Here is a 57,671-nt window from a genome sequence, read left to right as displayed (position 1 = left end):
AACGCCGGCGATTCGCTCGGCGTCCTCGTGCATCCGTCCACGTCCAACGAAGAAGGCGCATTGCTCGCACGTCTGGCCGAGGGTCTGGGCAGCGGCAATCTGGACCACCGTCTGCTCAACCGTGATTTCTCCGACGCTGTGGTGGCCGAAGCCTTCGCCACGCCGCTGGCCGAGATCGAGCAGGCCGATGTGGTGGTGTTGTTCGGCACCAACGTGCGTCATGAATTGCCGCTGCTGCATGCGCGCCTGCGCAAGGCGCACATCCAGAACCGCACCCAGATTCATTCGGTCAACCCGGTCGACTTCGATTTCGCCTTCACCCAGACCAGCCGCACCGTGGTGGCGCCCTCGCAGTTGGCGGATGCACTGAGCGATGCGGCGCTGCGCGATACGGTCAAGGCTGCAAGCCGCGCCGTGATCGTGGTGGGCGCGCTTGCCGAAAGTCATCCGCAGGCTGCAGCGTTGCGCGCCGCCGCACGCGATTTTGCTGCCGCAACCGGCGCGTCGCTGTGCCGCATCCCGCAGGGCGCCAATGCCGTCGGTCTGGTCTCGCAGGGCGTGCTGCCTACCGCGCGCGATGTCGCCGGCATGCTGGCCCAGCCGCGTCAGGCCTACGTGCTGTATGGCATCGAGCCGGGCCTGGATTTTGCCGCCGCCGCCGCTGCCCGCAGTGCGCTGGCAGGTGCCAAGGTGGTTGCCTTCAGTCAGTTTGCCTGTGCGTCGACGCGCGATGTGGCCGATGTAATTCTGCCGATCGGTGCGTTGCCGGAAATCGATGCATCGCTGACCAATCTGGATGGTCGCGTGCAGACTGCACGTGCTGCCGGTCGCTTGCCGGTGGAAGCGCGCGAGGGATGGCGCGTATTGCGCGCACTTGGCGGTGAACTGGGTCTGGCCGGTTTCGAGTTCATCGACCTGATCGGTCTGCGCGCCGGCATGCAGAACCGCAGCGTGACGCCGACGACGTCGGCGCAGCCAGCGGCCGCCAGCGAAGGGCTGGAAGTTGCCGCCACCGCTGCGATCTACCGCACCGATGCGGTGGTGCGTCGGGCTGCCGCGCTGCAGTCGCATCCGCTCAACATCGCGCCGTGCGTGGCGATGCATCCGGAGCAGGCGACGCAGTTGCGGGTCCAGGCTGGTCAGATGGTCAAGGTCGGTACCGATGCCGGTAAGGCAACGTTGCCGGTGGTGCTGGACAAGCGCGTCGCACCGGGCACGGTGTGGATCGAATCCGGCCATGGTGCAACCGCGCCGCTCGGTGCCGGTCGTGTAACGGTGGTGGCTGCATGAACGAATTGCTGTTGAACCTGGTCGACCCGTTGCACCAGTGGTTCCTGGGGCTGGGCGATGGCGGCGTAGTGCTCTGGTCGGTATTGAAGATCCTGCTGATCGCCGTGCCGGTGATCGTGGCAGTGGCCTTCTACGTGGTCTGGGAGCGCAAGCTGATCGGCTGGATGCACGTGCGCTACGGGCCCATGTACGTGGGTATGGGCATCTTCCAGGCCTTCGCCGACGTGTTCAAACTCCTGTTCAAGGAGATCGTGCAACCGGCCAGCTCGCACAAGGCGATGTTCGTCATCGCACCGCTGCTGACACTGGCGCCGGCCTTCGCCGCGTGGTCGGTGGTGCCGTTCGATGCAAAGCTCGTGTTGTCCAATGCCAACGTCGGCCTGCTGTATCTGCTGGCGATGACCTCGCTGGGCGTGTACGGCATCATCCTGGCCGGCTGGGCGTCGAACTCGAAGTACGCCTTCCTGGGCGCGATGCGTTCGGCCGCGCAGGTGGTCAGCTACGAAATTGCGATGGGCTTTGCGCTGGTCGGTGTGATGATTGCCTCCGGCAGCGTCAACCTGAGCCAGATCGTGTTCGCGCAGGCCGGCAACTCGGGCTTCTTCGACTGGTTCCTGATTCCGCTGTTCCCGTTGTTCATCGTGTACTGGGTTTCTGGCGTCGCCGAAACCAACCGCGCGCCGTTCGACGTGGTGGAAGGCGAATCGGAAATCGTCGCCGGTCACATGGTGGAATATTCAGGCGGTGCGTTCGCACTGTTCTTCCTGGCCGAATACGCCAACATGATCCTGGTCAGCTTCCTGATCTCGATCTTCTTCCTCGGCGGTTGGTTGAGCCCGATCCAGGGCTGGGTCAATGCGGACATTTCGCCGTGGATCGACTGGTTGTGGAAGGGCGGCTGGCCGTGGCTGCTGATGAAGGTGTTCTTCTTCGCCAGCGCCTACATCTGGTTCCGCGCCAGCTTCCCGCGTTACCGCTACGACCAGATCATGCGTCTGGGCTGGAAGGTCTTCATTCCGCTCACGATCGTGTGGATCGCAGTGACGGCGTTGATGGTGTTTTACGGCGTGATCCAGAAGGGCGTGTAATCGATGAACAAGATCACCCATTACTTCAAGAGCCTGCTGCTGCTCGAATTGCTCGGCGGCTTGTGGCTGACGTTGAAATACACGTTCAAGCCCAAGTACACCGTGCTGTATCCGATGGAGAAATTCCCGCAGTCGCCGCGCTTTCGTGGCCTGCACGCGCTGCGCCGTTATCCCAACGGCGAAGAGCGTTGCATCGCTTGCAAGCTGTGCGAAGCGGTGTGCCCGGCGCTGGCGATCACCATCGACTCGGCCAAGCGCGAAGACGGCACCCGCCGCACCACGCGCTACGACATCGACCTGTTCAAGTGCATCTTCTGCGGCTTCTGCGAGGAAAGCTGCCCGGTGGACTCGATCGTCGAAACGCACATCCTCGAGTACCACTTCGAGAAGCGTGGCGAAAACATTGTCAACAAGCCGCAGCTGCTGGCGATCGGAGACCGGTTAGAGACCGAGATCGCCGAGCGTCGCGCTGCCGATGCCGCCTTCCGTTGAGGTCATGATGGACTGGGTCTCTATTGCTTTCTACGCCTTCTCCGCCGTCGCGGTCGTGTCCGCCGGTGCGGTGATCAGCGTGCGCAACCCGGTGTACGCCGTGTTGTGCCTGATCCTCACGTTCTTCTCGATGGCATGCATCTGGTTGCTGGTCGGGGCCGAATTCCTCGGCGTGACCCTGGTGCTGGTCTACGTCGGCGCGGTGATGGTGCTGTTCCTGTTCGTGGTGATGATGCTGGACATCGACACCAGCCGCCTGCGCGAGGGTTGGGTCAAGTACATGCCGCTCGGCGTCATCGTGGCGGTTGCCATGCTCGCGCAGATGGTCACGCTGATCGGTGTCAAGGCGCGTAGCGCAACGCCGTTCCCGGCAGACAACGCAGCTGCGCAAGCGGCAGACAGTTCCAACCTGACCTGGTTGGCCAAGAGCCTGTACACCGAATTTCTGCTGCCGTTCGAATTTGCGGCGGTGATCCTGACGGTGGCGGTGGTGGCTGCAGTGATGCTGACGCTGCGCAAGCGCACTGGCATCAAGTTGCAGAATGCCGGCGAGCAGTCGCGAGTGAAAGCGGGCGACCGTCTGCGCATGGTCAAAATGGCGGTTGAAAAGCCGGTACAGGTTGCGCCGCAGATCGACGCGGCCGACGGACAGGAGGCGAAGTCTTGATTACCTTGGGCCACCTGCTTGGACTGGGCGCGGTGCTGTTCTGCATCTCGCTGGCCGGCATCTTCCTCAACCGCAAGAACGTCATCGTGTTGCTGATGTCGATCGAGTTGATGCTGCTGTCGGTCAACGTCAACTTCATCGCGTTCTCGCGCGAGCTTGGCGATACCGCTGGTCAGTTGTTCGTGTTCTTCATTCTGACGGTTGCCGCTGCGGAGGCTGCAATCGGCCTTGCGATCCTGGTGACTCTGTTCCGCACGCGCCGCACGATCAATGTGGCCGAAGTCGATACGTTGAAGGGCTGACCTGTAGATGGAAATCACTCTCTCAAAGAGTCTGTTGATCGCAGTGGTGCTTGCACCGCTGGTCGGCAGCATCATTGCCGGCCTGTTCGGGCGCCAGGTCGGACGCAAGGGCGCGCAGTACGTCACCATCCTCGGTGTTGCGGTCAGCTGCGTATTGTCGTGCGTGACGCTGTATCAGCTGGTGGAACAGGGCGCCAGCCCGTTCAACCAGAACCTCTACACGTTCTTTGATGTCGGCAATTACTCTGCGCATGTCGGCTTCATGGTCGACCGCCTGACCGCAATGATGATGGTGGTGGTGACCTTCGTGTCGCTGCTGGTGCACATCTACACCATCGGCTACATGGAAGAAGATCCGGGCTACCAGCGCTTCTTCAGCTACATCTCGTTGTTCACCTTCTCCATGGTCACGCTGGTGATGAGCAACAACTTCCTGCAGCTGTTCTTCGGCTGGGAAGCGGTGGGTCTGGTGTCGTACCTGCTGATCGGTTTCTGGTTCAAGCGTCCCACGGCCGTGTTCGCCAACATGAAGGCGTTCCTGGTCAACCGCGTCGGCGACTTCGGCTTCATCCTCGGTATCGCCGGTGTGTTGTTGTGGTTCGGCTCGCTGGATTACTCCACCGTGTTCGCCAATGCGACCACCATGGCCGGTGCCAAGGTGCAGCTGTTCGCGGGCCACGAATGGAGCGTGATGACGCTGATCTGCATCTGCCTGTTCATCGGTGCGATGGGCAAGTCGGCCCAGGTGCCGTTGCACGTGTGGCTGCCGGACTCGATGGAAGGCCCCACACCGATCTCGGCGCTGATCCATGCCGCAACGATGGTCACCGCCGGCATCTTCATGGTGGCGCGCATGTCGCCGCTGTTCGAGCTGTCGGAGACCGCGCTGAACTTCATCCTGTTCATCGGTGCGACCACGGCGTTTTTCACCGGGCTGATCGGTATCGTGCAGAACGACATCAAGCGCGTGGTTGCGTACTCCACGCTGTCGCAGCTGGGTTACATGACCGTGGCCTTGGGCGTGTCGGCGTATTCGGCAGCCGTGTTCCACCTGATGACCCACGCCTTCTTCAAGGCGCTGCTGTTCCTGGCTGCCGGCTCGGTGATCATCGGCATGCACCACGAGCAGGACATGCGCAAGATGGGTGGTCTGCGCAAGTACATGAAGGTGACCTACTGGACCAGCGTGATCGGTACGTTGGCATTGGTCGGTACGCCGTTCTTCTCTGGCTTCTACTCGAAGGACACCATCATCGAAGCGGCCGCGCATCATGCGCATGAGTCGCATAGCTGGGTCGCAACCTATGGCTACTGGGCAGTGCTCGGCGGCGTACTGGTGACCAGTTTCTACAGTTTCCGTCTGCTGTTCCTGACCTTCCACGGCAAGGAGCGCTTCCGCGACGCCCATGCGCACGACGCGCATTCGCATCACGACAGCGCGCATACCGATGCCGAAGCGCAGGTCCACTCGCACGATGCGCATGGCCACGACACGCATGGTCACGACGATCACGGACACGGTCACCATGGTGCGCACGAGCCGCATGAGTCCAAGTGGGTGGTAACGCTGCCGCTGGTCTTGTTAGCAATCCCTTCGATCGCGATCGGCTTCTTCACGATCGGTCCGATGTTGTTCGGGACCGACTGGCAGGGCCACCATGCAGCGCACGCCATGCAGGGCCAGGCAGTTTCGTTCTTTACTGGCATCGTCGATTTCTACGATCCGGCACGCGATACCGTTGGTGCGTTGGCCGAAGAGTTCCATGGTCCGGTCGCATTCGCGCTGCATGGCATGCTGGCCGCTCCGTTCTTCCTGACGGTTGCCGGGCTGTTGCTGGCAGCGCTGTTCTACCTGTGGAAGCCGGAACTGGCCACCAAGTCGCGCAAGACATTCGCGCCGATCGTGTGGTTGCTGGAAAACAAGTACGGCTTCGACAAGCTCTGGATCAATGGCTTCGCCGGTGGTGGCGTTGTGCTTGGCAAGGCGTCACGTGCAGTCGATACCCATGTGGTCGACGGCGCTGTCGTCAACGGTTCTGCCCGACTGATCGACCTGGCTGCAAATCTGCTGCGTCGCACGCAATCCGGTTTCCTCTATCACTACGCCTTCGCAATGATCATCGGTTTGATCGCCTTGTTGGCGGTACTGATGCATTTCTGGCGTTGACCTGTACGGAATAAGAAAACGTGTCGAACTGGCCTTTACTGTCTATCTTGATCTGGCTGCCGATTATCGGTGGCGCCCTGATCCTTGCGTTGCGCAACGCCGAGACTGCCCGCTGGGCGTCCCTGGCGGTAGCGGTGGCGACCTTTGCGCTGAGTCTGCCGCTGCTGGGCTACGACACGGCCAATGACGCCATGCAGTTCATCGAACTGCACGCCTGGATCCCGGCCTACAACATCGGCTACAACCTGGGCGTGGATGGCATCGCGGTCGCGTTGATCGTGCTGACCACGCTGGTGACGGTGCTGGCCCTGATCGGTGCCTGGCGCTCGATCGACAAGCGCGTCAATCAGTACGTCGCTGCCTTCCTGATCCTGGAAGGCGTCACCGTCGGCATCTTCGCCGCCACCGACGCGATGTTGTTCTACGTGTTCTTCGAAGCCATGCTGATCCCGATGTTCCTGATCATCGGTGTCTGGGGCGGCCCGCGGCGCATCTACGCGGCGATGAAGTTCTTCCTGTACACCTTCCTTGGCTCGGTGCTGATGCTGGTGGGCCTGGTGTACCTGTATCTGAAGGGCGGCAGCTTCCAGCTCGCCGATCTCTACGCGCTGCAGCTGACCACCAAGGAACAGACCTGGATCTTCTTCGCGTTCCTGATCGCCTTTGCGGTCAAGGTGCCGATGTTCCCGGTGCACACCTGGTTGCCGGACGCGCACGTCGAGGCGCCGACGGCCGGTTCGGTGATCCTGGCGGCCATTGCGTTGAAGATCGGCGGCTACGGCTTCCTGCGCTTCAACCTGCCGATCGTGCCGGATGCGAGTCATGAGTTCGCCTGGCTGGTCATCACGCTGTCGCTGATTGCGGTGATCTATGTCGGCCTGGTGGCGTTGGTGCAGGACGACATGAAGAAGCTGGTGGCGTATTCGTCCATCGCGCACATGGGTTTCGTCACGCTCGGCACCTTTATCGCCTTCACTTTGGTGCGCGAGTACGGCAGCACCGATGCTGCCCGTCTGGGCCTTCAAGGCGCGATGGTGCAGATGATTTCGCACGGTTTCGTGTCCGGTGCGATGTTTTCATGCATCGGCGTGCTCTACGACCGCATGCATACCCGTCGCATCGCCGATTACGGCGGCGTGGTCAACGTGATGCCGTGGTTCGCCACCTTCTCCATGTTGTTCTTCATGGCCAATGCCGGCTTGCCTGGAACGAGTGGTTTTGTCGGCGAGTTCATGGTCATCCTGGCCAGCTTCCAGAAGCACCCGCTGGTGGCCTTCGCTGCGGCCACCACGCTGGTGATCACCGCTGCGTACACACTGTGGCTCTACAAGCGCGTGTTCTTCGGCGAAGTGGCCAATGCACACGTGGCCGAACTGAAGGACATCAATGGCCGCGAAGCGTTCGTGCTGGGAGTGTTCGCCGCCGGCGTGCTCGCCCTGGGCCTGTACCCGAAGCCGCTGACCGATCTGATGGAACCCTCGATCGCCAAGCTGGCAACCCAGATTGCCGCGACCAAGCTCTGACCGCTTGCCGTACGTTTTGATTTCCAGGATTTAATGATGACCACGCCAACGCTTGCGCCGTTGACCACCGCTGACCTGGCTCCGCTCTTACCGGAGCTGGTGCTGATCGGCGGCGCCTTCGCACTGCTGATGCTCGACCTGTTCGTGAGCCAGCGGAACAAGGTCTGGACCCACCTGTTCTCCGTTGCCGTGCTTGCCGTGGTGCTCGTGTTGCTTGCGACCGGCACGGGCGGGCAGGGCGATATCTTCAACGGCATGTTCGTGCGCGACACGGCGGCCGATGTGATGAAGACCGTGATCGTGCTGGTCAGCGGGTTGAGCCTGGTCTATGGCTGGACCTACCTGCGCGAGCGCAATCTTTACCAGGGCGAAATTCCGGTATTGGTCCTGTTCGCCACTGCCGGCATGATGTTGCTGGCATCGGCCGGTAGCCTGCTGATGGTGTATCTGGGCCTGGAGCTGCTGGCGCTGTGCTCCTACGCACTGGTCGCCTCCAATCGCGACAATGGCTTGGCCACCGAAGCGGCGATGAAGTATTTCGTCCTGGGCTCGCTCGCGTCGGGTCTGCTGCTGTACGGCATGTCGCTGGTCTACGGCGCCACCGGTACGCTCAGCCTGGCCGGCATCCATGATGCGATCGAAGGCTCCAACGAGCGCACGTTGCTGCTGACCGGCACCATCTTCATGATCGCCGGCGTCGCCTTCAAGCTGGGTGCTGCGCCCTTCCACATGTGGCTGCCCGACGTGTATCAGGGTGCGCCTGCGCCGATCGCGTTGTTCATCAGCTCGGCGCCCAAGCTTGCAGCGTTCGGTATGGCCTATCGCCTGCTGGAAGTCGGGATGGGTCCGTTGTCGCCGCAGTGGCATCTGCTGATCGGCGGCTTGTCGGCGGTGTCGCTGGTGGTCGGTAACCTGATGGCCATTGCGCAGAGCAACCTCAAGCGCATGCTCGCATACTCGACGGTCTCGCATATCGGCTTCCTGCTGATGGGCGTGGCAGGCGGCGGGGAAGAAGGCTACGCGGCTGCGATGTTCTACGCGGTCAGCTACACGATCATGTCCACTGCGTCGTTCGGCGCCATCATCGCGCTGTCGCGCAATGGGTTCGAGGCGGAAAACATCGACGACTTCAAGGGACTCAACGCGCGCAATCCCTGGATGGCTGGCCTGGTGCTATGCATCATGGCGTCTTTGGCAGGTATCCCGCCGTTCCTCGGTTTCTGGACCAAGCTGGCGGTGCTGGGCGCGGCAGTGAAGGGCGACATGCTGTGGCTGGCGTTGGTCGGCGTGATCTGTGCCGTGATCGGTGCGTACTACTACCTGCGCGTCATCAAGGTCATGTACTTCGACGAGCCGGTAGGCGAGCCGTTGCCGGCCAATAACGATCGTGTGCTGGGTACCGTGCTCGGCGTCAATGCGCTGGCCCTGCTTGCACTTGGCCTGGCCTGGAGTCCGATCATGGTGTGGTGCCAGCGCGCGTTCGCCGGCCTCGCATAAGACCTCTACGCGACGCTGGGTCTCGCAGTGCCACATCGTGTAGTTGGCATCGCACTGAAATAAACCGTGTTTACTGTTTCGTTTTTGTTGCATTGCGGGTATTATTCGCCGCGACGTTGAACAGCCGCCACGCTGTTCGACAGATGAAAAACTAGGGCTTGCAATTGCCGCTCAAGTTCTTCATAATTCCGCTTCTGCTGCGGGGTGGAGCAGTCTGGCAGCTCGTCGGGCTCATAACCCGAAGGTCGCAGGTTCAAATCCTGCCCCCGCTACCAAGTTTCGAATTGTTGCTTCATCGCAGTGATTCAGCTCTTGGATCGTAAGGACGCATGTTCCCGTCTTTACGCCGACCCTGAGAGGTCGGGCTTTTTTCACGCAAGGGGCCCATCGGGCCCCTTGTTTTTTCCGGAACCGGAAAGTTTGCTGCCGGTTGCCGGGGTTCTACTGGCAATCATCTGATCAGGGCAGTCTGTGAGCGAAAAAGCGACCGAAATCGCGAATCTGCTGAGTCCAACGGTTGAGTCCCTGGGCTTGGAACTGCTGGGCGTGGAATATCTTCCCGCTCCAGGCGGCGCCACTTTGCGCCTGTATATCGATGTGCCGCTGGCCGAACAGCCCGAGCGTGTCATCAATGTCGACGATTGCGAGCGCGTGAGCCGTGAAGTCTCCGCCCAGCTCGACGTCGAAGACCCGATCAGCGGCAACTACACGCTGGAAGTGTCATCGCCGGGTGTGGATCGTCCGCTGTTCACGCTGGAACAGTTCGCGCGCCACACCGGTGAGTCGGCAAAGATCGTCTTGAAGCTGGCGCAGGATGGTCGGCGCCGCTTCCAGGGCGAGATCCTGCGCATCGATGCCGAGGCAGATGCGGTGGTGTTCGCCGTCGATGGCAAGGACGTGCAGATCGGCTACGACAATATCGACAAGGCGCGCATCGTGCCGGATTGGGTTGCGCTGGGTCTGGCACCGCAGAAACCGAACAAGCCCGGCCCGAAAAAAACCGGGCACGAAAAGAAGAAACCATCCAACGAGTCGGCGGCTGGCAAGCCGCGCGCGGAGTGACGAAATGAGCAAGGAACTTTTGCTGGTAGTGGATGCGGTCGCCAACGAGAAGGGCGTGCCGCGCGAGGTGATCTTCGAAGCGATCGAGGCCGCGCTGGCGTCCGCAGCGAAGAAGCGCTATCCCGACCAGGACGTGCTGGCCCGCGTGACCATCGATCACAAGGACGGTACTTACGAAACCTACCGTCGCTGGGAAGTGGTTGCCGATGACGTGGTGATGGAATCCCCCGACCGCCAGGTGCGTCTGATGGATGCCATCGACGAAGCCGATGGCGTGGAAGTGGGCGATTACATCGAAGAACAGATCGAGAATCCCGACTTCGGCCGTATCGCCGCGCAGGCCGCCAAGCAGGTGATCGTGCAGCGTGTGCGCGAGGCCGAGCGTCAGCAGGTGGTGGATGCGTGGAAGGATCGTGTGGGTGAGTTGATCACCGGCGTGGTCAAGCGCGCAGAACGCGGCAATATTTTTGTCGATCTTGGCGGCAACGCCGAAGCCTTCATTCCGAAGGACAAGGGCATTCCGCGCGACGTGCTGCGTCCTGGCGACCGCGTGCGCGGTTATCTGGCCGAAGTGCGCTCCGAGCCGCGTGGCCCGCAGCTGTTCATCAGCCGTGCCGCACCGGAATTCATGATCGAACTGTTCAAGCTGGAAGTGCCGGAAGTCGGTCAGGGCCTGGTCGAGATCAAGGCTTGCGCACGCGATCCGGGCGACCGCGCCAAGATCGCCGTGATCGCGCACGACGCCCGCACCGACCCCATCGGCGCATGCATCGGCATGCGCGGTTCGCGCGTGCAGGCGGTGTCCAACGAACTCAATGGCGAGCGCGTGGACATCGTGTTGTGGAACGAGAACCCGGCCAACTTCGTCATCAACGCAATGGCGCCTGCCGAAGTGCAGTCGATCATCGTCGATGAAGACAAGCACTCGATGGATCTGGCCGTGGCGGAAGACCGCCTGGCGCAGGCGATCGGCAAGGGCGGCCAGAACGTGCGTCTGGCCAGCCGCCTGACCGGTTGGCAGCTCAACGTGATGACCGCCGACCAGGTGGCCGCCAAGTCCGAGGCCGAGCAGGCCGCGGCACGCCAGCTGTTCATGGACCGCCTGGAAGTGGACGAGGAAATCTCCGCGATCCTGGTCTCCGAAGGTTTCAACACGGTCGAAGAAATCGCCTACGTGCCGGTCGGCGAGTTGCTGGCGGTGGAGGGCTTCGACGAAGACATCGTTGAAGAGCTGCGTGCCCGTGCCCGCGATGCGCTGCTGAACGCCGCGCTGGCCGAGGAGGAGGGCCTGGAAGGAACTCAGCCCACCGAGGACCTGCTGGCGCTGGAGGGGATGGACGAGGACACGGCCTTTGCGCTGGCCGAGCACGGCGTGCGCACCAGCGAGGACTTGTCCGACCTGGCAGCGGACGAGATCGTCGACTTCGGCATCGAGGGCATGACCCAGGAGCGCGCTGCGGCGCTGATCCTGGCGGCCCGCGCCGAGGAGATCGCCCGTTTGGAGCGCGGCGAATGAGCCGGCAATGAACCGCGCCCTGACCCCATCAGGGCTTAGAATCAGCGTATCCCTTGCTCTGGGCGAGGGGGCGCCAACCAGATCATAGGATCCGAATGTCGCAGCAAACCACCATCCGCAAGCTTGCCGAACTGGTCAATACGCCGGTCGATAAACTGCTGGTTCAACTGGCCGAGGCCGGAATGAAGTTCAGCGGTCCCGACCAGGTCGTGACCAGCACCGAGAAGATGAAACTGCTTGGCTTCCTGCGTCGCACGCACGGCAAGGCCGAAACGTCTGCCGAAGCGGCGAGTGAAGCAGCCAAGAAAATCACGCTCAACCGGCGCAAGCTGCAGGAAGTCACTGTCAACGCCGGCCGCACCAAGACCACGGTCAACGTGGAAGTGCGGCAGAAGCGCACCTACGTGAAGTCCGAGAACGAAGGTGGCGGCCGCGCCGCGCCGATGACGCCGGACGAAGAACGCGCCGATATCCTGCGGAAGCTCGAGGAGTCGCGTCAGCGCAACCTCGAAGAGCAGCAGCGCCTGGCCGAAAGCGACCGCGTGCGCGACGAAGCAATTCAGCGCAAGCGCGAGGAAGAGCAGGCCGCCAAGGACCGTGCAGAAGCCGAGCGCAAGGCTGCCGAGGAAGCCGCTGCGGCTGCCAGCGCGCCGGCCCCGGTTGCTGATGCGCCGACGCCGTCTGCCGCGGCGCCGGCTGCGCGTTCGCCTTCTTCGCCGTCCTCCGCGCCGCGTGCGGCACGCCCGGCGGGTGCATCTCCGGCCTCGCGTCCGGCAGCGCCGGCACGTGCGGACGACCGCAGCAATGCCGCCAAGCACAAGACGCGCGGTTCGCACGTCATGGTAGCCGGGGTCGAGGATGACGATGCGACCAAGCGCTTCGCCGGGCAGTTGCATCTGTCCGCGGCCGATCGCGCACGCCGTTCCAATGTGCGCGGCAAGCCGACCGGTCGCCCGGGTTCGTCGTCCTCGCGCCGCGGTAACGACAGCGGCCGTGGCGGCAGCCAGGCCAACAGCGGCCCGCACGGGTTCGAGCGCCCCACCGCACCGGTGGTGCGTGAAGTGGCGATCGGCGAGACCATCACCGTTGCAGACCTGGCGCAGAAGCTCGCGCTCAAGGGCGGCGACGTGGTCAAGGCGTTGTTCAAGATGGGCGTCATGGCGACCATCACCCAGAGCATCGATCACGACACCGCCGCACTGGTGACCGAAGAGCTCGGCCATAAAGCCGTGCGTGCCGACAATGCCGACTTCGAAGACGCGCTGCTGGCGCATGCCGAAGATGCGCAGGGCGAGGCCACGTCGCGTCCGCCGGTGGTCACCATCATGGGTCACGTCGATCACGGCAAGACCTCGCTGCTGGATTACATCCGCCGTACCAAGATCGCCTCCGGCGAAGCCGGCGGCATTACCCAGCACATTGGTGCGTATCACGTCGAAACTGGTCGTGGCGTCATCAGCTTCCTGGATACGCCCGGCCATGCCGCGTTTACCTCGATGCGTGCCCGCGGCGCCAAGATCACCGACATCGTGGTGCTGGTGGTTGCCGCCGACGATGGCGTGATGCCGCAGACCAAGGAAGCGGTTGCGCATGCCAAGGCGGCAGGCGTGCCGCTGATCGTGGCGGTCAACAAGATCGACAAGACCGGCGCGGATCCGCTGCGGGTCAAGAACGAGCTGCTGGCCGAAAACGTGGTGGCCGAAGAGTTCGGTGGCGACACCCAGTTCATCGAAGTGTCGGCCAAGCTCGGTACCGGCGTGGACACGCTGCTGGACGCGATTTCGCTGCAGGCCGAAGTGCTGGAACTCAAGGCCGTTGCCGAGGGCCGCGCCAGCGGTACCGTCATCGAATCTTCGCTGGACAAGGGCCGCGGCCCGGTGGCGACGGTGCTGGTGCAGCAGGGTGCGCTGAAGCGTGGCGACTATCTGGTGTGCGGCATCCAGTACGGTCGCGTGCGTGCGTTGTTCGACGAAACCGGCCATCAGCCGGCCTCGGCGGGCCCGTCGATTCCGGTGCAGGTGCTGGGTTTGTCCGGCGTTCCGGAAGCCGGCGACGACTTCGTGGTCGTCGACGACGAGCGTCTGGCCAAGGACGTGGCGCAGCAGCGCGAAACCAAGCGCCGCGAGTCGCGTCTGGTTGCCTCGGCGACCAACCGCATGGAAGACATCCTGGCCCAGATGGGCAAGGGCGAAGGCCAGCAGGTGTTGAACCTGGTGATCAAGGCCGACGTGCAGGGCTCGGTGGAAGCGCTCAAGCAGTCGTTGGTGGCGTTGTCCAACGAGGACATCCGCATCAACGTGATCCACTCCGGCGTGGGCGGCATCACCGAATCCGACGCAAATTCGGCCGCTGCTTCCAAGGCGACGATCATCGGCTTCAACGTGCGTGCGGATGCCTCGGCGCGCAAGATCGTCGAGTCCAACGGGATCGACCTGCGTTACTTCTCGATCATCTATGACGTGATCGATCAGGTGAAGCAGGTGGCCTCCGGTCTGCTCGGCGTGGAAATCCGCGAGGAGATCATCGGTATCGCACAGGTGCGCGATGTGTTCCGCAGCTCGAAGTTCGGCGCCGTTGCAGGCTGCATGGTCATCGAAGGCGTGGTCAAGCGCAGCAAGCCGATCCGCGTGCTCCGCGACAGCGTCGTGGTGTTCGAAGGCGAGCTGGAATCGCTGCGTCGCTTCAAGGAAAACGTCGACGAAGTGCGCAACGGTACCGAATGCGGTATCGGCGTGAAGGCTTACAACGACGTCAAGGCCGGCGACCAGATCGAGTGCTTCGAGCGTATCGAAGTGGCCCGTACGCTGTAACGGCTGCCGGGGCTCGCGGGCCCCGGACTCCGTCCTGCGGAGTTGTCCAATGCAGGTTCTGCAAGGCGAGGGCGGCATGGCCGCCCGCGTTTGTTTTTGGCTTCGGTGCCTACTGGCCCTCCGAATCAACCAGGTCCCCGACCATGCCAACCAAATCATTCCATCGCACCGACCGCGTATCTGCGCAGGTGCGTCGCGACCTCGGCACGATCGTGCACGCGGCCGTGCGCGACCATGGCCTGCCGTCGGTCAGCGTGTCAGACGTCGAAATCAGTCGCGACCTGGCGCACGCCAAGGTCTTCGTCACCGCGCTGCAGCAGGAGCGTTCGGCCGAAGCGGTCAAGGGGCTCAAGGAAATCGCCGGCCAGCTGCGTACGCAGTTGGCGCGCGCGATGAAGCTGCGTCACGTACCCGAGCTGCACTTCCATTACGACGATTCGGTCGATCGCGGCGAACGCATCGACAATCTGCTGCGTGACCTGGACGACGTTGGCCCCGAGGCCACGTCCAGCGACAAAGATGCCGAACAGCGCTGAGCGCTGTCACGGCCTGCCGCTTCTGCCGCGGCCCTGATTCCCGCGGGCGCGCACTGCGCCTGATTCGAGCACCGATCTTTTGAAACCCCGCATCGTCTACCGCCCGTTGCACGGCATCCTGCTGCTGGACAAGCCGTCGGGGCTGAGCTCCAACAATGCATTGCAGGCCGCACGCCGGTTATTGCGCGCAGAAAAGGGCGGCCATACCGGCAGCCTGGATCCGCTGGCCACCGGCCTGTTGCCGCTCTGTTTTGGCGAAGCGACCAAGATCGCCGGACTGCTGCTCGGTTCAGCCAAGGCGTACGACGCCGAGATCGTGTTGGGCGTCACCACCGACACCGACGATGCCGACGGCGAGCCGCTGCGCGAGCGCGCGGTGCCGGATCTGAGCGAGGCCGATTTCCAGGCGGCGTTGGCGCCTTTCATCGGCCGTATCCAGCAACAGGCGCCGATTTATTCCGCGCTCAAGCAGGGCGGCAAGCCGCTGTATGCCAAGGCGCGACGCGGCGAACGTATCCAAGCGCCGGTGCGCGAAGTGGATGTGCAGGCGATCGAGGTGCTGGGCTACGGCACCCCGAGTCTGCGCCTGCGCGTGACCTGCGGTTCGGGCACGTATATCCGCAGCCTGGCGCGCGACCTGGGCGAGGTGCTGGGATGTGGAGCGCACATCGCCTCGCTGCGTCGGCTGTGGGTGGAGCCGTTTCGCGCTCCGCAGATGATCACGCTGGAGGCGTTGTCGGCAATTTTGGAGGCGGGTGCCCAGGCGCAGACACTACTGCTGCCGATCGAGGCCGGCCTGGCCGATTTTGCGCGAATCGTGCTCGATCAAACCCGCGCGGCACGTTTCCGCATGGGCCAGCGCTTGCGTGATGCTGCATTTCCGACAGGGCAGGTGGCCGTATTCGGTCCTGACGGAACCCCCTCGGGACTAGGCCTGGTGGACGCCGACGGGCGCTTGTCGCCACAACGATTGTTCAATGGACTGAACGAAATTCCGGCCTGTTAAGATTTTGTCAACTTGTTCCCTGGGCCGGGCGACGTTACAATTTCGCGGCCCCGATCGGGGCACCTTAGCGCCAAGCGCGCTCATCCTAAGCAAACGGCGAGTCCGACGGTGCGTCATGCACGTTCCTGTCGACCACGCATCTATCGAGAAAACATCATGTCCGTCGACACCCAGAAAGTTATTGAAGACAACAAGCGCAGCGCCCAGGACACCGGTTCGCCGGAAGTGCAGGTGGCCCTGCTGACCGCGCGCATCGAGCTGCTGACCGGCCACTTCAAGACCCACAAGAAGGATCACCACAGCCGTCGTGGTCTGCTGCAGATGGTCAACCGTCGCCGCAGCCTGCTCGACTACCTGAAGAAGAAGGACAACGAGCGTTACAAGTCCTTGATCGAGAAGCTCGGCCTGCGCCGCTAATCGAGTCCTACCGCCGCGGCGCAGCGATGCGCCGCGGTTTTGTTTTGTTCAATCGCACTACGTTTCACGCAATGCGCACTCTTGGGCCGGAGCCTCCCGGCCGCCCGTTCTCGGCATGGGTCGACGACGGTCCAACGCAGACAGCAATACCTAAGGGAAAAAACCTCCGTGGCAAAAATCACCAAAACCTTCCAGTACGGCAAGCACACCGTCACTCTTGAGACGGGCGAAATCGCTCGCCAGGCAGGCGGCGCCGTGATCGTCAAGTTCGACGACACCGTACTGCTGGTCACCGCCGTCGCCGCCAAGAGCGCGCGCGAAGGGCAGGACTTCTTTCCTCTGACGGTCGATTATCAGGAGAAGTTCTACGCTGGCGGCCGCATCCCGGGCGGCTTCTTCAAGCGCGAAGGACGCGCGACCGAGAAGGAAACGTTGATCTCGCGCCTGATCGATCGTCCGATCCGTCCGCTGTTCCCGGAGGACTACAAGAACGAAGTGCAGATCATCGCCACCGTGATGTCGATGAACCCGGACATCGACGGCGATATCGCCGCGCTGATCGGCGCCTCGGCTGCGCTGTCGCTGGCCGGCACTCCCTTCAAGGGCCCGATCGGCGCCGCCAAGGTCGGCTACAAGAACGGCGAATACATCCTCAACCCGACCGTGACCGAGCTGAAGGATTCGCAGCTGGAGCTGGTCGTGGCCGGTACCGCCAACGCGGTGCTGATGGTCGAGTCCGAAGCCGACCTGCTGTCCGAAGAAGTCATGCTGGGCGCAGTGACATTCGGCCATCGCGAGATGCAGAAGGTCATCAACGTCATCAACGAGCTGACCGTCGAGGCCGGCACCAAGCCGTCCGACTGGGTGGCCCCGGCGAAGAACGACGGCATGATCGCTGCCCTGAAGGAAGCGGTTGGCGACCAGCTGGCGTCGGCATTCCAGGTGCGCGACAAGCTGCAGCGTCGCGATGCGATTTCGGCGATCAAGAAAGACGTGCTGGGCGCACTGGCGCCGCGCGCCACCATCGAAGGCTGGGCTGCCGGTGATCTGGCCAAGGAATTCGGCGAGCTGGAATACCAGACCATGCGTGGTTCGGTGTTGAGCACCAAGGTGCGTATCGACGGTCGTGCACTGGATACCGTGCGTCCGATCAGCGCCACGGCCGGCGTGTTGCCGCGTACCCATGGCTCGGCGCTGTTCACCCGCGGCGAGACGCAGGCGATCGTGATCACCACGTTGGGCACCGCGCGCGACGGTCAGGTCATCGACGCGGTGTCGGGCGAGTACAAGGAAAATTTCCTGTTTCATTACAACTTCCCTCCGTACTCGGTGGGCGAGTGCGGTCGTTTCGGTGCGCCGAAGCGTCGCGAAATCGGCCACGGCCGCCTGGCCAAGCGCGGCGTGCTGGCAGTGATGCCGACCCTTGAAGAATTCCCGTACACCATCCGCGTGGTCTCGGAAATCACCGAGTCCAACGGTTCGTCCTCGATGGCATCGGTCTGCGGCAGCTCGCTGGCGCTGATGGATGCTGGCGTGCCGATCAAGGCGCCGGTCGCGGGTATCGCAATGGGTCTGGTCAAGGAAGGCAACGACTTCGTCGTGCTCTCCGACATCCTGGGTGACGAAGATCACCTCGGCGACATGGACTTCAAGGTGGCCGGTACTGCCGAAGGCGTGTCCGCCCTGCAGATGGACATCAAGATCGAAGGCATCACCGAAGAGATCATGAAGCAGGCATTGCAGCAGGCCAAGGCTGGCCGTCTGCACATCCTGGGCGAGATGGCGCATGCGCTGACCACCCCGCGTCAGGAGCTGAGCGACTACGCGCCGCGCCTGCTCACCATCAAGATCCACCCGGACAAGATCCGCGAAGTGATCGGCAAGGGTGGCTCGACCATTCAGGCCATCACCAAGGAAACCGGCACGCAGATCGACATCCAGGACGATGGCACGATCATCATCGCCTCGGTCAATGCCATCGCCGCGCAGGCTGCGAAGTCGCGCATCGAACAGATCACCTCGGACGTGGAGCCGGGCCGCATCTACGAAGGCAAGGTCGCCAAGATCATGGACTTCGGTGCGTTCGTCACCATCCTGCCGGGCAAGGACGGCCTGGTGCACGTCTCGCAGATTTCCAGCGAGCGCGTGGAGAAGGTCGGCGACAAGTTGAAGGAAGGCGATCTGGTCCGCGTCAAGGTGCTGGAAGTGGACAAGCAGGGCCGCATCCGCCTGTCGATCAAGGCAGTGGAAGAAGGCGAAGGCGTGCAGGCGTCGGCCGAGTAATCGCTGCGTGCTGATGCATCATGCGTGATGCATGACGAAAGAGCGGGCTTCGGCCCGCTTTTTTGTTGTGTGCTCGATTGCTTCTCCCGTTGGGAGCACGTGGCACGCAGCGCCGGATGAAGGCGCGGCAAAGGCCTCGTGATATTCGGGATGCGCAGCTTCGCCCCTTACCCTCACCCCAGCCCTCTCCCGCAGGAGAGGGGCTGTGAATCCTTCTCCCATGGGAGAAGGTGCCCGGCGGGGGCGGATGAGGGTGTGTCCGGCCTTACAACTTGATCTATCCTTGTTGCTGCGTCGGCGCGGGCTGCGTGTCCGGACGCGGCGGCACAACGCGAGGGAAACCCGGCGGCATCGTTTGTTCTGCGGGCGCGGTGCTGGGTGTCGGCAGCGGCGCCGTCGGCGGCGGCGCAACCACTGCCGCATCAGGACGCAGTTTCAGTAGTGCGGCCCAGTCGCGGCGATTGAAGTCGCACAATTCTTCGTGCGCCGGCGTGCATTCGCTGGCGATGCCCAGGCTGTCTTCGTTCTGGTCCTGCGTGCTGTCCGATTGCGGTGTTGGCAACACCACGCGGCCGGCGCGATCCAGCGGCATCTTGCGCATCATCACCGTGTTGAACACGTTGCCGCCGATCAGGTATAGGGTGCGATCGCCGCCGACATTGGCGGCCACCACCACATCGCAATGCGATTGCCATGGCATCGGTGCGCTGCCACCCAACGCGGCCTTCAGGCCGGCATAGCCCATCGCGGTGCTGCGGCCGCGCAGCAGACACAGCAGATCGCCGGGCGCCGGCTTCTCGACCGCCGGATCGGTAAACCGGTACGGTCCGGTAGCGCCGTCGTTGTAGGCGCTGCGGATGTAATCCAGATGCCGCGCGGAGCGATGAAAACCGCCCAGCCCCGACTGCGTCATCACCCAGGAAATGAAAGCGGCCGACCATGGGTTGTCGATCAGAAATGCGCGGCAGTCGCTGACGGTGTAGCGCGTGCCATCCAATGCCGCGCAGCTCGATGCGCCAGGCCTGCCGCCCATCGACGCAAGCGTGCCGCTGTCGCGCCAGTAGCCTGCAACGCGTTGCCAGGCGACCACACCGTGATCGGCGAGATAACCGGATTCGGCTTCGGTCACGCCCAGGCTGGCCAGGCGGCCCTTGGCATCGATAAACGGGTGCTGCCACAAACGGTGCTCATTGCAGGCGCTGCGCACGATGGCGATCGCGGCGGGACTCGTTCCGAACCGTGGCGGGATATCGCACACCTCCGCAGCCGCAGCGCTACTTCCGATACCTGCCAGCAAGAGGCAGATCCACGGCCAAGGTTTGACGGTCATTGCAGGTCCTGCACGGAAACATCGCAGCAGGCTGCCAGAGCCGGCTGCGCGCACGCGTGAAATCAGCGCGCTGGCGGCGGGCCGAGTTTGAGCGACAGATCCACTGCCTGCACATGCTTGGTGAGCCCGCCGATGGAAATGCAGTCCACCCCGTCTTCGGCAATCGTACGAATGCCGGCCAGATCCACGCTGCCGGAAACTTCCAGCGGAATGCGCCGTTCTGGCGGTAATGCGCCAACGATACGCACCGCTTCTCGGCGCATGGCCTGGTCGAAGTCGTCGATCAGGATGCGCGTGCAACCAACCTGCAATGCTTCGCGTAGCTGCTCCAGCGTTTCCACTTCGACCACCAGCGGCAACTGCGGTTGCTGCGCGCGTGCGGCATGCACGGCCGCGCTCAACGAACCGGCGGCGCGAATGTGATTTTCCTTCAGCATCACCGTGTCGAACAGGCCGATACGGTGATTGTCGCCACCGCCGCAGCGCACGGCGTATTTCTGCGCGGCGCGCAGGCCCGGCAGCGTCTTGCGTGTGTCCAGAATGCGCGCGTGCGTCCCGGCCACCGCAGCCACATATGCCGCGGTGGTGGTCGCCGTGGCAGACAGCGTCTGCATGAAATTGAGCGAGGTGCGTTCGGCGCTGACCAGGCTGCGGCTGCGACCGTGCAGCAGCGCGAGCACCGTGCCTGCAGCGACGCGTTGGCCTTCGTGCACCTGCCAGTCGATGCGTACCTGCGGGTCGAGCGCGCGGTGAGTGGCATCGAACCAGGGGCGGCCGGCGATGACCGCATCCTGCTTGCACAGCAGGTAGGCACTGTCGGCCTGGTCGGGCAGCAGCGCGGCGGTGACATCGCCGCTGCCGATGTCTTCGGCCAGGGCGCGCGCCACATCCGCTTCGATCGATTCGACGGGCGGCGCGTCCGGCACGTTGGTGCGCACGGGCAGGCTCATTTCTCGGGGAAGTCGGCGATTTGTGCGGTGGCGATGGCTTCTTCGGCCAGCAGCACCGGAATGCCGTCGTCGACGCGGAAGATCTGCTTGCGGTCGCGGGTGATCAGCGCTTCACGCAGCGGCTGGGTTTGTGCGGCGCCGTCGGCGCGCTGCAGGGTTCCGCCTGCGATGGCGGCATTGAGTGCTTCCAGGCCCTTGCCGTCGAGCAGCGAAAGCGGCTGGCGGGTGTCGGGCGAGCACAGCAGGTCGAGCAATTTGCGATCCATCGAAGTCTTGTCTTGCGTGGAGATTGGCTAGAATACGTCTTTACCGCAGGGCAGGGCCATGACCTCCAACCACTCCGCGCCGCTGGTCGGCATCGTGATGGGTTCCCGTTCGGACTGGGAGACCATGCAACACGCAGCTCAGAAGCTCGACGCGCTGGGCGTGCCGTACGAAGTCAAGGTGGTCTCGGCGCACCGCACCCCGGACGTCTTGTTCGCCTACGCCGAACAGGCGGGCGCCCGTGGACTGCGCGCGATCATCGCCGGCGCCGGCGGCGCGGCGCATCTGCCGGGCATGCTGGCTGCCAAGACTGCAGTGCCGGTGCTTGGCGTGCCGGTGCAGTCCAAGGCGTTGAACGGCATGGATTCGCTGCTGTCGATCGTGCAGATGCCGGCCGGTATTCCGGTGGCCACCTTTGCCATCGGCAATGCCGGTGCGGCCAATGCGGCGTTGTTTGCGGCGGCCATGCTGGCGCCGGAGCAGACGCAGATCGGTCAGGCGCTGGCGCAATTCCGCGCCAAGCAGACCGACGATGTCATGGCCAGCGACGACCCACGCCAATGAGCACGGTCGGCATTCTCGGTGGCGGCCAGCTGGCGCGCATGCTGGTACTGGCCGGTGCACCGCTCGGCATACGCTTTGCGGTCTTCGATCCGGCAGCCGATGCATGCGCTGGCCAGGTGGCACCGCTGCGGGTTGGCGCGTTCGATGACGTGGCGACCCTTGCCGCATTCGCCGAGCAGGTGGATGTGATCACCTTCGATTTCGAAAACGTGCCGGCCACCAGCGCGCAGCAACTAGCTGCCCGGGTGCCGGTGTTTCCCAGTCCGGCTGCGCTTGCGGTTGCGCAGGACCGGCTCAGCGAAAAAACCTTGTTCCGCGAGCTCGGCATTCCGGTGCCCGAGTTTGCCGCAATCGACGACCGCGCCGGCCTGGATGCAGCGCTCGCACGGATCGGCACGCCCTGCGTGCTGAAGACGCGCCGCTTCGGCTACGACGGCAAGGGCCAGTTCCGTATCAAGTCGCTCGCCGATGCCGATGCAGCGTGGGACGCGCTTGGCGCACAGGCGGCGCACGTCGGATTGATCGTGGAAGCGTTCGTGCCGTTTCAGCGCGAGGTCAGCGTGATTGCAGTGCGTGGGCGCGACGGCGAATTCCGCGCCTGGCCATTGACCGAAAACTGGCATGTGGACGGTGTGCTGTCGGCCAGCCTGGCACCGGCCAGCGTGGAGGCAGCACTTCAGGCCGTGGCCGAATCGCACGCGCGTGCCGTGGCGGAAAAGCTCGACTACGTCGGCGTATTTGCGCTGGAGCTGTTCGTGCGCGACGGTGAGTTGCTTGCCAACGAAATGGCGCCGCGCGTGCATAACTCGGGGCATTGGACCATCGAAGGCGCCGAGACCTCGCAATTTGAAAATCATGTGCGCGCGGTCCTTGGCTTGCCACTGGGCAGTACGGCGATGCGCGGCCACGCCTGCATGCTCAACTGGTTGGGCGCGATGCCAGACGCCGGGGCGTTTCTGGCGGTGCCCGGTGGGCATTGGCACGACTATGGCAAGCAAGCGCGCGATGGACGCAAGGTGGGGCACGCAACGCTGCGCGCGGAGACAGCGCAGGCGCTTTCGCTGGCAGTGAGCGATGCCGGCGCGGCGCTGCAGCGCGATGCGCAAGCCCGGCCGGTGGTTGCGCGTTTGAACGAAGCGTGATGCGCGCAGCATGTCGGTGGCCATTACGTGCGAGGTCACGCGCTGTCTGCGAGGCAAGTCGGTGTCGGACGCGGACCCGTTCTGCAATGTTTCAGCAGATGAGCCAGTCTGCATCTGCGACTGAAAGCTGAGCGGGCAGGTCAGCCCAGCCGGCTTGCGACAAAATCCCAGTTCACCAGCTTCCAGAAAGCCTCCAGGTAGCGCGCGCGATCCTGCTGGTAGTCCAGGTAATACGCATGCTCCCAGATGTCGCAGGCGAGCAGCGGAACGTCCGGCCCGGTGAGTGGGGTGGAGGCGTTGGGTGTGGCGACCACCGCCAGCGCGCCGTCCGGGCGCTGCACCAGCCACACCCAGCCCGAGCCGAAGCTGGTCAAGGCCACACGATTGAACTCCTGCTTGAAATGCACGAAGTCGCCGAACGATTTGGCGATGCCGTCGCCCAGCCGCCCAAGCGGCTCCCCGCCAGCGCGCGGACGCAGGCACTGCCAATAGAAATTGTGGTTCCACACCTGCGCGGCGAGATGAAACAGCGTGCCCTGCGCCTGGGCGATGATTTCTTCCAGCGTCAACTCGGCCAGTTCGCTGCCTTCCAGGCGCGCGTTGAGCTGTTCGACCTCGCTGCGGTGACAGAGGCCGTGATGCGCCTCCAGTGTCGCAGACGACAGATGCGGTTCCAGGGCAGCGCGGGAGTAGGGCAGTGCAACGTGTTCGATCGGCATGATGGCAGTGGCAGCGAAGGGAGTGCGGCGATAGGTCGCGCTGAAGGCTTACAATGCGCGCCTTTGCGGAAGTCTATCCGACCCGGCGGTCGGGCCTGCCGCTCCCAGTCAGGAGAGTCCAATGCCGGTGATGGAACGGATCCAGGCCGAAGTCGAACAACACCCGATCGTCCTGTTCATGAAAGGCACCCCGCAATTTCCGATGTGCGAGTTTTCCAGTCGCGCCGTGCAGGCCCTGGTCGCCGCCGGTGCCGACCAACTGCGCACGGTCAACGTGTTGGAAGAACCCGAAATGCGCGCCAATCTGCCGCGCTACTCCAACTGGCCCACGTTTCCGCAGCTGTTCATCCATGGCGAGCTGATCGGCGGCTGCGACATCACGCTGGAGCTGTTCGAAGCCGGCGAGCTCAAGCGCATCGTCAGCGAGGCGTACCAGCCGTGAGTTCGGTGCAGGCCCAGGCGCAGTCGGCTGCCTTGTCGGGGCGCGTCGTGCTGATCACCGGCGCCGCCGGTGGCCTCGGCGCCGCTGCGGCGCAGGCATGCGCGGCGGCAGGCGCCACGGTGGTCTTGCTTGGTCGCAAGGTGCGCCCGCTGGAGCGCATCTACGACGCGGTTGCAGCGCTGGGTGACGAGCCGCTGCTATATCCGCTGGATCTGGCCGGCGCCACGCCGGACGACTACGCCACGCTTGCGCAACGGTTGCAGACCGAGCTTGGTGGCCTGCATGGCCTGCTGCACTGCGCCGCCGACTTTTCCGGCCTGACGCCGACCGAACTCGTCCCACCTGCAGATTTCGCACGCACCTTGCACGTGGACCTGACCGCGCGCGCCTGGCTGACCCAGGCGTGTCTGCCGCTGTTGCGGCAGCAGGACGATGCGGCGGTCGTCTTCGTGGTGGACGACCCCGCGCGCGTGGGTCAGGCCTATTGGGGGGCGTATGGCGCCGCCCAGCATGCGCAGCGTGGCTTGATCGCCACCTTGCATCATGAAACCGCCGCCGGCCCTGTGCGTGTCAGCGGCCTGCAGCCCGGCCCGATGCGCACCGCATTGCGCGCACGCGCTTTCACCCATCACGAAGACAACGACGCGCTCGATGCCGCACGTTACGCCCCTGCATGCGTCAGCGTGCTATCGGCCGCAGGGGCGACGCATCGCGGTGCGATCTGGAGTCCGCCGGTATGACCATTCTTTCTGCGGCGCTGCTGCTGTTCCTGATTCTCGACCCGCTGGGCAACATTCCGGTGTTTCTCAGCGTGCTCAAGCCGCTGCCGCCCAAGCGCCAGCGCTTCGTGCTTGCGCGTGAACTGCTGATCGCGCTGTGCGTGTTGATGGCGTTCCTGTGGGGCGGCAAGTACGCGCTGGAGCTGATGCACCTGCGCCAGGAATCGGTGGCCATTGCCGGCGGCATCGTGCTGTTTGTGATCGGCATCCGCATGATCTTCCCGCGGCCCGAAGGCCTGATGGGCGAAATCCCCGACGGCGAACCCTTCATCGTGCCGCTGGCCATCCCGCTGGTGGCCGGCCCGTCCGGCATGGCCGCGGTGATGCTCATGGGAAGCAACGAGCCCACGCGGCTGTGGGACTGGAGCCTTGCGCTGATGATCGCCTGGATCGGCGCCTCGTCGATCCTGGCCGCCGCGCCGCTGTTGTACAAATTGCTCGGCCACCGCGCCCTGACGGCCATCGAGCGCCTGATGGGCATGCTGCTGGTCGCCATCTCGGTACAGATGTTCCTGGACGGCCTGGGCACGTACTTCAAGCTGCCGGTGTCGATCTAGCGCAGCTCTCGGCGGCTTGCCGATTACCTCGGCGTATGGCCGCAATGTGCGCCGATGGGCTAGGTCTCAACCCGCACTGGCGTGGTTTACGTGCTCTAGGCCCATGGTTCCAGCGACTGACCAGCGCAACGTGGCGCCCAGACAGTAGCGGTGCCACGTGATGGTTTCTGGACGATGGGAACGGGTCGCCCTTGGCCGCTTGCGACTGTCTTGAGGTTGCTCGGTCAGTGAAGCAAGACGGCAAGTGGAGTGTCATATTCGGCGAGGTGCATGGCCATGTGGCACCCCCACGTGCGGCACGCATGCGCTGGCCGAAGGCAGGCGTTTGGACCGCTTGATCCTGTTTGCCGACTCGGCAGCGCCAAAGGCGCGACGCGCGTCTCGCTCCGGTTGCGATCTTGCACGATCTGGCGACTCCGCCTTTACCTTCGCAATTCATGTAGCAGCGCGCGAAGTTTGTCACACCGCCGTCACAATCAGGCCTTAGCGTGTTAATCTGTTGTTAACCGTTGCGGCAGCAACCAGTCGCGCGGCAAGGGACCCCAGATCATCGGCAGCCCACCCCCGGGAACGGTTGGGCTGACTGCGCCTTTTTGTCACTGCCCAACCTGTATCGAGGCTACCGAAATGACCCACCCCCGTTATCTCCGCATGTCCAAGCTGACGCTTGGCCTTGTCGCTGCGCTCGCCGCCGCTCCTGTGTTTGCGCAAAGCACCTCGGCTGGCGTCGCCGGCCTGGTGACCGGCAGTGGCGGCCAGCCCGTCCCGAATGCCGAAGTCACCATTACGCACGTGGAGTCCGGAACGGTCAGCCGCGCCACCACCGATGCCAGCGGACGCTATAACGCGCGCGGCTTGCGTGTGGGCGGGCCGTACACCATCACCATCACCGCCTCGGGCGCTGGCAACACCACCCGCGAAGGCGTGTATCTGAATCTGGACAAGGTCAACCAGGTCGATGCCGCCCTGGGCGGCGATCTGGCGACGCTGGGCACCGTGCAGGCGATCGCCGGCAACTACGGCTCGGCCATTTTCAGCGCCAACAAGATGGGTACCGGTACCAACGTGACCCGCGAAGAAATCGAGTCGCTGCCGTCGATCAACCGTAACCTGCAGGACTATGTGCGCCTGGATCCGCGCGTTGCGCAAACCGACAAGGCGCGCAACGAAATCTCCATCGCCGGCCAGAACCCGCGCTACAACGCGATCCGAGTCGACGGCATCAGCACCAACGACGCCTTCGGTCTGGAATCCAACAGCCTGCCGACCCCGCGCCAGCCGTTCTCGATGGACGTCATCGATGAAATCTCGGTGGACGTGGCGAACTACGACGTGACGATCAGTGGCGGCACCGGTGGCGTGATCAATGCCGTCACCAAGTCGGGCACCAACGAATTCCACGGCTCGGTCTACGGCACTTATCGCGAGAACGATTGGTCGGGCAAGAACCAGAACAACATCCGCCCGCAGCTGTTCGACAATGAAGCGACGTATGGTCTGACCCTGGGTGGCCCGATCGTCAAGGACAAATTGTTCTTCTTCGCGAACTACGAGAAGTACAAGGGCAAGGGCGTGTTTACCGGTAACAGTGGCTACGGTCCGGCCGGTTCTGGTGCCAGCAATGAAGTCGGTATTACCCAGGCGCAGGTCGATCAGGTGATCGATATCTCGCGCAATGTCTATGGCTTCGACCCTGGGACCCTGGCCTTGCCGGCATTGGATTCTGATTCGGAAGAGAAGGGCTTCAAGCTGGATTGGAACATCAGCGACAAGCATCGTGGTTCGTTCCGCTATGGCAAGTCCGAGCAGAGCACGGCCAATCTCAACGGTTTCGGCAACAACCAGCTGGCGTTGAACTCGTACCATTATGTGCGCGACTTCGAACTCGAGACCTACACCGGTCAGTTGTTTAGCGACTGGACCGATACCTTCTCGACCGAAGCCAAGGTGTCGTATCGTGATTACTCGGCAGTTCGTACTGCGGCATCGCAGTTGCCGGCTATCGCTGTGCGTTTCGGCAACAACACCTTAAACCTCGGTACTGAGGCAAATACCCAGGCTAACGAGTTGCGTACCGAAACCTGGAACGCGTTCTTCGCCGGCACGCTGTTCTTGAACGACCACACGGTCAAGTTCGGGTTCGACTACGAAGACAACGACATCTACAACTTGTATGGGCCGCGCGTCTTCGGTAGCTACACCTTCAATTCGGTGGCCAATTACCAGGCAAATTTGCCGAACGCGTATCGTTACTCGTATTCGCCGACCGGGATCGACAATATTGCTGCGAAGTGGGGCATGCGGAACGTGGGCGTGTTCTTGCAGGACTCTTGGGCCGTCAATAGCAACCTGACACTGAACTTCGGCCTGCGTTATGACGAGCCGATGGTGAAGAACTCACCACAGTTCAACCAGGCTGCGTTCAACGCATTCGGTCTCCGCAATGATGAAACCATTGACGGCAACGGCTTGTGGCAGCCGCGCTTTGGTTTCAACTACACCTTCGATGCAGATCGTCCTACCCAGCTGCGTGGCGGCGTTGGTCTGTTTCAGGGTGCTGCCGCGTCGGTTTGGTTGTCCAACCCGTATTCCAACACTGGTTTGGCTTATACCGATTACAACTTCAACAACGCGTCCAACAGTGGTATCCGCTTCACGCCGGATGTCAACAACCAGCCGCGCGGAACATCGGGCGCCACGCAGTCGGTCGACTTTGTTGACAAGGATCTGGGTCAGCCGGCCGTTTGGAAAGCAAACCTCGCGTTCGATACCGAGTTGCCGTGGTACGGCATCGTCGCCTCGATGGAAGGTGTGGTGACCAAGGTCAAGGAAGCGATTTATTACCAGCAGCTCAATCTTGGTAATCCGACGGCAGTTGGCCAGGATGGTCGTGATATCTACTGGAATGCCAATGGCCGTAATCCGGCTAACTGGAATTCCCTCGGTAATGCCTGTCTTCGTGAGACCGGCGTGGCGGCTGGTTCGTCATGTGTGAACAGCGGTACCGATATCCGTGCTGGTCGCAACACGAGCTTCAACGATGCCATCATCGCGCGCTCCACCGATCAGGGTGGCTCGCAGAGTTTCACTGTCGGCTTGAACAAGCCGTTCAATGACAGCGACTGGTCGTGGAGTTTGGCTTACACCTACTCCAACGCGAAGGAAGTCAGTGGTCTGACCAGTTCCACTTCGAGTTCGCAGTTGCTCAACACCGCAACCTTCCAGGCGAATGAAGAGGTCAATGCAACCTCCGCGTACGAAATTAAGGACAGTTTCCTGGGTACGCTGCAGTGGAAGCATAATTTCTTCGGGGATTTTGCAACGAAGGTCGGTCTTGTGTATCAAGGCCGCAGCGGTCGTCCCTACAGCTATACGTTCGACAACGACGCCAATGGCGACGGTCGCTCCAACGACCTGTTGTACATCCCGGCGGCGCGTGGCGATGTGCTGTTCCGTAACGCGGCTGAAGAAAACGCGTTCTGGAACTACGTCAACAACGACCAGTACTTGTCCACGCACAAGGGCCAGGTTGCCGGCCGCAATGCGGTACGTAATTCGTGGGTCAACCAATTCGATCTGCACATTGAGCAGGAGCTTCCTGGCTTCTTCGATGGCAACAAGGCGCAGATCTGGGTCGACGTCATGAATGTCGGCAATCTGCTCAACAAAAAATGGGGTCGCGTCGATGAGTACGCATTCCCGGGCTTCAAGGGCGTTGCTGAATACGGCGGCATCGATGCAGCAACTGGCAAGTACGTTTACCGCTTCAACGAGCCGGATGCCGCGACCATCTACGACGACAAGGGCATCTCCCGCTGGGCGCTGCAGCTGGGCTTCCGCTACCAGTTCTAAAGCCGGCTAGCGTGTCGATGTTTGCAAAAACGGCCGGGGTCTCCCGGCCGTTTTCTTTTGTGCGGGTGAGTACGCTAAAGTTCCGTGCATACGACAGGAGCATGCTATGGAACTCAGCAGTACGGCAGCACGGGCGCTGCCGGTGGTGGATGCGCGGATCTACCCGCGTGGTGGTCTGGATGTGTTGTCCAAGGCAGAAGTAGCCCGGTTGCGAGACGCATCCAGCGGTGGCATGCATGAGCTGTTGCGCCGGTGCGCACTGGCCGTGCTGACCAGCGGAAGCGCATCGGACGACCCACGCGCCGCGCGCGATCTCTACCCGGATTTCGACATTCAGGTGAACCAGCAGGATCGCGGCATCCGCATCGATCTGACCAATGCGCCGGCAATGGCTTTCGTCGATGGGGAGATCATCCGCGGCGTGGCGGAGCTGTTGTTTGCCGTCGTGCGCGACCTCGCTTACATGGCCATCGAGCTCGAAGCGCAACGCGGCGATCTGGACACCAGCGAAGGCATCACCAATGCCGTGTTCGGTCAGCTGCGTAATGCGCGCATCCTGCAGCCGTTGGACCCGAACCTGGTCGTGTGTTGGGGCGGCCATTCCATTTCGCGCGACGAATACCTGTACACCAAGCAGGTCGGCTACGAGCTCGGCCTGCGCGGGTTGGATATCTGCACCGGCTGCGGCCCAGGCGCCATGAAGGGTCCGATGAAGGGCGCCACGATCGCGCATGCCAAGCAGCGCAAGCACAATACCCGCTACATCGGGGTCACCGAGCCCGGCATCATCGCTGCCGAATCGCCGAACCCGATCGTCAACCATCTGGTGATCATGCCGGATATCGAGAAGCGCCTCGAGGCCTTCGTCCGCATCGGCCACGGCATCCTGGTATTCCCGGGCGGCGTCGGCACCGCGGAGGAAATTCTCTACCTGCTCGGCATCCTGCTACGCGAAGAAAACGCGAACGTGCCGTTCCCGCTGATCCTCACCGGCCCGACCATCGCCGCGCCGTACTTCGAGCAGATCGACCGTTTCATTCGCCTCACCCTGGGGGACGCTGCCGCTTCGCGCTACGAGATCATCGTCGGCGACCCAGTCGCCGTGGCGCGCCGCATGGCCGAAGGGGTGCACGGAGTGCGGGCGCACCGCAAGGACCAGAAAGACTCGTATTACTTCAACTGGTCCGTGCACATCCCGCTCGAGTATCAGCAACCGTTCGAGCCCAGCCATGAAGCGATGGCCGCGCTGGATCTACACCACGGCCGCCCGGCGCCGGCCCTGGCCGCCGACCTGCGCCGCGCCTTCTCCGCCATCGTGGCCGGCAACGTCAAAGAAGACGGCATGCGGCGCATCGAGGAATTCGGCCCCTTCGAAATCCACGGCGACCCCGAGATCATGCAGGCCCTGGACGAACTCCTGCGTGGCTTTGTCGAGCAGCGCCGGATGAAGATCTCGGGGGACTATCGGCCTTGTTATCGGGTGGTGACCTAGATTAGCGAGACGGTATCTCTGCGAGTGGGGCATGCAGGGCAGCCAGAAACTGGTTGCCCTGAGTAGTAGTTTGAAGTCCCATTCTGCTGTCAAGATCGTGTAGCCGGGCACGGACGGCGGCAAGTCCTACTTGGTGCCCGGTGCGCGCTGTCGTCTTGTCAGGCGGCAGGGGGTTGCTGACTTCTACGACAATCGTCTCCGATGTTTGGCGGACTTCTACAACTATCTGCGATACCTCTGAACGAAGTTCCACACCGTGGCGAATTGCATTCTCAACAAGGGGCTGGATAGATAGAGAAGGAACTGTCACGGGCGGGATCGCATCAGGAACCTTCCACACGATGCTCAGGCGCTCTCCGAAGCGGAGTTGCTCGATATCCAGATAGTGCTTTGCGATGTCTAGTTCCTTGGAGAGGAGTATGTGTTCTGGCCCCGCCAAGGTCGCTCGAAATAGCTCCGCCAGATCCATTAACAAACATTCGGCACGCGCTGGATTCAGGCGGACAAGCGCTGCCCCTGTATTGAGTGTATTGAACAGAAAGTGCGGCTGGATTCTCGCCCTCAACGCTTCCAGCTCGAACTGCTTCGCACGTATTGCATATTGGCGCGCGCGCCAATGTGTGTGGAAGGCCCACATTCCTAACAATCCGACGGTCAGGGCGATGCCTTCGGTCCGCAGCAGCAGTTCCAGCCAGTTGCGTGTACCCATTGACCACGCGCCACCGACCACCGCCATTGCAATAAATAGTACTAACGCTGCGGCAATCAGGAGAAGCGCAAGGGTGACCTTGGCTATCATGACTGGGCGTGCATTCCTAAGGTGATGGCGAAAAACATACAGGCCGGCCAAAGTCAGAAGTGCCGTCCATTGCGTCATGAATGATGTGATTCCGAAGCTGATCCAGCCGATCTGTGTGCCAGGCGCTAGGCTCAGTGCTGCCGCGATTGCTTCTGCCACGAGCACGACGCACGCCAGAGTACGAGAGTCCCACAGGGCTTGCAGGAAGGATTCGCCGGTAGCGGTTGGCATCGGGAAGGGGGGGGCTCGGAGGTTTGCTACACATCATGCCCGTGTCTTGAGCGGTTGGGGAAACTGCCTTTCACGCATCCGCAGTGCCCGTCCGTCGTCAAGCATTGGTAGCTGGGACAAGCCTTGGGTAGGGTGCACTCATGTATTTGGCTGCCTGGGGAGGCTGCCGTATGACCTACATTCGGCGCCCGGCATTCCAGGCGCAGCTCGGCTTCTCGCTAATCGAGATGATGGTGACGATCATCGTGCTGGCGATCGTCATGGCAATCGCGTTTCCTAACTTCACAGCGCTTATCAATAGCAATCGGTTGTCGGCTGCGGCAAACGAGCTGTCCGCATCACTCCAGCTCGCCCGTTCTGAGGCGGTACGTAGTAACGCTAGTGTGACCCTGTGCCCATCCAATGACGGCGCAACGTGCGCGAATGGCGGCAACTGGGCACGTTGGATCGTGTTACGTGGCACCGAAGTCTTGCGTGTCAGTGAGGTCAGGCCGCAGCTGCAGGTGAGCGTAAGCCCTGCGATCTCTTCCGCTAGCGCACGGATCGTCTTTCGCCCTGACGGACTTGCGCGTGACTCGACTGGTGCGAGGCTCTTGGTGGGGGCCGTGTCCATCTGTATGGCGACCACGCGGCCGCCAGAGAACCAGCGCATCGTGGCAATAGCAGGGGGCAGCCGTGTAGCAATAACACGCGGAACAGACCCGCAGTGCCAGACGCCCGCCGATGCACCAGCTTTGAATTGAGGAAAAGGCAGATGAGAACGCCAGCGATAGAAAGTCGCCGACGTCAGGCCGGTGTCAGCCTGATCGAGGTTTTGATTTCAGTTGTGATCCTAGGCATCGGCATGCTTGGAATTGCAGCAATGCAGGCCCGTGCACTTCAGAACAACAGCAGTTCCCTTGAGCGTAGTCAGATGGTCGTTCAGTCGTACGCGATTCTGGACGCTATGCGCGCCAATCTGACCGCTGCGCGCGCGGGGGCATACAACACCGCGATGATATGTAACGTTCCTGCTGGAGGCAATCTTGCTGCCAATGACCGACGAGATTGGATCACGGCCTTGAAGTCGAGTATGGGAGCGACGGCCTGCGGTTCTATCCAGTGCGAGGCCAATGGAGTGCGTTGCACCGTCTCGGTGCGCTGGGACGACAGTCGTGCAACTGCGCTCGGGTCCAGCGATAACTCGGCACAGCGCGAATTCAGCGTGGTTACCAGGCTATGAGCAATGTCTGCTCTTTGCGCAAACCAGTGTTCGGTTTTACGCTGATTGAGCTGCTGATTTCCCTGGTGCTGGGATTGTTGGTCACATTGGCTGCTATCGGCCTGTTCCTAACGAGTCGTCGCACTGCAGCTGCCACCGATAGTCTTAGCCGTGTTCAAGAAAACGCGCGTATCGCCTTTGAGTTGATGGCGCGCGATATTCGAGAGGCTGGAGGTAATCCCTGTAACAGTAGCAATAATATGGCGATGGTGAACGTGCTGAATGCGCCGACCTCGCGTTGGTGGACCAACTGGAACGTCGGTACAACAAACGGAACCCTTCAAGGATATGACGGGGCCACCGCGATTCCAGGAATCAGTTTTGGCACAACAACCGCAGGCCAACGGATTGCCGGTACAGACGCGTTATCGCTGTTGTCATCCGGGGATGCCACAGCGGTCGTGACGGCGCATGCCCCGGCCGCCGCAACATTTACTGTCAATACCGCATCTCACGGCTTGATGCCTGGTGACTTATTGATGGTGTGTGGACCCAATGCCGAAACAGGCGGGGTGATGCGTCTGGGGGCTATTTTCCAGATGACAGGTGCGGCAGGTACCGTCTCAATTGCTCACGGCGCGAGTGGTGCGCCTGGGAATGCCACCAATCGCCTCGGCCTGGGTGGTTCTCTGTTTACCTTCGGCCCTAACGCAACGATTACCCGTCTCAATGCGTCAACTTGGTATATCGGTACCAATGGACGTACCAGAGGGCTTTACCAGTCTACCCTGATCAATACAGGTGGAGTCGCAAGTGTCCAGGCGCAGGAAGTTGCAGAAGGTGTGCAGAACATGGCGGTGACCTATCTAGTTGACGGAACCGCAAGTTATGGAGATGCGGCGAGCACTGCTGGCCGTTGGAGCCAGGTGACGGCAGTCAGGATCACTTTGACGCTGGCGGGAACCGATCGTGACGGTGTGGACAATGCAGCGCTGTCACGCACAGTAAGCCAGGTCATTACTCTCAGGAACAGGGCTCCATGAGCGGATCTCCTTCAATTTCACGTCCACTGCGACAACAGGGCGTCTCGCTGGTTGTAGTGCTCATTCTGCTGCTCATCATGACGCTGCTTGGGTTAGCAGTCCTGCGGAGCACTGTGCTTGAAGAACGCATGAGCGCAAATTTGGTGGATCGCAATCTCAGTTTTCAGGCGGCTGAAGCGGCGCTTCGTGAAGGTGAGGCACTTGCTGCAAGTCGTACCAACGCCGAGCATGCCGCGATTGCCGCGGCTGCAGCGGGCGGGGCGTGTGTCAATGGCGTTTGCCCGAGGCCGGATGCGACGGCGGTAGAGCGATGGAAAAACACAAGTTTCGGTGGATGGCGCGCAGCAACTACGAGTGTCGGCTCAATCGCGTCGGCTCCGCAATTTTTTATCGAATACATGGGTACATCGGAAACTTGGCTGGAATGCAATCTCGATCCTCGCTATACAGGCAGCGATATCTGCTTGCGCCCTGTGTATCGCGTCACCGCACGAAGTGAAGCGGCAGGTCGAGCCAGCGTGATTATTCAATCCAACTTTATCGTTCCTTAGGGAGTTGTTGCCATGAATTCGTCCACATTACTCCCTTTCAAGCGATCCGCCTTGGCTGACCAGATGCGCTGCGCCTGCATGGCGTTCGCAGCGACATTGTTAGCAGCTCCTGCAGCGGCAGTTGACTTGCCAGATGAGCCGCTGCAATCCAGCGGTCGTGTTTCACCCAACATTTTGTTCATTCTGGATGATTCTGGCTCGATGAGTGAGGACTCCATGCCGGATGTCTTGCCGGGGACCACGCCCATCAATATTGCAGAGCAGGCCTATAGTAGAAATACCATTTACTATAACCCTGCGTTTGACTACAAGCCGTGGTTAAATCCAGACGGTAGCCAAATGACTGGTGGTCTTAGTTATTCGAGTGTGTATACGGATAACTCATTCTTGACCGGATCGGCGAATCTGCAGTCTGCTGTACGCACATTCTATGTGCCAAAAAATCTGGCTGCTTCTGCAGCCCAGCTTGCCAATGTTAACAACTATTGGCGCTATCAGATCCACACGGATGGACGTATCGTAAGAAGCGAGTATTTGCAGAACGTATCGGGTCAGCAGGGACTTGCAGGGCGAAATTGTGATTCCAGTGGTTCGGGCTGGCAATGGAAGAATTGTACGTTTGCCTTGCCGAATCCTGCTCTCCGCAGTGATGAAAGTTCAGAGCGGGCTAATTTTGCAATATGGTATTCCTACTATCGCACCAGAATGAAGGTGGCGAAAGCTAGCGCGGGTCAGGCTTTTTCTGACCTCAATACCTCGGCGAGAGTTGGCTTTCGGACAATTTGGCGTAGAAACAAAACCGGAAATATAATCACGCAAGATAATCCAATTCCAATTGGTCGCAACGATGGACTGTTCGATGATCCTAACGGTGGATCGGGCGCGAACAACAACAAGACGATCTGGTATGACCGCCTATATGGTGCCTCTGGCTCGGGCGCAACGCCTCTCCATGGCGCGTTGACCGATGCTGGGCTGTACTACAGCAGCGCGGCTGCCAACGGACCGTACGGTCCGCAGGCTGGGAGCGCGCAGTTTTCTTGCCGTCAGAATTTTACTATTTTAACGACAGACGGGTACTGGAACGGCAAAGATAACTACACGGACGTTGCCAACGAGCAGGATAACGTAGCTGGGCAAACAATCACTAGTCCCACACGTGATACATATACTTATAGGCCGGAGCGTCCGTATGCTAGTTCAGATTCGGATACGCTAGCTGACGTAGCAATGCGGTTTTGGAAAAATGATCTTCGTACTGATCTTGTAAATAACGTGCCCACTTCCAGTCGTGATCCTGGCTTCTGGCAGCACATGGTGACGTATGCAATCTCTATTGGTGCATCGGGCACCTTAAATCCGGAGACCGATCTGCCGGCGCTGACTGCGGGAACTCTGAACTGGCCCACGCCGAGAAATAACACGATCGTTAACGTGGACGATCTGTGGCATGCCTCCGTTAATGGTAGAGGGGATTTTATTGTTGCAAGTAATCCCGATGAGTTCACTCAAGCGTTAAAGGCATCGCTGGCGTCTATTATCGAACGTGCCGGCGCGTTTTCCAATCTATCCGCGAACTCCACCCGGGTGGACAGTGCGACGCTCGCTTTTCAGGCAAGCTTTGTGTCCGGCATCTGGTCCGGGCAGTTGCGCGCATTTCCTGTTACCGCTTCAGGTACTTCGGCGACTCCAAGTTGGAGCGCTTCTGCCGGGATCCCGACGACAGGTCGCAAGGTTTTCACCTTCAACGGTACGGCCGGTGCCACGTTTCCCACTGCAGCGCAATTAGTGCCTCTGGCCCGGAGTGCCGCTCCTGCAGTGAGTGGTGCCGACAATGCTGCATATATTGCAGGCTCTCGCACGAGGGAGCTTTCCAATGGCGGAACGTTGCGTAATCGCACAACAGTGCTTGGAGATATTGTCGGTTCCTCACCTGTATTTGATGCGCAAACAAATACTGTTTACGTAGGTGCCAATGACGGCATGCTACATGCCTTCGACGCAAGCAATGGCGCCGAGGATTTCGCTTACGTTCCGGCGGCTCTCAATTTCAATGACTTGAGCACATTGAGCCGGCCTGACTACGAGCATAGATATTTCGTGGACGGTCCAGTCATTCTGTCGCGACGCGACCAGACGCCGGACGCGAGCATTCTGGTAGGAACACTTGGGCGGGGAGGAAAGGGTCTGTATTCGCTTGATGTTACCAACCCCGACAGCTTTGTTGCTAGCCGCGTCAAATGGGAGAGGACTGAAACGCCACTTAATAACATGGGCTTGATTCTTGGGCAGCCCATCATTGCCAAGCTCAACAACGGCGACATGGGTCTAATTGTCCCTAATGGTGTAAATAGCACGAGCAACCGCGCGGCTGTGCTCATTTACCGACTTAGTGATGGGGCTCTTCTGGCCGAAATGGACACTGGGGTGGGATCCGCCACTAATCCGAACGGCATGTCGGCGCCGACTATTCGGGACGTAGATGGTAACGGGACTGCGGATTTCATATACGCGGGTGACATGCTAGGAAACATGTGGAAGTTCGATATTAGTTCCGCTAGCCGCACTGCCTGGAGCAATGCGAGCAGTCGTCTTCGTATGTTCACCGCAACCAGTCCGACTGGGCAGGTGCAACCCATCACCTCGTCGCCGGTAGTTGCTCGTGATCCTTCAACGTTCCAGCTATGGGTCTTTTTTGGCACCGGTCGTTTTATGGAAACTGGTGATACAGCAGATCGAAGTGTTCAGACCTTTTATGGATTAAAAGACGGCACAGCTACGGTCGCGAAAAACACACTGCAACAGAGAACTATCGCGGCGGTTGCCACCGACAGCGATACTGGGCGCACGGTACGTGCCTTCGAACTGCCTTCAGCACTTCCGGCTGGTCGTAATGGCTGGTATATCGATTTGGTAAATCCGCCCACGCCTCCCGGCACTCCGATCGGCGAGCGTGTTGTCAGCGATCCTCAGGTGGTCAACGATGTACTGAATTTTTCGAGCATCATCCCCAGCAGCGATCCGTGTCTGCCGGGTGGCACTGGCTTTCAGAACGCATTAAACGCGTTTACGGGGGCGAGCTTGTCCGAGTCGTTCTTCGACATCAATGGTGATGGGTCATTCGCAGACGAGACAGTGCCAGTGGGTGGTAGTACTGGTTCGCCTGGGACACCGGCAGCGACTGGGTCGGTGGGCCTCGGAGGAATGGGTACAACCGGCAACATCTTGACTGGCGGTGGCGGCAGTGGCGGCGGACTCATCTGTACGAACCTGTTGAATGCGACGGTAGAGTGCCAGCGCATTCGTGAGGCGCGTCGTACATCTCGTGTCTCTTGGCGCGAACTATTGAAGGAGATGTGAAAATGAAAACTGTTGGCAAACGACGTATGTCTGCAGGCTTTACCTTGATCGAGCTGATGATCGTAGTCGCTGTTATTGCGGTCCTAGCTGGTATCGCGATGTACAACTACCAAGCCGCAGTGGTGCGTGCTAAACGCTCGGCGGCGACGAGTTGTCTACAGAGCGGTGCACAGTATATGGAGCGTTACTACACGACCTACATGTCGTACAACAATGCCGGCACTCCGCCAGCGCTGCCGCAGTGTGATTCAGGGGTCGCAAGCAGTTATACGGTGGCACTTGCACCTTCAGCAGATGGAAGGAGCTACACCATCACTGCCACGCCAATTAACCAGCAGGCAAGAGCCGATACGAAGTGTGCCGCTCTCTCGATTCTCCAATCGGGCGAGCGCCGAGAAAGTGGTACTGCCACGTCTGTCAGCGATTGTTGGTAATTGCGCGCGTTTTTGTCTCGCGATAGTGCAGGCGAGTAGAGCCAGTGGCTAGGACGATGTTTTGTGTAGTGGCTGGTATAGCTCTAAACATAGACATTGAGGCGTCTCGATAATTCGATCCGCTTGGAAGTGGAGTTACTCCCTACAGAGCTCTGCATTAAGAAGTCGAAATTCACCGAAGAACGGATGGTTCGGATCATCGAAGAGGTCGAGTCCGGTGCAAAGGTCGGCGAGACCTATCGCAAGCACGAATCAGCGAGCCGACCTATTACGTCTGGAATCCAAAAATACGCAGGCAAGGAGGGGCCGCAAATGGCGGCATCTAAAGGACGTGGAAGCCGAGCTGGCCCGGGATGAAGCGGATGTATGCCGAGCTTGCCTTGATCATCACGCGCTCAAGGACCTTCTGTCGCGAAAGATTGAGCCAGACTCGTCGACTGCAATTAGGTATGGCCATGCAAACCGCTAAGGGCCTCAGTGCCCGTCGAGCTGATCGGGTGTTGCAGCAGTCCCCAACTACACGGCATTACTGCCCACGCCAGCGCGACGATGGCCCGCTCATAGCCGCAATCCAGGCGCACCTGAAGGACAATCCGGACACGGTTGTGGCTCGCTGATGGAGTGGGCGCGGCCGCAGGGTTGGGGCAAGGCTCTTGCCAGGCGGCTACACAGCGCTGAAACCCGACCTACCACGTCGCGGCAAGCGCCAGCTACCTGATCGCATCCGCGCGCCGCTGGAGATCCTGCAAGCGGCGAACCACACCTGGGCGACGGAGTTCATGTCCGATGCCCTGCGGTCTGGCCGCCGCTTTCGCACCTTCAACATCAACGATGACTTCAATCGCGAATGGATGAAGATTGAAATCGACACCAGCCCGCCCTCGGTAAGGGTCAGCCGCGCACTGGACGAGTTGGTCGAACTGCTGGCGCCCTAAGGCGACTGCGCCTGGACGACGGGCTGGAGTTCTTCAGCACTTGCACTCGGGCAGTGGGCACAGCAGCACTGCGTCACCCTGATCCACATCCAGCCCGGCAAGCCCACCCAGAAATGCCGATATCGAACGCTTCAACCGCATTTTTCGCACTGAAGTGCTGGACTGCCTCATGTTGACTAAGCTCGGCGATTCGGCGCATGGTCGAGGACTGGCAGCCGCCAACGACTACATCAATCACTCGGCGGCTTGCCGTCCATCCGCCTCGCAATGGGCAATCACCAGCCACCTCTACTTCTGAGCGGCTCGAATAAGCGAGGATGCTTCATCGCCGCCGAGATTGCGTTCTCTATTTCCAGCGCGATGTAAATTCACGACAAAAAAACCCACGCATGTGCGTGGGTTTCAGTCTTGGCGCCCGAAGTTGGACTCGAACCAACGACCCCCTGATTAACAGTCAAGTGCTCTAACCGGCTGAGCTATTCGGGCGGGGAGGCAAATTATAGGGAGGCTTGGCTGCATGTGCAAGTCCCCCTGTCGCGCCGCAAATCTTAAGAGGGACAAGGTTGAGGTAAGCGCGGCCGCAAGGAGCGAAGCCGACCAGTCATGCTGACGATGACCTGACCCTCAAGGCCTCCATCGCGGCAGACGTTGAAGGTCACGTTAGTCCCCAGCATTGTCCCGAGTGGGCCAAAGCGCAGCTGCGTACGTCCGGAAGTGGTGCGGACGCTTATCTTCGCGTCAACCTTGCTTGTCCCCGACGCGATGATGTCATGCGCACCATCGGGTCGGCGATTTCCGTCCGGATCTGCAAACAACAGCCAGCCGTGCGTCCAATCGTGACCAGCTGCACAAGCATCTGATGACTCGCGCGGACACATTCCTACCGGATCCCCACGGGTAATTGAGGTCGACCTTGCCAGTGCCAGATGTGCAGCAAGCTCAAGCATCGTTGACCGAACCTGATGCGTTCGTCGCAACGCCGTTAAGGACGGTAGCGCCATGGATAGCGCCACCGCAAATGCTGCCACCGCAATAGAACACTCAATGAGGCTGAATCCTTTGTGGGGTTGGTGCATATCCTTGCCAAGCCTCGATTCTCGGTGATCCCTAGAATCGGGCGCGGCTGACGTTTCCGCGATCGGCCTAAAGCCCGTAAGAAGGTAGGGAAACCGCAAACATCGCCGTCATCCGCCATCGCTATACTTATTGGTCGTTCGAAGGTGCGCTCCATGACCGACCGTTTTCAGCTCGTATCCCCTTACTCGCCAGCGGGCGACCAGCCTGCAGCCATCGACAAGCTGGTCGCCAACTTCGAGGCCGGGCTGGCCAAGCAGACCTTGTTGGGTGTAACGGGCTCGGGCAAGACCTACACCATTGCCAATGTGGTCCAGCAGGTGCAGAAGCCGACGCTGGTGATGGCGCCGAACAAGACGTTGGCGGCGCAGCTGTACGGCGAGTTCAAGTCATTCTTCCCGCATAACGCGGTCGAGTACTTCGTCAGCTACTATGACTACTACCAGCCGGAGGCTTATGTGCCGTCGTCGGACACCTTCATCGAGAAGGACAGTTCGATCAATGAACACATCGAGCAGATGCGCTTGTCGGCGACCAAGACCCTGCTGTCTCGGCGCGATTCGCTGGTGGTAGCGACGGTGTCGGCAATCTATGGCCTTGGCGCGCCGGAGGACTACCTATCGCTGCGTCTGATCCTGTCGGTTGGCGAGCACATCGATCAGCGCCAGTTGATCCGCCATCTCACCGATTTGCAGTACACCCGCAACGAGTTCGAACTGACACGCGGCGCCTTCCGCGTGCGCGGCGAGGTGTTGGATGTGTTCCCGGCCGAGTCGGATACCGAAGCCTTGCGCATCGAGTTGTTCGATGGCGACATCGAACAACTGACGTTGTTCGATCCGCTCACTGGCGAAACCTTGCGCAAGTTGCAGCGCTACACCGTGTACCCGAAAACTCATTACGCCACGACGCGTGAGCGTACCTTGAGTGCGGTGGACACCATCAAGGAAGAGCTGAAAGAACGCCTGGAGCAGCTCTACTCACAGAACAAGTTGGTCGAGGCGCAACGCTTGGCCCAGCGCACGCAATTCGATCTGGAAATGATGGCCGAAGTGGGTTTTTGCAACGGTATCGAGAACTACTCGCGGCATCTCACCGGCAAGGCGCCGGGCGAGCCGCCGCCGACCTTGTTCGACTACCTGCCGCCGGACGCGCTGCTGGTCATTGATGAGTCGCATGTGACCATTCCGCAGATCGGCGCGATGTACAAGGGCGACCGTTCGCGCAAGGAAACGCTGGTGGAGTTCGGTTTTCGATTGCCGTCCGCCTTGGACAACCGCCCCTTGCGTTTCGAAGAGTGGGAGGCGCGTTCGCCGCGCAGCATCTACGTCTCGGCGACGCCGGGTCCTTACGAGGTACGCGAGTCTGCCGGCGAAGTCACGGAGTTGGTGGTGCGCCCGACCGGGTTGATCGACCCGGTCGTGGAGATCCGCCCGGTCGGCACGCAGGTCGACGACCTGATGTCCGAGGTCCACGAGCGCATCAAGCTCGGCGACCGTGTATTGGTGACCACGTTGACCAAGCGCATGGCCGAAAACCTCACCGAGTACCTGGGCGAACACGGGATTCGGGTGCGCTACCTGCACTCGGATATCGACACCGTCGAGCGCGTGGAAATCATTCGCGACCTGCGTCTGGGCAAGTTCGATGTGCTCGTGGGCATCAATCTGCTGCGCGAGGGTTTGGACATGCCGGAAGTCTCGCTGGTGGCGATCCTGGATGCCGACAAGGAAGGCTTCCTGCGGTCGACCGGTTCGCTGATCCAGACCATTGGCCGTGCCGCACGCAATCTGCGCGGCAAGGCCATCCTGTATGCCGACAAGATGACGCGCTCGATGCAGGCGGCGATCGACGAGACCGATCGTCGCCGCGAGAAGCAGGTCGAGTACAACCTGGAACATGGCATCACACCGAAATCCGTCGAGCGGCCGATCGCCGACATCATGGAAGGCGCGCGCGACGATGCGGCCGAGAAGAAGTCGGGCAAGGGCCGTTCGAAATCACGCCAGGTTGCCGAGGAGACGCCCGATTACCGTGCCATGAAGCCTGCGGAAATCGCCGGCAAGCTCAAGAGCCTGGAGCAGAAGATGTATCAGCACGCAAAGGATCTGGAGTTCGAGGCCGCAGCCCAGATTCGCGACCAGATCCAGAAGTTGAAAGCGGCAAGTCTGGGCTAGGGCAGAGACGTCTTGGGGCGCGGGGAGGGCTTGTGGTCCTTAAATCCCTGCGCTAGAATGCGCGCCCTGCACAGCGCAATGCTGACGCAGGAAACGGGCGGTTAGCTCAGCGGTAGAGCACTACCTTGACATGGTAGGGGTCACAGGTTCGAACCCTGTACCGCCCACCACTCTAAGTCCAGATGGTACAGGGGCTTGAGTGGTTTCAAGATCGGCAGGCACGTCTGCCACTGACCCCGACGTGACCCCACGCAAAAGTTCTTGCAGCGTTGGCATCTGTCAGCTCGGGTCTGCTGCACTGGAATTCCCGCCTTGCTGCGCTGCGCGTTGCGTATCGACTGGCGATGCGGAGACGCGGCACTGGTGTATGGAAGTGGCTGGCTGCGGTCAAAACGTCGCCGGCCAGGTACGCGGCGATGCTCGAGCGGTGCCAAATCGTGCCGCGCCATCTGTCTGATCTATACGTTGCGGATGATGCGTGATGCTCGCGGCGCCTCGTCCCCCTCTGACGGGTGAACTACTGATGCCGCTCTCGTCCTTCTATCTTGAAAAGTGGCTTGATCGATCGTCGCCGGATGTCAGTTGAGCGCCGGGGCTGGTGGGTGCGTTCACCGCGAAGGGGCGCTTCGTGCGGTAAGCCAGGCTATCGCAGTGCCTTCCACGCGAAGGCGGTAGGCAGTCCAGGTCTTCGGCCGCCCGTGCGCGTCTTCGAAAGCGCACCGAGAGTGCCTCGGCTGTGGGAAATAAGTGTTCAGCGCGGCTGTTTTGCGGGTCAGCGCTGCCTGCCGCAGCCCAGTCAGCCGATACCGCTTTCGCCGTCACACGTCTTGCTTTAGCATCGCCACCGCGCTGACGGAAAGGAAGGCTGGCGATGGACGAGTATCAGCACACCGTGCTGACCAGGGGGGGGACCGTGTTGTGGCGATTACGCGTGACGAGGTGTACGCACCCGACGCCGTCGTGGCATACGCCGTTGTGACCGAGGCGGGTACGCGAATCACTCCGGATTTGTCCCTGGACCAGGCCAAGGTCTGGATCGATTCGCTGGTGGAGAGCGAGAGTGGTGGGCGCAAGTCCGATCTTGTCGACCATAAGCCGGTCGTGCGCCGCTAGCCCGCCATCGTGATGCAAGCCTAAGGAGAAGGGCGCATGTCCAAACCCAAAATCATCGCGATTGCCACGCTGGTGGCGGTGCTAGTTGGATATTGCCTGTCCGGCTATCTGACCCTGTTGTTGCTGCGGCTCGACACCGGTCTGTACGGGTGGGACACCTACTATCGCTATTTCGGCGCTCTTGGGTTGCCCCAAGTGGCGCCTTACGCGACCAAGATCAAGATTGCGGGCGTGCTTGGATTCGGGCTGCCGGTGCTGGTCTGGGCGATTGCCGTTGTGCTCATCGTCAAGCCCAAGCCGCGCGCCCTGCACGGTGACGCCCGCTTTGCCGGCGCCGCCGATCTCTCCAAACATGGGCTGTTCAAGCCCAGCGGAAACGGCATCGTCGTCGGCAAGTTCAACGGCAAGCTGGTGCGATTGAGCGGCCAACAATTCGTGATTCTTGCTGCACCGACGCGCTCGGGTAAGGGCGTCGGTGTCGTCATCCCGAACCTGTTGGAGTATCAAGAGTCGGTCGTGGTCCTGGACATCAAGCAGGAGAACTTCGACCTGACCAGTGGCTGGCGTGCAAGCCAGGGCCACGAGGTCTTCCTGTTCAATCCGTTCGCCGAAGACCGTCGCACACATCGCTGGAATCCGTTGACCTATGTATCGAACGATCCCGCATTTCGCGTTTCGGATTTGATGAGTATTGCAGCGATGTTGTACCCGGACGGGTCCGACGACCAGAAGTTCTGGGTGAGCCAGGCGCGCAACGCCTTCATGGCGTTCGCGTTGTACCTGTTCGAAAACTGGGACGAGGAGCTCTCGCTCGGTTTTCCGGGTGGGGCAGGGGCACCCACTTTGGGCGGGATTTATCGCCTTTCGTCGGGTGACGGTACCGATCTCAAGAAATATCTGAAGTCGCTGTCCGAGCGGCGGTTCCTCAGCAGCAACGCCAAGTCGGCCTTTGCCAACATGCTGTCACAGGCGGATGAGACCTTCGCCTCGATCATGGGCACCTTGAAGGAGCCGCTCAATGCGTGGATCAATCCGGTGCTGGACGCTGCCACCAGTGCGGACGACTTCGTGCTCACGGACCTTCGCAAGAAGAAGATGACCATCTACATTGGCATCCAGCCCAACAAGCTGGCCGAAAGCCGCCTGATCATCAATCTGCTCTTCAGCCAGATCATCAACCTCAACACCCGCGAACTTCCCAAATCCAACCCTGAGCTCAAGTATCAGTGCCTGCTGCTGATGGACGAATTCACCTCGATCGGCAAGGTGGACATCATCGCGACCGCGGTAGCCTACATGGCCGGCTACAACATCCGCCTTCTGCCCATCATCCAGAGCATGGCCCAGCTGGACGCGACCTACGGCAAAGATCTGTCACGCACCATCATCACCAATCACGCCCTGCAGATCCTTTACGCGCCACGCGAACAGCAGGACGCCAATGACTACTCCGAGATGCTGGGTTACACCACGATCAAGAAGAAGAACGTCACCAGAGGGCGGGAGACCACCCATAGCGTGTCAGAAGAGCGCCGGGCGCTGATGTTGCCGCAGGAGCTCAAGGCTATGGGCAATGAAAAGGAAGTGTTCTTGTATGAGGGAATCCCGCATCCGGTGAAGTGCGACAAGATTCGCTACTACGAGGATCGCCACTTCACTGCGCGCTTGTTGCCGAAAACCGAAGTGAAGACGCTTATCATCAGAGTGTGATTTGTGTCTCGTTTGCAGCGCGGGGCCCAGCGCGCAATTCTTGACGGATCTGCTTGTTAAGGGCAAAGTTAGCAAGAGTCTGCGGTTTAGATAGATGGTCGTAGGGGAGCGGCGCCGGATGGGGCCGTACTGGAGTAAGGCTATGGATGGTTTGTCAGCGTATTCATTTTTTCAGCAGCACACACTTGCAACTGGGGCGACCCAGCGGGTCGTAGGACTGCGAAAAACGCATCAATAACAAGTTTCCTCCGGTACCCACTGGTGCGCGGAGGCTTAGTGCTGTCCGTGTTAAGCCCGAAATCTCATGAGTTGGAGAAGTCAGAGTGAATCCGATGTATGTGTCCAAGCTGTCGTTGGTGCTAGTGGCTGCAGCACTGGTAGGCGCGTGCGCGACCAAGCCTGCTCCCGACTTTGGTGGTCGTTGGAAGCACGTCAACCACTTTGACGAGGCGCCTACCGAAATCCCGCTCTACACCTCGTACACGTATCAGGCCACGCCCATGGACGGCACGCTGAAGACCATGCTGGAGCGCTGGGCGGCGGATTCCAATATGCAGCTGTCCTACAACTTGCCATCGGACTACACCTTGATCGGGCCGGTTTCCGCAATCAGCACGACCAGCGTCCAACAGGCTGCCACCGAGCTGAGTGCCGTGTACGCAGCCCAGGGAGTTTCGGTGTCGGTTTCTGCCAACAAGTTGCTGGTCCAACCAGTGCCGGTGTCGTCTGGCGCCAAGCTCTAAGGGCTGCCGTCTGCGTGATGCCTTCGGGCATCGAGCCTTCGGTATTCCTACCTTCTCAAGTACCCGCGACGCGTTGCGGCGATAGTTTCAGGCCTGACAAGGCCTCACGGTGACGGATCTAGACATGTTGCGTAAGAAGGTCAGTGAAAAGGACGGTTCCGCCCAAGTAGGTGCGGCCGTTCAAAAAGCGGTGAATTACGAGGTCAGCATTGCCGACCTCGCGCGCCGCAGCGAAAAGCGTGCCTGGATCGTGGCGACCCTGTCGATGCTCGTCACCGTCATGACAGCGGGTGGCTACTACTACATGCTGCCGCTGAAGGAGAAAGTGCCGTATCTCGTCATGGCAGATGCGTATTCGGGCACTAGCACCATCGCCAAGCTTGAGCCCAACTTCGGTGGTCGAGCAATCAGCACCAGCGAGGCGCTGGCGCGCAGCAATATCGCGCGTTTCATTATTGCGCGTGAGTCGTTTGATCTTTCCATTATTGGTCAGCGTGACTGGAACACGGTCTCGGCGATGGGGTCGACAAATGTAGTGAGCGAGTATCGCGCGCTGCACTCTGCCAACAACCCGTCGAGGCCGCTGAATACGTACGGCAAGCTCCGTGCAATTCGCGTCAATATTTTGAGTATTACCTTGATTGGCGGCAACGGGAAGGCATATACCGGGGCAACCGTGCGCTTCCAGCGAACCGTTTATGACAAAAACTCCACGGTTTCGACGCTACTGGACAACAAGATCGCCACGATGGGGTTCGTCTATCAGGATAATCTTGAGATGAGCGATAGCCTGAGGGTGGAAAATCCTCTGGGTTTCCGCGTCACTGATTACCGCGTAGATAATGATTACTCCGCGCTGCCCGTTGCCCCAGCGGCTGGCGCGGTTATCAATGCTCAACCTCAGGCAGCAGTGCAGCAGCAGGTCATGCAGCAGCCGATGACTGGGATGACCGATCCAAATGCAGCAGGTGCCGCCATTGCACCTCAAGCGGGCGTTCCGCTGCAACAAGGCATGCAGCAACAAGGTGGCGCGCCTCAGCAACAAGCGCAGCCAGCATTTCCTGATCAAATGCAGCCGGCCGGCCAGCTGCAAGCGCAGCCTGCAATGCAACCCCAAGGGATGCCCAAGAATGTCAATGGAGCAAGTGGTCGATGAAACTTTTTAACCGATATAGGGTTGCGTTGTTGTCAGCGCTACCACTTGCGCTGTGTGCCTTGTCAGCAGCTGCTCAGGTGGTACAAGAGTATGAGTATGCACCCGACCGTATCTATCAGGTGCGCACAGGCCTTGGCATCACCACTCAGGTGGAGCTGAGCCCGAACGAAAAAATTCTGGATTACAGCACCGGTTTCACTGGTGGATGGGAGCTCACGCGGCGAGAGAATGTTTTTTACCTCAAGCCTAAAAATGTCGACGTCGATACGAACATGATGATTCGTACCGCGACGCATTCTTATATTCTTGAGCTCAAGGTGGTGGCAACAGATTGGCAACGTCTCGAGCAGGCGAAGCAAGCGGGTGTCCAATATAAGGTGGTGTTTACCTACCCGAAGGACACAAGCTTCAATAATGTCGCGGATGCGGATACTTCGAAGAACGGCCCACTGCTGAATGCCAAGATCTTGAAGGATCGTCGCTACTATTACGATTACGATTATGCGACACGGACCAAGAAATCCTGGTTGATTCCAAGCCGTGTCTATGATGACGGTAAATTCACTTATATCAATATGGATCTGACGCGTTTTCCGACTGGAAATTTTCCTGCGGTCTTCGCTCGCGAGAAAGAGCACGCCGAAGATTTTCTCGTTAATACGACGGTAGAGGGTAATACTCTGATCGTGCACGGAACCTACCCTTTCCTGGTGGTTCGTCATGGCGATAACGTCGTCGGTCTGCGAAGGAACAAGCAAAAGTGAATTCGAATATTCCAAACAGCCCTGATGAGCGCATCCAGAACCATGGCGGCGATGAGCAGCATAACGGCGACCACAACGAGCGCAACAATCCTTACTTCGCGCGCCAGCAGGCCAGTGCGGAACCGGACCTGGATGCCAATGAGCCGATCTTAAGGTCGAGCGACATCAAGCGACTTAATCGCAAGGCCCTGGTGTTTCTTGCAGCCATTGCAGCTCTCTTGATTCTCGCCATCTTCTGGCTAGCGACGCAAAGCGGGGAGGATTCCGCGCCCCCGAAGCCGCGTACCGAGACGGTGGTCGCACCTGCATTGCCGCAGAGCATGACTGCGCCGGTTGAGCAGGCGCCAGTCCCGCTAGCTCAGCAGCCCAGTTTGCCGCCACTGCCGCCAATGCCGACCGACAATAGCGAAGAGGTCAGCTCCGCACCGGAGCGTCAGCGCGGACCAACGCTGTTGGAGCGTCGCATCCTTGCCGAGTCTGCTGCAAATAGCGGTGGGGTTCCCGGTCAACTTGGGGCACAGCCTGCACCTGCTCAGGAAGATGGCCCGGTCACGCTGGCCAAGCCGATCAGCAACCCGGACGGTCTGCTGGTGCGCGGTACCTATATTCGCTGCATCCTGGAGACTCGCATCATCTCCGATTTCGGTGGCTATACATCGTGCATCGTCACCGAACCGGTCTACTCCATCAACGGGCACAACCTGCTTCTTCCGAAGGGGTCCAAGATGCTGGGTCAGTACAGTGCCGGTGAGCCGACCTCTCATCGTCTCCAAGTTGTCTGGGACCGCGTCACTACGCCCACCGGTTTGGATGTCACGCTCATGGGGCCAGGCATCGATACGCTCGGGAGCTCCGGTCATCCGGGCAACTACAACGCGCATTGGGGTAACAAGATTGCTTCAGCCTTGTTCATCAGTCTGCTGAGCGATGCATTCAAGTACGCAGCGGCAGAATATGGCCCCGAGACCACAACGATTGGCGTGGGCTCCGGCATCATTACCCAGCAACCGTTTGAGAGTAATACCGCACGCAGCATGCAGCAGCTTGCGGAACAGGCGGTCGAAAAATCAGGACGTCGTCCTGCCACACTGACGATCAACCAAGGAACGGTATTGAACGTCTACGTTGCCAAGGACGTCGATTTCTCGGCTGTCCTGCCGAAGTGAATGAAATGGTTGCCATGACGATCGATGACTCCCCGACAGCGCGTATTTCCAACGACTTTCTGGATTACCAGTACTCCGTGCTGGGAATTCTGGACTATCTGAATTCGCCTGACGTGACCGAAATTTGCATCAATCGTCCTGGTGAGCTGTACCTGGAAACAATCCATGGATGGCAGCGAGTCGACGTGCCATCCCTCACCTACGACCGCGCTCGGCAGTTCTGTACGGCGGTCGTCAATGAGAGTAACACCGGGCAACGCATTACCGATGCCGATCCTGTCGTGTCGCTGACGTTTCCGACCGGGCAGCGCGCGCAGTTCGTCATGCCGCCCGCCTGCGATGCGGGCAAGGTGTCCATCACGATCCGACTTCCTTCGAAGCACACAAAGTCGCTGGAGCAGTACAAGCACGACGGTTTCTTCGACGAAGTGCTTGAGCAATCGGCAGATGTAAGCGATCACGACCAAGAATTGCTTGAGCTGCGCCGCAAGCGCGATTACGCAGAGTTTTTCAAGAAGTGCGTGCTTTACAAGAAAAACGTCGTTGTTGCTGGGGCGACAGGTAGCGGCAAAACTACCTTCATGAAGGCGCTGGTCAATCATATTCCGAGCGAAGAGCGCCTGGTGACGATTGAGGACGCCAGGGAGCTATTCATTAGTCAGCCCAACGCTGTGCACCTGCTTTATTCCAAGGGCGGTCAAAGCGCCAGCAACGTGACTGCTAAGAGCTGCATGGAGGCCTGCCTGCGTATGAAGCCAGACCGTATCATCCTTGCCGAGTTGCGCGGTGATGAATCGTTCTACTTCATTCGTAACTGTGCGTCAGGCCATCCCGGCTCCATCACCAGTTGCCATGCTGGAAGTGTTGAGCAGACCTGGGACCAGCTCGCGTTGATGGTGAAGGCCTCCAATGAGGGCTCCGGTCTGGAGTTCGAGGTGATCAAACGTCTGTTGAGAATGACCATCGACATCGTGGTTCACATCAAGGCGCACGCTGGACGGCGCTTCATCACGGGTATCGATTTCGATCCTCTTCGCACCCTGCGCGGCGGCTAGGGCATCGAGTTCGTCTCTGATTTTGATCTGGTTTTGGAAGGAGTACTGACATGTTGCCTGGCATGGAACTGATGGGGTGCACTGGACTGGCCGTCCCCGGCGAGGTAATGCAGCACGTTGTCCGTGTCGAGTCGTCGCGTAATCCCTACGCCATTGGTGTCGTTGGTGGACGCCTGGTGCGCGAGCCACGCGGTCTGGCTGAGGCCGTCGCCACAGCGAAGATGCTGGAGCAGAAGGGTTATAACTTTTCGCTGGGTCTCGGTCAGGTCAATCGGTACAACCTGCAGAAGTACGGTTTGGCTACCTATGAGATGGCATTCGAAAAATGCCCTAACTTGGTCGCTGCCTCAAAGATTCTGGCCGAATGCCACTCGCGTTCTGGCGCCAATTGGGGGAAGTCGTTTAGCTGCTACTACTCCGGAAATTTTGAAACCGGCTTCAAACATGGCTACGTGCAGAAGATCTATGCCTCCATTCGTCAGTCGGTAGCGTCTTCCGGAGCAGAGCCCATCGCGGTCGTGCCAACCCGCCAGGTGCAATTGAAGCCCGCAAACCCCCTGCGACAGGCTGCAGCCGAATTGGCAGACGCGATTGTGTCTCGTCGCATTCAGGAGTTTACCGGGGCGAGCCACACAGCGGCTTCACCGCCAGGGCCTATGCTATCCCAGCCTGCAACAGCGTATTCCTTGCCGAGTCGGGTAGCGCCTGTGGCTCCTGCAGCTGCTCCGGCAGAAAACGAACTGTATGTGGTGAAGGCAACAGGGCAGGGGCGTGGGGTGGCGGTACCAGCCTCCGGCCCGCAGGCTTCGACGATGATCGACCAATCTGCACCCGCTTCTATGCAGCGAGCACCGCAAACAGTTCCGCAAGTGGATAGTGCATTCGTTTTTTAGGATGGAAATTGCCAAGGATATGGCTGCTGGACCCCTCTGTTCCCAAGGAGTTAGACATGAAGTTTGAAATCGACAACAAAACGATCGCCGACGCCAAAATGGTCGGCACGCAGGCAGTCAAGGCATTGGTGTTTACCGCATTGTTGGTGGTAGCGGGTGGTGCTGGCGCGACCACGGGTAGTAACGGCCTGGGTGGTACCGATACACGTGTCTGTGGCTTTCTTAACAACGTGACCAAGCTGCTGAACATGGGTTCGATCGCGGTCGTCACCATCGCAGTTATCGTGGCGGGTTATCAGATTGCCTTCGCACACAAGCGCATTTCAGAGGTGTCTCCCATCCTGATCGGTGGTGTTTTGATTGGCGCCGCCGGTCAGATCGCCAACATGATCCTGCAGAACAAGGAATCGAGTTCTGGGGACTGCTCGGGAGTCGGCGCTTCGCTAATGCAGATCGCCCAATACTATGCATAAAGACGTACTCTTCCGCGGATGCACCCGCCCTGCCATGTTTTTAGGGGTGCCTTACATCCCCTTCTTCATTGGTGCGGGCGGTGGCTTGCTGTTGGGGATGTACATCGATCTTTGGTACCTGTTGACCATCCCGGTCATCATCTTTGCCATGCAGCAGATGGCCAAGCGTGATGAGATGATTTTCAGGCTGCTGGGATTACGCTGGCTGTTCCGAATGCGTGCGCGAAACCTTCAGTGTTATTCAGGAATGTGGGTCTTCAGCCCAAATGAATATCGCAAGAATCCCCCGGGAAAATCGCGATGAGCACGTAGCCGTTACCAACCCCACGCATACAACCCGCGTGGGGTTGGTGTTTGCGATGGTCGCTTGGTGTGATGCTTCCTCTCTAAATTTGGTAAGACCATGTTCAGCCCAGACAGTCCGATCAGCGAGTTTGTTTCCATCTCGACGCATGTTGCGCCGTCCGTCGTCAAGACGACCGCCGGCGACTACCTGTTGATCTGGCATCTGGGCGGCTTGCCGTTCGTGGGGCGAGACGAGTTCGAGCTCGAACAGCGGCATAACACGTTTAACCGTCTTCTGCAGACCCTGCGCGCCCCGGATTTCGCCAACGTTGCATTCTGGGTCCACGATGTACGGCGTCGGCGCAGAATCGGTGCAGGCGGACGTTTCAAGCAGGCATTCAATCAAAATCTGTCTGACGAATATTACACAGCGCTTTCGTCGCAAAAGATCATGCAGAACGAGCTGTATTTCAGCATGATTTACAGGCCGGTAGTCACGGGGCGTCGCTTAGTGGAAAAATCCGCGAACCCGGACAAGATTCGCGCCGAGGAAGAACAGGCTGTCGCGAAAGTTGTCGAACTGGCTACCAATGTCGAAGCCGTGCTCAAGGATTATGCGCCGTACCGTCTCGGTATGTACGAGGCAAAGAACGGCGTGGTTTTCTCCGAAACGCTGGAGTTTCTGGGCTACCTGTTGAATCGCATCGATGAGCCGGTGCCGGTCCTGCCGGCGCCAGTGCCCGCGTATTTGCCCGTCAGTAAGCACATGTTCGCCAACAAGACCGGTGATTTCGTCATTCGTACTCCAGACGGAATCAATCACTTTGGCGCCATCTTGAATATCAAGGAATATGCGGATGGAACCTATCCGGGCATTCTCAATGGCCTGAAGTACCTGGATTTCGAATACGCCATGACGCACTCGTTCAGCCCGGTAGGCAGACACGATGCGCTGAAGGTGTTGGAACGCACCAAGGGGATGATGGTTTCTTCAGGCGACAAATCGTCGACCCAGATTCGCGATCTCGATGTCGCGATGGACGATGTTGCTTCAGGAAACTTCGTGCTCGGCGAATACCATTTTACATTGGCGGTCTATGCCGACAGCCAGGAGAAGCTGGCTAGGCAGATTGCAACCACCCGAGCCGAATTGTCCAATGCCGGCTTCGTTTCGGCCAAGGAAGATCTTGCGATCGCCTCGTCGTTTTATTCGCAGCTACCAGGTAACTGGCGCTTCCGTACGCGCATTGCCAACCTGAGCTCGCTGAATTTCCTCGGCTTGTCGCCGCTGCACAATTTTGCCCAGGGCAAGCAGCACAACAATCCATGGGGCGACTGCGTCACCACCCTGCAGACAACCAATGGGCAGCCGTACTACTTCAACTTCCATGCGACGCATCCGTCCGAAAACTCCCTGGGAGAGAAAGCCATCGGCAACACGATGGTGATCGGCAAATCGGGTACCGGTAAGACGGCGCTGATCAACTTTTTGTTGAGCCAGGTGCAGAAGTTCGACCCGATTCCGACCATCCTCTTCTTCGACAAGGACCGCGGCGCGGAGATCTTTGTGCGCGCGTGCGGCGGCAACTACCTGGCGCTGGAAAATGGTTCGCCGACTGGCTTCAATCCTTTCCAGTGCGAGCGCAACGAAGCCAACACCCAATTCCTGGCCGAGTTGATCAAGGTGCTGGGCGGCAAGGCCGAATATAGCGCCCGTGAGGAAGAAGACATCTATCGTGCTGTGGAAGGCATGCTGGACACGCCGATGCACCTGCGCAGCATGAGCAATTTCCGCAAGAGTCTGCCCAACATGGGCGACGACGGCCTGTATGCGCGTCTGCGCCGCTGGACCGCTGGCAATTCGCTCGGTTGGGTGTTCGACAATCCGGTGGACACGATCGACCTGACGCGGGCGTCGATCATCGGGTTCGACTATACCGACGTGATCGACAACGCCGAAGTGCGCGTGCCGGTGATCAACTACCTGCTGCACCGCCTGGAAGCGCTGATGGACGGCCGTCCGCTGATCTACGTGATGGACGAGTTCTGGAAGATCCTGGACGGCAAGGGTGGCCTGAAGGAATTCGCCAAAAACAAGCAAAAGACCATCCGTAAGCAGAACGGCCTAGGGATTTTCGCCACCCAGAGCCCCGAAGACGCGCTGGCCAGCGACATTGCCGCCGCGTTGATCGAGCAGACGGCCACCATGATCCTGCTGCCGAACCCCAATGCCAGCCGCGACGATTACATGGAAGGGCTCAAGCTCACCGACGCCGAATATCAGGTGGTGGTGTCGTTGGATGAGCGCTCGCGCTGTTTCCTGGTCAAGCAGGGGCACGCCTCGGCGGTGTGCCAGCTCAACCTGCGCGGCATGGATGACGCGCTGTCGGTGATTTCGTCGTCCACCGACAATATCGAAATCATGCACCAAATTCTGGCGGGCAAGGCCGGCAAGCTTGGCGTCACCGTGGACCAACTGACGCCGGAGCAGTGGTTGGCCGATTTCTATGCCAACCGCAAGGGCTCGGGCAAGCGCAAGTCCGCCAAGGACAAGGAGGTCGAAGATGCATAGTCACCATCATCGGCAGCACACTTTCCACGTATCAACTTCATCTGTGTCAGGAGGCAAAAACATCATGGCAACCAAGTTCAGACATTTTTCTTGCGTGTTCATGGGGCTGGTGCTGTTCTGCATGGCCGGAGCCGCCAGCGCGCAGTGGGAAGTCGTCGACAAGGACCTCAACACCAAAGTAAAAGAGATCCAGAATTCACTGAAGCTAGGCAAAAAGCCCAAAGACAAGGACAGCGGGACAGAAGTCGACAAACCCAAGGAAGAGATCAAGGTGGTCCCGGATGACTACGGGATTGCCGATTGTTCAAGCACAACGGCGGGGACGCCGGTGGCGACCCAGCAGAAAGAAGGGTGCGAGCTGATTCAGCGCACGCGCAATTCGCAGTACAACTATATGGTGGCGATGTACGACATCACCAAAAAGCGTCTTGAGCGCTTGCGCAAGATTGAACAAGAGCGCGCAGAGATCAAAGACACTGAACTCGGTAAGTTGGAGGACAACACCAACAAGCTGATCGCACTGAAGACACTGATGGATATTGATCGCCAGCAAATGGAGTCGGCGATGTTTGCGTATCAAACGCGGCTGGGCTTCTTGACTAAGCAACAGGACGCGCAGGCGTGGGCGGCGATGCGTGGCAAGAAGGCGCCCTCCGGCGATCCCTCCAGTCAAGGAGGGATCGGCAGCTTCTTCGAGAGTTTGGGCAACACCTTGGGCGAGTTCGGCAAGTCGGTGGTCGCCGGGGTCGCCATGAAGGCGGCGTTGGATTCGGTCAGATCCGAGAAGCCCAGTGGAATGGATCGGTTGGAAATGGGCAAATGATGTGTGGGCACGCGCAGGATGGGCGTGCCGTAGCGGGGCTTGCGTGTAATCGAACCCGGAGCAGTGAGTGCTCCACGGCCTGGCCGTATAGTGGAATGTGGTGACATATGGATTTTCTGAACAGTCTTGGCAATTACGCGTTTTTCTCGCTGATCAACGATTTCCTGCGCGATGAGATCGATATTTTTCAGTGGACGCTATTACAACGCACCACGGCTTGGGTCGGGATGGTGGCCCTCACGCTGTTGACACTGTGGATTTTGATCCAGGGCTACCGCATCGTGACCGGCCAGTCGCGCGAGGCGGCGATGGGTCTGGTGGTGACGGCGCTGCGCGCCTCGCTGATCATCGCCCTGGCGACGAGCATGGCGGAGGGTTCGTCAAAACTGTACTGGACGCTGACGGAGGGTGTCAGCCAGTCCATTACCCAAGTGGTGACCGGGGATTCGAAAAGTCCCTACGATGCGATCGACAAGAATCTGGGGTTGATGCAGATCGCGATGATGAGCATCGATCAGATCCAGACAGCCGGCAACCAACAGCGCGACGACGAGAAGACCCGTGCGCGCTGGTTCACTGGGGTAGGGATGGCGGGCCCCGGCGTGGTGGGTGGCTCATTGCTTCTGTTGAACAAGATCGGGATGGCGCTGTTTGTGGGCTTCGGTCCATTGTTCATCATGTGCCTGCTGTTCCAGGCGACGAAGTCGCTGTTCAGTAAGTGGCTGTTATACGGCGTAGGCATGGTGTTCTCGTTGGCGGTGCTGAGCTTTATGGTGAGTCTGGCGACGAAGGTGGTAGGCGCGGTAGCTGTGGGGTTCCTGGTGAAGTACGCCCTTCCCGGAGGCACCAGTGAAGGCATCAGCAGCATGGCATTGCAACAAGGAGGGCTAGGTTTGGTCATGACAACCTTGATCGTCACCGCACCGCCGATGGCAGCCGCATTCTTCCAGGGCACGCTGGGTCAGTTCACGGCGTACTCGGCGCTGGGTCAGCTGGATCGAGCCAATCAGGAGCCGGGGGCGGGTAGGCCTTATCATCCGGCGGAGCCTCAACGTGAAAATAGTCAAGTTAACGATAGGGTGCAACATACAGCGCAAGTTAATACTAGAGCAGGTGGTGAATTAAATGCTCCTGTGGCTAATGCTGGCTCACGTGGTGCTGCTAATAATAATCAGGGCTCCTAACTGATCCTTTGGAGGATTAATGCGCTATTTTATTTTTGTTTTTTTGTTTCTTGCGAACAATGCCTATGCACAAACGGCTTGCCCCAACGGTGTGGCTCCTGGAAGCCCACAATGTGGGCCAGATTCTGGTACATCGAGAGGTGAAATTCCGCTTCCCCCTCCTCAACCTAAAGGGGAGTGGATAAAGACTTGGGGGGCAATTGTCAACTCAAGAGAAACGTCTCAGGCATGGGCTTCATTGGAGCAAACGTCAAAAGAGTCTGCAGAAGAAGATGCTATAGATCAATGTAAATCTGCAGGCTTTAAGGGCTGCTACGTTACCTTTACTTATTTTAACCAGTGTGTTGCAATGGCATCCTCTGCATCTGGTACTTCAGAGAGCGGCGTCTCTTCAGCTGCCAATATTTCGATTGCATCGCGTAATGCACTTAACACGTGCCGAGAAAATGGTGGTGCCGGTTGTTCGGTGATATATAAAGACTGCACGAAGCCGCTTTTCAAAAAATACCAATTTTAATTGACATTAAAAATCCAATTTTAATTGGAAATTAAATTTCCATCATTTTGATTTTTCTATTTTGGGTTTATATGGTTAGGCTCTCGAGGCATATTAGGTTTACTGGAGTAGTGGTTGCGCTATTAACTCTTAGCTCTTGCAGCCAAGAAAACGCACCGCAAAGCCATTCGGCTGTCATCGATGCAGTAATTGCTGGTCAAGATTTGAGTAAAACCCAGGTTTTAACTGAAGTTTCTAGCGAAGAAAAAAATCATCAGTGGAATCTGTTGAGATTGCTAAACTGTCGACCGAATTCAAAGAGGGCATGTCCTACGGCGATCTCCGAAAAAAAGTTATCGGCGGTAACTGGAAACCAGTTGTCAGTACTGAATGCAAAAAAAACGTGGTTGGCGATGACTTCGAAGGTGTGTGCTCCAAGGATCCAAAGCGATGTGCTATTTGCGATGAGTTGCCAGAGTTGAATATCTGTAGCGGCGACGGGCATTGTATAACGGAATTTTCCAGCGTCGACGGTCGTCAAGTGTTGAAGGTTTCCACGTACGGCGAAATTCAAGACGGGCTAGTAGAGGGTGATAAATCGAGGCTTTTCGTTTCTTGGTGGGATGTATCGACTAAGGAAGGTCTGATCAACTCACCGCAGATGCGCGACACTATCGCCTTATGTA

At 59.9% G+C, this 57,671-nt stretch carries 51 protein-coding genes, 3 tRNA genes and 1 pseudogene (1 of these 55 running past the window's edge); 48 read left to right on the top strand and 7 right to left on the bottom strand.

Features of this window, described 5'->3' with window-relative positions:
* From nuoG to pnp, 16 genes are all read left to right on the top strand, one after another.
* Positions 1 to 1,290, top strand: partial view of an NADH-quinone oxidoreductase subunit NuoG gene (gene nuoG, locus J7360_RS07370; protein ID WP_209033567.1) — the 3' portion only. It extends 945 nt beyond the left edge of the window; 1,290 of the gene's 2,235 nt are visible here — the last part of the coding sequence; the start codon falls outside the window, past its left edge; its stop codon occupies positions 1,288 to 1,290.
* Entirely contained in the window at positions 1,287 to 2,378 is a 1,092-nt protein-coding gene (gene nuoH, locus J7360_RS07365) for an NADH-quinone oxidoreductase subunit NuoH (protein WP_057661702.1), read from the top strand. Before nuoG ends, nuoH begins: the two co-directional genes overlap by 4 nt.
* 3 nt (positions 2,379 to 2,381) lie before the next feature.
* Entirely contained in the window at positions 2,382 to 2,870 is a 489-nt protein-coding gene (nuoI, locus tag J7360_RS07360) for an NADH-quinone oxidoreductase subunit NuoI (protein WP_003485557.1), read from the top strand.
* 4 nt (positions 2,871 to 2,874) lie between these two features.
* The gene (locus J7360_RS07355) at positions 2,875 to 3,537 is read left to right on the top strand and encodes an NADH-quinone oxidoreductase subunit J (RefSeq protein WP_016849582.1); all 663 of its coding nucleotides are present in this window, start codon (positions 2,875 to 2,877) and stop codon (positions 3,535 to 3,537) included.
* Entirely contained in the window at positions 3,534 to 3,839 is a 306-nt protein-coding gene (gene nuoK / locus J7360_RS07350; RefSeq protein WP_005914274.1) for an NADH-quinone oxidoreductase subunit NuoK, read from the top strand. The genes J7360_RS07355 and nuoK overlap by 4 nt, the downstream gene beginning before the upstream one ends.
* Before the next feature lie 7 nt (positions 3,840 to 3,846).
* Positions 3,847 to 6,006 carry an NADH-quinone oxidoreductase subunit L gene (nuoL, locus tag J7360_RS07345; RefSeq protein WP_057661703.1) on the top strand — a complete coding sequence of 720 codons (2,160 nt, stop codon included), beginning with the start codon at positions 3,847 to 3,849 and terminating at the stop codon, positions 6,004 to 6,006.
* A gap of 20 nt (positions 6,007 to 6,026) precedes the next feature.
* Positions 6,027 to 7,529, top strand: a complete 1,503-nt coding sequence (locus tag J7360_RS07340; protein WP_209033565.1) for an NADH-quinone oxidoreductase subunit M — start codon at positions 6,027 to 6,029, stop codon at positions 7,527 to 7,529.
* Between the two features lie 36 nt (positions 7,530 to 7,565).
* The gene (gene nuoN, locus J7360_RS07335; RefSeq protein ID WP_007963102.1) at positions 7,566 to 9,026 is read left to right on the top strand and encodes an NADH-quinone oxidoreductase subunit NuoN; all 1,461 of its coding nucleotides are present in this window, start codon (positions 7,566 to 7,568) and stop codon (positions 9,024 to 9,026) included.
* Positions 9,027 to 9,224: 198 nt separating this feature from the next.
* Positions 9,225 to 9,301: transfer RNA gene (locus J7360_RS07330), tRNA-Met, on the top strand.
* A 196-nt stretch (positions 9,302 to 9,497) separates the two neighbouring features.
* Positions 9,498 to 10,088 carry a ribosome maturation factor RimP gene (gene rimP / locus J7360_RS07325; RefSeq protein WP_007963101.1) on the top strand — a complete coding sequence of 197 codons (591 nt, stop codon included), beginning with the start codon at positions 9,498 to 9,500 and terminating at the stop codon, positions 10,086 to 10,088.
* A 4-nt stretch (positions 10,089 to 10,092) separates the two neighbouring features.
* The gene (gene nusA, locus J7360_RS07320) at positions 10,093 to 11,604 is read left to right on the top strand and encodes a transcription termination factor NusA (RefSeq protein WP_057661707.1); all 1,512 of its coding nucleotides are present in this window, start codon (positions 10,093 to 10,095) and stop codon (positions 11,602 to 11,604) included.
* A 95-nt stretch (positions 11,605 to 11,699) separates the two neighbouring features.
* Complete coding sequence (infB, locus tag J7360_RS07315; RefSeq protein WP_003485576.1) at positions 11,700 to 14,414, top strand: translation initiation factor IF-2; 2,715 nt, start codon at positions 11,700 to 11,702, stop codon at positions 14,412 to 14,414.
* 143 nt (positions 14,415 to 14,557) lie between these two features.
* A complete protein-coding gene (gene rbfA, locus J7360_RS07310; protein ID WP_022559493.1) occupies positions 14,558 to 14,950 on the top strand; it encodes a 30S ribosome-binding factor RbfA in 393 nt (130 codons plus the stop codon).
* A gap of 79 nt (positions 14,951 to 15,029) precedes the next feature.
* Positions 15,030 to 15,956 carry a tRNA pseudouridine(55) synthase TruB gene (gene truB / locus J7360_RS07305; protein ID WP_209033563.1) on the top strand — a complete coding sequence of 309 codons (927 nt, stop codon included), beginning with the start codon at positions 15,030 to 15,032 and terminating at the stop codon, positions 15,954 to 15,956.
* A 156-nt stretch (positions 15,957 to 16,112) separates the two neighbouring features.
* Positions 16,113 to 16,373 carry a 30S ribosomal protein S15 gene (gene rpsO / locus J7360_RS07300; RefSeq protein ID WP_003485583.1) on the top strand — a complete coding sequence of 87 codons (261 nt, stop codon included), beginning with the start codon at positions 16,113 to 16,115 and terminating at the stop codon, positions 16,371 to 16,373.
* 168 nt (positions 16,374 to 16,541) lie between these two features.
* Entirely contained in the window at positions 16,542 to 18,656 is a 2,115-nt protein-coding gene (pnp, locus tag J7360_RS07295) for a polyribonucleotide nucleotidyltransferase (protein ID WP_007963205.1), read from the top strand.
* Positions 18,657 to 18,933: 277 nt separating this feature from the next.
* Here the strand turns inward: pnp and J7360_RS07290 are convergent, their stop codons facing one another.
* From J7360_RS07290 to J7360_RS07280, 3 genes are all read right to left on the bottom strand, one after another.
* Positions 18,934 to 19,986, bottom strand: coding sequence for a DUF2272 domain-containing protein (locus J7360_RS07290; protein WP_057661713.1), 1,053 nt, complete (start codon positions 19,984 to 19,986; stop codon positions 18,934 to 18,936).
* Between the two features lie 62 nt (positions 19,987 to 20,048).
* Positions 20,049 to 20,936 carry a carboxylating nicotinate-nucleotide diphosphorylase gene (gene nadC / locus J7360_RS07285; RefSeq protein ID WP_057661715.1) on the bottom strand — a complete coding sequence of 296 codons (888 nt, stop codon included), beginning with the start codon at positions 20,934 to 20,936 and terminating at the stop codon, positions 20,049 to 20,051.
* Entirely contained in the window at positions 20,933 to 21,202 is a 270-nt protein-coding gene (locus J7360_RS07280; RefSeq protein ID WP_008570984.1) for a Trm112 family protein, read from the bottom strand. Before J7360_RS07280 ends, nadC begins: the two co-directional genes overlap by 4 nt.
* A gap of 58 nt (positions 21,203 to 21,260) precedes the next feature.
* Between J7360_RS07280 and purE the strand changes: the two genes are divergently transcribed.
* Together purE and J7360_RS07270 are read left to right on the top strand one after the other, a co-directional pair.
* Complete coding sequence (gene purE, locus J7360_RS07275; protein ID WP_003485592.1) at positions 21,261 to 21,764, top strand: 5-(carboxyamino)imidazole ribonucleotide mutase; 504 nt, start codon at positions 21,261 to 21,263, stop codon at positions 21,762 to 21,764.
* The gene (locus J7360_RS07270) at positions 21,761 to 22,906 is read left to right on the top strand and encodes a 5-(carboxyamino)imidazole ribonucleotide synthase (RefSeq protein ID WP_209033561.1); all 1,146 of its coding nucleotides are present in this window, start codon (positions 21,761 to 21,763) and stop codon (positions 22,904 to 22,906) included. Before purE ends, J7360_RS07270 begins: the two co-directional genes overlap by 4 nt.
* Positions 22,907 to 23,046: 140 nt before the next feature.
* Here J7360_RS07270 and J7360_RS07265 read toward each other — a convergent pair whose 3' ends face one another.
* Positions 23,047 to 23,625: a Fe-Mn family superoxide dismutase gene (locus J7360_RS07265; protein WP_057661719.1), complete on the bottom strand. Its 579-nt coding sequence runs from the start codon at positions 23,623 to 23,625 to the stop codon at positions 23,047 to 23,049.
* 121 nt (positions 23,626 to 23,746) lie between these two features.
* On the opposite strand from J7360_RS07265, the gene grxD reads away from it, so the two are divergent.
* The 5 genes from grxD to ppnN all read left to right on the top strand — a co-directional run bounded on the left by grxD (position 23,747) and on the right by ppnN (position 30,747).
* Entirely contained in the window at positions 23,747 to 24,067 is a 321-nt protein-coding gene (grxD, locus tag J7360_RS07260) for a Grx4 family monothiol glutaredoxin (protein ID WP_057661721.1), read from the top strand.
* Positions 24,064 to 24,807 (top strand): SDR family NAD(P)-dependent oxidoreductase, encoded by a 744-nt coding sequence (locus tag J7360_RS07255; protein ID WP_057661723.1) that lies wholly within the window; start codon positions 24,064 to 24,066, stop codon positions 24,805 to 24,807. The genes grxD and J7360_RS07255 overlap by 4 nt, the downstream gene beginning before the upstream one ends.
* The gene (locus J7360_RS07250; protein WP_003485603.1) at positions 24,804 to 25,403 is read left to right on the top strand and encodes a YhgN family NAAT transporter; all 600 of its coding nucleotides are present in this window, start codon (positions 24,804 to 24,806) and stop codon (positions 25,401 to 25,403) included. Before J7360_RS07255 ends, J7360_RS07250 begins: the two co-directional genes overlap by 4 nt.
* 627 nt (positions 25,404 to 26,030) lie before the next feature.
* Entirely contained in the window at positions 26,031 to 29,255 is a 3,225-nt protein-coding gene (locus tag J7360_RS07245; RefSeq protein WP_057661725.1) for a TonB-dependent receptor, read from the top strand.
* Between the two features lie 106 nt (positions 29,256 to 29,361).
* Positions 29,362 to 30,747 carry a nucleotide 5'-monophosphate nucleosidase PpnN gene (ppnN, locus tag J7360_RS07240; protein ID WP_057661727.1) on the top strand — a complete coding sequence of 462 codons (1,386 nt, stop codon included), beginning with the start codon at positions 29,362 to 29,364 and terminating at the stop codon, positions 30,745 to 30,747.
* A gap of 1 nt (position 30,748) precedes the next feature.
* Here ppnN and J7360_RS07235 read toward each other — a convergent pair whose 3' ends face one another.
* Entirely contained in the window at positions 30,749 to 31,777 is a 1,029-nt protein-coding gene (locus J7360_RS07235) for a histidine kinase (protein ID WP_089141800.1), read from the bottom strand.
* A 170-nt stretch (positions 31,778 to 31,947) separates the two neighbouring features.
* Here J7360_RS07235 and J7360_RS07230 point away from each other — a divergent pair, with 170 nt between their 5' ends.
* The 8 genes from J7360_RS07230 (at position 31,948) to J7360_RS21595 (ending at position 39,599) form a co-directional block, all read left to right on the top strand.
* Entirely contained in the window at positions 31,948 to 32,520 is a 573-nt protein-coding gene (locus tag J7360_RS07230; RefSeq protein WP_057664243.1) for a GspH/FimT family pseudopilin, read from the top strand.
* Between the two features lie 11 nt (positions 32,521 to 32,531).
* Entirely contained in the window at positions 32,532 to 32,999 is a 468-nt protein-coding gene (gene pilV / locus J7360_RS07225; RefSeq protein ID WP_057664246.1) for a type IV pilus modification protein PilV, read from the top strand.
* Complete coding sequence (locus tag J7360_RS07220) at positions 32,996 to 34,021, top strand: PilW family protein (RefSeq protein WP_209033559.1); 1,026 nt, start codon at positions 32,996 to 32,998, stop codon at positions 34,019 to 34,021. The genes pilV and J7360_RS07220 overlap by 4 nt, the downstream gene beginning before the upstream one ends.
* Positions 34,018 to 34,572, top strand: coding sequence for a PilX N-terminal domain-containing pilus assembly protein (locus J7360_RS07215; RefSeq protein ID WP_081028031.1), 555 nt, complete (start codon positions 34,018 to 34,020; stop codon positions 34,570 to 34,572). The genes J7360_RS07220 and J7360_RS07215 overlap by 4 nt, the downstream gene beginning before the upstream one ends.
* A gap of 12 nt (positions 34,573 to 34,584) precedes the next feature.
* Positions 34,585 to 37,932 carry a PilC/PilY family type IV pilus protein gene (locus J7360_RS07210; RefSeq protein WP_209033557.1) on the top strand — a complete coding sequence of 1,116 codons (3,348 nt, stop codon included), beginning with the start codon at positions 34,585 to 34,587 and terminating at the stop codon, positions 37,930 to 37,932.
* 2 nt (positions 37,933 to 37,934) lie between these two features.
* Positions 37,935 to 38,366, top strand: coding sequence for a type IV pilin protein (locus tag J7360_RS07205; protein ID WP_209033555.1), 432 nt, complete (start codon positions 37,935 to 37,937; stop codon positions 38,364 to 38,366).
* A gap of 653 nt (positions 38,367 to 39,019) precedes the next feature.
* Positions 39,020 to 39,301, top strand: coding sequence for a hypothetical protein (locus J7360_RS07200; RefSeq protein WP_139792654.1), 282 nt, complete (start codon positions 39,020 to 39,022; stop codon positions 39,299 to 39,301).
* A gap of 169 nt (positions 39,302 to 39,470) precedes the next feature.
* Positions 39,471 to 39,599 (top strand): hypothetical protein, encoded by a 129-nt coding sequence (locus tag J7360_RS21595; protein WP_254894382.1) that lies wholly within the window; start codon positions 39,471 to 39,473, stop codon positions 39,597 to 39,599.
* Between the two features lie 111 nt (positions 39,600 to 39,710).
* On the opposite strand, the gene J7360_RS07195 is transcribed toward J7360_RS21595, so the two are convergent.
* Together J7360_RS07195 and J7360_RS07190 are read right to left on the bottom strand one after the other, a co-directional pair.
* Positions 39,711 to 39,787, bottom strand: a tRNA-Asn gene (locus J7360_RS07195).
* 62 nt (positions 39,788 to 39,849) lie between these two features.
* A complete protein-coding gene (locus J7360_RS07190; protein WP_081028028.1) occupies positions 39,850 to 40,377 on the bottom strand; it encodes a GspH/FimT family pseudopilin in 528 nt (175 codons plus the stop codon).
* Positions 40,378 to 40,530: 153 nt separating this feature from the next.
* On the opposite strand from J7360_RS07190, the gene uvrB reads away from it, so the two are divergent.
* The 17 genes and pseudogenes from uvrB to J7360_RS07105 form a co-directional block, all read left to right on the top strand.
* Positions 40,531 to 42,552, top strand: coding sequence for an excinuclease ABC subunit UvrB (gene uvrB, locus J7360_RS07185; RefSeq protein WP_007962222.1), 2,022 nt, complete (start codon positions 40,531 to 40,533; stop codon positions 42,550 to 42,552).
* Between the two features lie 95 nt (positions 42,553 to 42,647).
* A tRNA-Val gene (locus J7360_RS07180) sits at positions 42,648 to 42,722 on the top strand.
* A gap of 701 nt (positions 42,723 to 43,423) precedes the next feature.
* Positions 43,424 to 43,665 (top strand): annotated as a pseudogene (locus J7360_RS07175) (hypothetical protein).
* A 36-nt stretch (positions 43,666 to 43,701) separates the two neighbouring features.
* Positions 43,702 to 45,375: a type IV secretory system conjugative DNA transfer family protein gene (locus J7360_RS07170; protein ID WP_209033553.1), complete on the top strand. Its 1,674-nt coding sequence runs from the start codon at positions 43,702 to 43,704 to the stop codon at positions 45,373 to 45,375.
* 332 nt (positions 45,376 to 45,707) lie between these two features.
* Positions 45,708 to 46,118: a TcpQ domain-containing protein gene (locus tag J7360_RS07165; protein ID WP_005914237.1), complete on the top strand. Its 411-nt coding sequence runs from the start codon at positions 45,708 to 45,710 to the stop codon at positions 46,116 to 46,118.
* Positions 46,119 to 46,242: 124 nt separating this feature from the next.
* Positions 46,243 to 47,274, top strand: coding sequence for a type IV secretion system protein (locus J7360_RS07160; RefSeq protein ID WP_165785455.1), 1,032 nt, complete (start codon positions 46,243 to 46,245; stop codon positions 47,272 to 47,274).
* Complete coding sequence (locus J7360_RS07155) at positions 47,271 to 48,038, top strand: TrbG/VirB9 family P-type conjugative transfer protein (RefSeq protein WP_005920257.1); 768 nt, start codon at positions 47,271 to 47,273, stop codon at positions 48,036 to 48,038. The genes J7360_RS07160 and J7360_RS07155 overlap by 4 nt, the downstream gene beginning before the upstream one ends.
* Positions 48,035 to 49,204, top strand: coding sequence for a TrbI/VirB10 family protein (locus tag J7360_RS07150; RefSeq protein WP_343237344.1), 1,170 nt, complete (start codon positions 48,035 to 48,037; stop codon positions 49,202 to 49,204). Before J7360_RS07155 ends, J7360_RS07150 begins: the two co-directional genes overlap by 4 nt.
* Before the next feature lie 5 nt (positions 49,205 to 49,209).
* Complete coding sequence (gene virB11, locus J7360_RS07145) at positions 49,210 to 50,259, top strand: P-type DNA transfer ATPase VirB11 (protein WP_005914233.1); 1,050 nt, start codon at positions 49,210 to 49,212, stop codon at positions 50,257 to 50,259.
* A gap of 62 nt (positions 50,260 to 50,321) precedes the next feature.
* Entirely contained in the window at positions 50,322 to 51,152 is an 831-nt protein-coding gene (locus tag J7360_RS07140) for a lytic transglycosylase domain-containing protein (RefSeq protein WP_039732210.1), read from the top strand.
* Positions 51,153 to 51,208: 56 nt separating this feature from the next.
* A complete protein-coding gene (locus tag J7360_RS07135; protein ID WP_078566587.1) occupies positions 51,209 to 51,625 on the top strand; it encodes a TrbC/VirB2 family protein in 417 nt (138 codons plus the stop codon).
* Positions 51,618 to 51,929, top strand: a complete 312-nt coding sequence (locus tag J7360_RS07130; protein ID WP_209033551.1) for a VirB3 family type IV secretion system protein — start codon at positions 51,618 to 51,620, stop codon at positions 51,927 to 51,929. Before J7360_RS07135 ends, J7360_RS07130 begins: the two co-directional genes overlap by 8 nt.
* Before the next feature lie 99 nt (positions 51,930 to 52,028).
* Positions 52,029 to 54,482 carry a VirB4 family type IV secretion/conjugal transfer ATPase gene (locus J7360_RS07125; RefSeq protein WP_209033549.1) on the top strand — a complete coding sequence of 818 codons (2,454 nt, stop codon included), beginning with the start codon at positions 52,029 to 52,031 and terminating at the stop codon, positions 54,480 to 54,482.
* A 100-nt stretch (positions 54,483 to 54,582) separates the two neighbouring features.
* The gene (locus J7360_RS07120; protein ID WP_033478371.1) at positions 54,583 to 55,305 is read left to right on the top strand and encodes a hypothetical protein; all 723 of its coding nucleotides are present in this window, start codon (positions 54,583 to 54,585) and stop codon (positions 55,303 to 55,305) included.
* Positions 55,306 to 55,412: 107 nt separating this feature from the next.
* Complete coding sequence (locus J7360_RS07115; RefSeq protein WP_209033547.1) at positions 55,413 to 56,489, top strand: type IV secretion system protein; 1,077 nt, start codon at positions 55,413 to 55,415, stop codon at positions 56,487 to 56,489.
* 19 nt (positions 56,490 to 56,508) lie between these two features.
* A complete protein-coding gene (locus J7360_RS07110) occupies positions 56,509 to 57,006 on the top strand; it encodes a DUF4189 domain-containing protein (protein ID WP_209033545.1) in 498 nt (165 codons plus the stop codon).
* Between the two features lie 256 nt (positions 57,007 to 57,262).
* Positions 57,263 to 57,671 (top strand): hypothetical protein (locus J7360_RS07105; RefSeq protein WP_209033543.1); only part of this gene is annotated, 409 nt, incomplete at its 3' end.

The organism is Xanthomonas sp. D-99 (genome assembly GCF_017746145.1).
GTDB classification, from domain to species: domain Bacteria; phylum Pseudomonadota; class Gammaproteobacteria; order Xanthomonadales; family Xanthomonadaceae; genus Xanthomonas; species Xanthomonas cissicola.
Note: the sequence above shows the minus strand (reverse complement) of the source record. Positions and strands in the feature narration are given on the sequence as shown.

Bases quoted from the DNA above. Each gene is read 5' to 3' on its own strand.
- nuoH (WP_057661702.1), top strand. From the start codon at position 1,287: ATGAACGAATTGCTGTTGAACCTGGTCGACCCGTTGCACCAGTGGTTC.
- nuoI (WP_003485557.1), top strand. From the start codon at position 2,382: ATGAACAAGATCACCCATTACTTCAAGAGCCTGCTGCTGCTCGAATTG.
- J7360_RS07355 (WP_016849582.1), top strand. From the start codon at position 2,875: ATGATGGACTGGGTCTCTATTGCTTTCTACGCCTTCTCCGCCGTCGCG.
- nuoL (WP_057661703.1), top strand. From the start codon at position 3,847: ATGGAAATCACTCTCTCAAAGAGTCTGTTGATCGCAGTGGTGCTTGCA.
- nuoN (WP_007963102.1), top strand. From the start codon at position 7,566: ATGACCACGCCAACGCTTGCGCCGTTGACCACCGCTGACCTGGCTCCG.
- nusA (WP_057661707.1), top strand. From the start codon at position 10,093: ATGAGCAAGGAACTTTTGCTGGTAGTGGATGCGGTCGCCAACGAGAAG.
- infB (WP_003485576.1), top strand. From the start codon at position 11,700: ATGTCGCAGCAAACCACCATCCGCAAGCTTGCCGAACTGGTCAATACG.
- rbfA (WP_022559493.1), top strand. From the start codon at position 14,558: ATGCCAACCAAATCATTCCATCGCACCGACCGCGTATCTGCGCAGGTG.
- rpsO (WP_003485583.1), top strand. From the start codon at position 16,113: ATGTCCGTCGACACCCAGAAAGTTATTGAAGACAACAAGCGCAGCGCC.
- J7360_RS07290 (WP_057661713.1), bottom strand. From the start codon at position 19,986: ATGACCGTCAAACCTTGGCCGTGGATCTGCCTCTTGCTGGCAGGTATC.
- nadC (WP_057661715.1), bottom strand. From the start codon at position 20,936: ATGAGCCTGCCCGTGCGCACCAACGTGCCGGACGCGCCGCCCGTCGAA.
- J7360_RS07280 (WP_008570984.1), bottom strand. From the start codon at position 21,202: ATGGATCGCAAATTGCTCGACCTGCTGTGCTCGCCCGACACCCGCCAG.
- purE (WP_003485592.1), top strand. From the start codon at position 21,261: ATGACCTCCAACCACTCCGCGCCGCTGGTCGGCATCGTGATGGGTTCC.
- J7360_RS07270 (WP_209033561.1), top strand. From the start codon at position 21,761: ATGAGCACGGTCGGCATTCTCGGTGGCGGCCAGCTGGCGCGCATGCTG.
- J7360_RS07265 (WP_057661719.1), bottom strand. From the start codon at position 23,625: ATGCCGATCGAACACGTTGCACTGCCCTACTCCCGCGCTGCCCTGGAA.
- grxD (WP_057661721.1), top strand. From the start codon at position 23,747: ATGCCGGTGATGGAACGGATCCAGGCCGAAGTCGAACAACACCCGATC.
- J7360_RS07250 (WP_003485603.1), top strand. From the start codon at position 24,804: ATGACCATTCTTTCTGCGGCGCTGCTGCTGTTCCTGATTCTCGACCCG.
- J7360_RS07245 (WP_057661725.1), top strand. From the start codon at position 26,031: ATGACCCACCCCCGTTATCTCCGCATGTCCAAGCTGACGCTTGGCCTT.
- ppnN (WP_057661727.1), top strand. From the start codon at position 29,362: ATGGAACTCAGCAGTACGGCAGCACGGGCGCTGCCGGTGGTGGATGCG.
- J7360_RS07235 (WP_089141800.1), bottom strand. From the start codon at position 31,777: ATGCCAACCGCTACCGGCGAATCCTTCCTGCAAGCCCTGTGGGACTCT.
- J7360_RS07230 (WP_057664243.1), top strand. From the start codon at position 31,948: ATGACCTACATTCGGCGCCCGGCATTCCAGGCGCAGCTCGGCTTCTCG.
- pilV (WP_057664246.1), top strand. From the start codon at position 32,532: ATGAGAACGCCAGCGATAGAAAGTCGCCGACGTCAGGCCGGTGTCAGC.
- J7360_RS07220 (WP_209033559.1), top strand. From the start codon at position 32,996: ATGAGCAATGTCTGCTCTTTGCGCAAACCAGTGTTCGGTTTTACGCTG.
- J7360_RS07215 (WP_081028031.1), top strand. From the start codon at position 34,018: ATGAGCGGATCTCCTTCAATTTCACGTCCACTGCGACAACAGGGCGTC.
- J7360_RS07210 (WP_209033557.1), top strand. From the start codon at position 34,585: ATGAATTCGTCCACATTACTCCCTTTCAAGCGATCCGCCTTGGCTGAC.
- J7360_RS07205 (WP_209033555.1), top strand. From the start codon at position 37,935: ATGAAAACTGTTGGCAAACGACGTATGTCTGCAGGCTTTACCTTGATC.
- J7360_RS21595 (WP_254894382.1), top strand. From the start codon at position 39,471: ATGTTGACTAAGCTCGGCGATTCGGCGCATGGTCGAGGACTGGCAGCC.
- J7360_RS07190 (WP_081028028.1), bottom strand. From the start codon at position 40,377: ATGCACCAACCCCACAAAGGATTCAGCCTCATTGAGTGTTCTATTGCG.
- uvrB (WP_007962222.1), top strand. From the start codon at position 40,531: ATGACCGACCGTTTTCAGCTCGTATCCCCTTACTCGCCAGCGGGCGAC.
- J7360_RS07170 (WP_209033553.1), top strand. From the start codon at position 43,702: ATGTCCAAACCCAAAATCATCGCGATTGCCACGCTGGTGGCGGTGCTA.
- J7360_RS07165 (WP_005914237.1), top strand. From the start codon at position 45,708: ATGTATGTGTCCAAGCTGTCGTTGGTGCTAGTGGCTGCAGCACTGGTA.
- J7360_RS07160 (WP_165785455.1), top strand. From the start codon at position 46,243: ATGTTGCGTAAGAAGGTCAGTGAAAAGGACGGTTCCGCCCAAGTAGGT.
- J7360_RS07155 (WP_005920257.1), top strand. From the start codon at position 47,271: ATGAAACTTTTTAACCGATATAGGGTTGCGTTGTTGTCAGCGCTACCA.
- virB11 (WP_005914233.1), top strand. From the start codon at position 49,210: ATGGTTGCCATGACGATCGATGACTCCCCGACAGCGCGTATTTCCAAC.
- J7360_RS07140 (WP_039732210.1), top strand. From the start codon at position 50,322: ATGGAACTGATGGGGTGCACTGGACTGGCCGTCCCCGGCGAGGTAATG.
- J7360_RS07135 (WP_078566587.1), top strand. From the start codon at position 51,209: ATGAAGTTTGAAATCGACAACAAAACGATCGCCGACGCCAAAATGGTC.
- J7360_RS07130 (WP_209033551.1), top strand. From the start codon at position 51,618: ATGCATAAAGACGTACTCTTCCGCGGATGCACCCGCCCTGCCATGTTT.
- J7360_RS07125 (WP_209033549.1), top strand. From the start codon at position 52,029: ATGTTCAGCCCAGACAGTCCGATCAGCGAGTTTGTTTCCATCTCGACG.
- J7360_RS07120 (WP_033478371.1), top strand. From the start codon at position 54,583: ATGGGGCTGGTGCTGTTCTGCATGGCCGGAGCCGCCAGCGCGCAGTGG.
- J7360_RS07115 (WP_209033547.1), top strand. From the start codon at position 55,413: ATGGATTTTCTGAACAGTCTTGGCAATTACGCGTTTTTCTCGCTGATC.
- J7360_RS07110 (WP_209033545.1), top strand. From the start codon at position 56,509: ATGCGCTATTTTATTTTTGTTTTTTTGTTTCTTGCGAACAATGCCTAT.